Source organism: Streptomyces sp. NPDC088354, from assembly GCF_044753585.1.
GTDB lineage: Bacteria > Actinomycetota > Actinomycetes > Streptomycetales > Streptomycetaceae > Actinacidiphila.
In genome coordinates this window covers 1-57,671 of record NZ_JBIVNJ010000036.1, presented here as the reverse complement: position 1 = coordinate 57,671, position 57,671 = coordinate 1, and the positions used below count along the sequence as shown (strand labels likewise).

The following is a 57,671-nucleotide window of genomic DNA, read 5'->3' as shown; positions in this document are numbered from 1 at the left end:
CAGCCACATTCCGGCGCCAGGAGACGTCCGCCGGCCAGACGATTCCCAGCGGGCGCGCGGAAAATCCGTCCAGCGTCACCGCCACCCCGTGAGACCGCGTGATCTCTGCAACCGTCCCGCTGTAGAGGTCGCCAACGTGGACCCCTGCCAAGAACTCCCGGGAAGTCTGATCGTCCGGCGCCGCCCCCATCCCGTCAGCCTCTCATGGCGAGCTGTGCGCCGGGCCCGGAGGGGGCGTGGTCAGGCTGCGGTTGCCCATGCTCGTCCGCCCCAGTGGCTGCCTTTCTCGCTGCGGATGCGGGTGCGTTCTCGGCGTTGGGCGGCGAGGGGGTGGCGGGCGTTGGCGTGGCGCCAGCGAAGTACGCGTGCAGGGCCCGGGTCTGGACGGTGTGGTCGGGCTGGTGGGAGTTGGTCAGGGTGAACTGTCGTCGGTGACGGGCATTGCTGCGCGGCCGGTACCGGACAGGCGGGGGGGTTGTGCCAGCACGTGGTGCCGGCGGCGTCGTCGCGCGCCCTCAGGGTGACGGTTGACGCCAGCATGGTGATCGTGGGGTCTATGCGGAGATCGTGTTCGTGGCCACCCCGGCTGCACGGGCAGCGGCTGCCCGCTGTGTCGTTCGGGCACTGATCCCCCTCGTACAAGGGATACCACCGATCCGCTCCTGCCACGGGCGCCGGCGGCGCAAGCCGGGAAAGCTGCGCGCCGACCAGGACTATGACTACGCTGGCCTGCGGCGATGGTTACGCCAGCGTGGCATCCAGCACCACATCGTAAGGAAAGGAGTCGAGTCCTCAGAGTGACTGGGCCGCCACCGCCGGACGATCGAACGCGCCACGCCAACTGCCGCCGGCTCCACCGCCGCTGCGACCGTGAGGCCGACCACTTCCTCGCCTTCACCGCCATCGCTCGCCCCCTCATCTGCTGCCGCAGACTCACCCATGGGGACGACATCACCATCGGTCCGGCTGCCAGGATGTGCCCGTCAGGTTCTTGACCGGGTGCCGCTTGACAGACGATGGCGGGAGAGAACGCGTCTGCGTGGTGAAGTGGGGGCCTCTGACAACTCTGACAACAGGGAGCGTTTCTTCTGATGACCGCACAGCCCGCACGCCGTAAGCGCATCGGTCCCGGAACCGCCTCGGTCATGGATGGTGTCTCGCCGTTCAAGGCTTCCCTCGTCAAAGCGGTGTTCAGGGACGTGACCCCGATGCACGTCTCTCGTTCGGCCGCGTGGGCCGCCGCGTCGGTGACGCGGACAGTGCTGACAGAGATAATTGACGGCGCGAGGAGAGCGGCGGCGGAGGAGGCCCGGAAGAAGCTGATTCCCAGGGACCTTCTCTCGGCGATCGACCGGAACGTCGAGCTGGAAGTAGGGGACAAGTGGTATGACCACAGCCCGACGTTTCGGGGCCTGACCGGTGTCCTGTCCGACGCCGAGGGTGTCATACTGCCTTCTCCTAAGCGCAGCAGGTCACGCAAACCGAGTGCTGTGGTCGGCGCCCACAGGTTCGAGGCCGGAGTCAGGAAGCTGCTGCGGAGCCAGGGGGCGACTGCCGTCCCGGCGATGGTCCGCGACCTGGACGGAATCGCGAGCGTGTTCCTGACGGACCTCGCCCGGGACGCGGCGACCATCGTCCGCGAGGGCGGGGGCGAACGTTTCGGTACCGTCACCCTGGTGGTGGCGGGCAAACCCGCGCCCCCACTCCGCAAGGACTCCTTCCGAGCCCTGTCCGCCCGCAGGGTGACCGCGCGGACCATCGGCAGGGATGACATCCTGGCCGCCACCACGCTTCAGTTGTTCGGCGGCGGCCTCAGGCAGCGAACCCTGACCGAGGCACGCGAGGCGACACAGGACCCTTCGGCCGGCTGAGCGGGCGCGACCAACCGCCGCCTGCACCCTCATCCGCTGCCGCGGACTCGCCCCATGGGATGGCCTCCTAGACCGTGTCCGACATGGTCATTTGCGGAGCCGTTTGTTGCAGCAGAGGGCCGCGGCCAGTCCGAGAAAGGCCAGGTCGTGTTCGTGGCCACTTCGGGCTGCACGTGGCAGCAGTTGCCCGCTGTCTCGTTCGGGCCGTCTGGCGCGACGGCCCACCGCCGGTTCACCGAGTGGACGAAGGCCCGGGTGTGGGCCAAGCTCCACCGCCTGGTCCTCGACGAACTCGGGGCCCGCGGTGAGTTGGACTGGTCTCGGTGCGCGAACGACTCGGTGAACCTCCGCAACCGGCTCAAGCGCCTGCAGTACCGGCGCGACACCTCGACGGCTGCACAGTCGGCACCCGCCTGACCCTCGACGACCCAGCGTCACCCTGAAAAGCCGACGTCCGTAGTGGGACAACCTCTCTGCCCCCACTCCGAAGATGACCAGGCTCTGGGCCTCTTTCGGCTCCAGGGTCCGGTGCTCGCAGCCGGCGGGACCGTCCGGCGTCGGACGCGGCAGCTACATTCAGGCATGGATGGTCCTGGAGGGTGTGACAGCGCAGACAACAGGCCGGCGCGCAAGGCTTGACCATGGCGGCGCCAGAGCGGCACCTCAAGATCAAAGGGAACTACACCGGGGGTTTCACGTCCAGCAGCTCCTCGAACGGCACAGGAGCGCCCCCCACCTCGGCCATCACCTGTTTGTGTTCCGCATCTATCGGGTGCTCGGACTTCGCGAAAGCGGCCCGCGCCGCTTCATAGTCGTCACACTCGACAACATAGACCAGCAGCGGTCCGTCCGAGGACTCAACGAGCACCGCACGTTCGTGCCGCACACCTTCATCAACCAAGGTCGCGGTGACCTCATGCCGTCGCGGACCCTGCAGCATCTGCAACCAATCGCGAAGCCTTTCCACTTTATTTGGATCCACCCGAGTCACGGTTATATGCAGCATGACTGAAATCCTTCCTTTATGGGGCGCGAACCGATACCCACGACGGCAAAGGTACCCCTGATTTCGGCTGTACTGCGAACTCGTCACTCATATCGTCTCAGGCCAATCGGCACCTTTGCCCGTCGGGGCATCAGGTCGTTCTGTGCCGCCGAATCCTCTCTATCCGACAGATCGTCCGAGAACTGCCGAGTCGTCGGCATGCCATCGGCCAGTTCCCGTCAATACCGTCGGCCGTCCGCACAATACCTCCGAACCGCGGGGCAGCAAAAAACTTTCACCGAATGAAAGTTCGGCTCCGTATCACTCACTTCGCATGTCTCGCCGAGCTTCACTGATGGACACGGCAGCTGCAATTATGGTCACCCATGGTCCTGGAGGGTGTGTGTCAGCACTGATGACAGGCCTGCGCAAGGCTTGACCGTGGCGGCGCCAGAGCGGCACCTCAAGATCAAAGGGAACTACACTGGGGATTTGTGTCGAGCAGCTCCTCACATGGCACAGGAGTGCCTCTGTGGCGCGTCAGACTTCGTGGCCGGACTCGTATCTTGCGGGTCCTGACCTGTGAAGGAGTCCGACCGATCATGGTGAGGCCGCCGCCGGTGCCGCCGGAGGAGAAGGTCCGGATCGTGCTGTCGATCGGAAACTGAAAGCGCCAGTTCCTGGAGTCCGGCCGGGCCGGCCTCGCGGGCAAGTCCGGCCCGAGCGGTCGGGAACAGCGACTTGATTCAGAGGTTGCCGACGTGGCACAGGCGCCGGCGAGGCTGCGGTCGAGGTGCGGGTGTGGACGTAATCCGCTGAGGGCCGACAGAGCCCTTCGAGGACCTCGAGGTGATCCGCAGAGATGCGGGCATGCCGACTACGAGGTTCTGCCGACTGGTCGGCGTGCGCGAGCGGACCTGGCGGCGCCACCAGGCCTGCGCCCGCCAGGGCACGCCGGCGAAGGCCGCGGCCGCGCCCGGCCCGTGAGCGCGTCCGGGACGCCACCCGCCGCAAGGCCGCCTTCGCCACCGAGCCGAGCAGGCCGAACCAGGTCTGGCAGGTGGACTTCTCCGAGTTCGAGACCGCTGCGGGCGGGACCTGGCGGCTTGCGGGTTGCCGGGACCACTGGTCGAAGTGCGAACTGGGCCGGGGCCAACGTGCCGCAGACACTCTGTTGGGGAGTCATCGGCATCCGCCGCCATCTGCTCAGGTGGCGGCGGATGCCGTCGCCGGTCTCGATCGGGTGTGTACTGAGGGATGTTGACGCTGACGCCCCTGGGCCCGGCGGTGGGCGCCTACCTGGCCGACCGGCGCCGCGTGTCTCTGCATCCGGGCGGCCTCGCGCCATAGCCGTCGATGGCAAGGCGCTCAGGGGATCAGCCCATTCGACCGCGACGCGTCGGCATCTGCTCTCCGCGGTCACCCCGGCACCGTCGTGACCGTCACCCAGATGGAGATCGGTGCGAAGCCGAACGGGACCACCTGCAAGCGTCCGCTGCTGGCGCTGCTGGACCTGACCGGCACCGTCGTCACTCTCGACGCCCTGGACTCGGGTTTGCCGGCGTCTACCCGAGTCACGGGTGTATGGCGGTCGCAGAGCAGTTCTGCGTCCCTGGTGAGATGTCGGCGGTACGTGCTGAAGGGTAGGTCCAGTGACTGTGCGGCCAGTTCCTGCAGGGCCCACCGTCGGTGCGCCGACACCCCCGCCGACGTCCTGCCCCCGTGCGGCCTGACGACCGTCAGGGACTGCCGACGATCAGCCAGACAGCAAGCCCCCAGCACCGCGAGGTACCCGCCGATGAAGATCGTCCTGCCGAGGCCCGCCCGCCCGGAGTTCTCGATCACCCGGCCGGTGATGCCGACGAGCGGTGCCCCGAGAACGATCAAGAGTAAGCCACTCAAGAAGTTCATGAGTCCCCCCATGGGGATCACCCCCCGGTGATTTCCACGGGACGAGCCCAGGCCACCCGATGACACATCGGAAAGCGTCGTCAGCCGCTGTCGCCCTGCCCACGTTGGGTTTCCCCATGACGCGAGGGTCTGGCCCCGACAGGAATCACAGCAGTCCCTGCTGCCTCCCCGCCCGCTGCGACCGACACACCGTGGAGCCCGCGCGGCTCAGGGCGTGACGGTGGAACACGCTGCCACTCGGCTCTGCCCGGATCCGTCCGGACCCGCTGCAGGAGGAGCGACGCCGGCATCCGCCCGACCGGCGGGCAGGCGTGCGGCGGCACCATGACACCCCCGCACAGTGGTTTGACCAGCACAAATAGTCGGCCCCCCCACGATGTGGCCGGTTCCATTCGGCGGCGCTGGCGGCTTCCCGTCTTGTGTCGTATTCACGCCCTCAATACTTTCCGTGAACGGTCACGCCTGACGAGACGCCGGCGTTCGCTCAGCGGACGCCGAGGCGCGGGCATTTGGCGACATTCCCAGCGGAAATACGTGGCCACCACACCCATGTGGTGACGTTCGGTCACACCGTCCTCACAACATCCCCATTGACATGCACAGAACCCATCTCGCTAATGGGCCCCGGTGAACGCCCCGGCGCTCACCTCACCCAGGAGCCGTACGCGGCTCGATCCCAGCAAGCACGCATGGGAGTCACGTTGCACAGACCAGCGAGAACCGCACACCCTGTCCACCGGAGGGTGGCCAGGGGCCTGGCCGTCCTCGGCGCCGCCGCCATGGCGGTGCTCGGAGTACAGGCACCGGCAGGGGCGACGAGCGTCGCGGACGCGCGCCCGGCCGCCTCGGCCACCGGCGCGCGCCCGGCCTTCGAACCGACCTGTGACACGCCGAAGCCCGGCCAGTTCAGCTGCTTCGCCCTGCGCCGCACGGACGTGAAGCCGGTCAAGGGCCTGATGAAGGCGGCGAGCACCCCCGCCGGTTACGGCGCCGGCGATCTGCAGAGCGCCTACGACCTGCCCGCCGACGGCGGTGCCGGTCAGACCGTCGCCATCGTGGACGCCTTCGACGACCCGACCGCCGAGTCGGACCTCGCCGTCTACCGGGCGCAGTTCGGGCTGCCGGCCTGCACCACGGACAACGGCTGCTTCCGCAAGGTCGACCAGCGCGGCGGCACCGACTACCCCACGCCGGACCCCGGGTGGGCCGGTGAGATCTCGCTCGACCTCGACATGGTCTCCGCGAGCGCGCCCAACGCGCACATCCTGCTGGTCGAGGCCGACGACAACAGCTTCGAGAGCCTGTCCGCCGCCGTCGACCAGGCGGTCGCGCTCGGCGCGAAGTACGTCTCCAACTCCTACGGCACCGACTACCGCGGCGGGAACGGCGAGGACCCGTCCGAGACCACGGAACTGGACGCCCACTACAACCACCCCGGCGTCGCGATCACCGCGTCCACCGGTGACTACGGCTACGGCGTGAGCTACCCGGCCGCATCGCAGTACGTGACCGCGGTCGGCGGCACCACGCTGACCCGCGCCCCGTCCACGACCCGCGGATGGACCGAGTCCGCCTGGGGCGACGCCGGTTCCGGCTGTTCGCTGTACGAGCCCAAGCCCGCCTTCCAGCAGGACACCGGCTGTGACCACCGGTCCCTGGCCGACGTCTCCGCCGTCGCGCAGGACGTGGCGGTCTACCAGACCTACGGCAATGGCGGCTGGGCGGTCTACGGCGGCACCAGCGTCTCCTCGCCCATCATCGCCTCGGTGTACGCCGCCGCCGGCACCCCCGTCGCCGGCTCGTACCCCAACGCCTATCCGTACGCGGCGGGCACCGGCATCAACGACGTCACCACCGGCAGCAACGGCAGTTGCTCCCCGTCGTACCTGTGCAACGGCGCCACCGGCTACGACGGCCCGACCGGGCTCGGCACCCCCGCCGGCCTGACCGCGTTCCGCAGCGGTCCGCACGGCGTGATCACCGGCACGGTGACCGACAGCGCCACCGGCAAGGCCCTGGCCGGCGCGACCGTCAGCGCGGGCGACAACTCCGCCCGTACGGACGCCTCCGGCGCGTACTCGCTGACCGTGCCCACCGGCACCTACGACGTCTCCGTCGCGGCGTTCGGCTACGCCGACGGCTCCGCCGGCGGTGTCGTGGTCGACGACGACGCCACGGTCACCAAGAACTTCACCCTCGCCCCGGTGCCCAGCCAGACGGTCGCCGGCAAGGTCACCGACGGCGCCGGCCACGGCTGGCCGCTGTACGCCAAGATCACCGCGGACGGCGTCCCCGGCGCGGTGTGGACCGATCCGGCCACCGGCGCGTACAGCCTGGACCTGCCTCAGGGGCACTCGTACACCCTGCACGTCGCGGCGGCCACCCCCGGCTACAAGGCCGTCAGCAAGACGGTCACCGTCGGCGACTCCGCCCAGACGGTGGGCATCTCGGTCCCCGTCGACTCCTGGACGGCGACCCCGCCCGGATACAAGGTCGACGTGACCGGCACCAACGAGCCCTTCGACGCCACCGACGCCCCGCCGGCCGGCTGGAAGGTGGAGAACGCCGAGGACACCACGGGCGGCTGGGAGTTCGACGACCCGGGCAACCGCACCAACCGCACCGGCGGTGACGGCGCGTTCGCCATCGTCGACAGCGACCACTTCGGCGGTGGCGCCACCCAGGACAGCTCGCTGGTCAGCCCGGTCTACGACTTCACCGGGAAGAACGACCCCGAGGTGGCCTTCAACACCGAGTACAAGTCGTTCGGCGACCAGTCCGCGGTCGTCGAGGCGACCTCGGACGGCGGCGCGCACTGGACGAGGATCTGGGCCCCCGGCTCGGACGTCGCCGGCGACCGCATCGAGGCCTCGCTGTCGGACTTCGCCGGCAAGCCCGCGGTGCAGCTGCGCTTCCACTTCACCGGGAGCTTCGGCTGGTGGTGGGCCGTCGACAACGTTTTCGTCGGCGACCGGCACCTCACCGCCGTCCCGGCCGGCCTGGTCGTGGGCACCGTGACCGACGCCAACACCGGTGAGGGAATCGTCGGAGCCGGTGTCACCAGCCAGGACAAGCCCGCCGAGTCGACCACCACGGTGGCCACTCCCGACGACCCGAACCTGCCCGACGGCTTCTACTCCTTCGTCTCGACCGCCTTCGGCAGCCACCCCTTCACCGCGGCCAAGGCCAAGTACACCTCGGTGACCAAGTCGGTGAAGACCGGGGCCGACAGCGCCGTCCAGGCCAACTTCAAGCTCAAGGCCGGAAAGGTCACCATCACCCCGGCCTCCGTCTCCGCCTCCGTCGCCTGGGGCGGTGCCAAGACCCAGAAGCTGACCGTCAAGAACACCGGTGGCGCAGCTGCCACGGTCAAGCTCGGCGAGCAGTCCGGCGGCTTCACCCAGCAGGCCAAGGGCGCCGCGCTGCAGACCGTCAAGGGTGACTTCAACCCGCTGTCCAGCAAGGCCCACGCGGCGTCCGGCGCGGCCAAGCCGTCCGCGGCGGCCCCGGCGGACGACACCTGGCAGAGCGCCCCGGACCTGCCGGGCGCCCTGATGGACAACGCCGTCGCCACCCTCGACGGCAAGGTCTACTCCGCCTTCGGCTACAACGGATCCACCGACGTCAAGGACCTGTACGTCCTCGACCCGGTCGCCGGCAGCTGGACGAAGCTGGCGAGCGCCTCCGACACCCGGGAGGACCCCGCGCACGGGTTCATCGACGGCAAGCTCTACGTCGCCGGTGGCTGGGGCCCGACGGGCGCCCCGGACGGGAAGCTGGAGATCTACGACCCGCAGTCGGACAGCTGGACCACCGGCGCGTCCGCGCCGAAGCCGTACGCGGGCTCCGGCACCACCGTCCTGGACGGCAAGCTGTACATGATCGGCGGATGTGCCGCCGACTCGTGCGGCACCACCGACGCGAGTGTCTACGACGCCGCCACCAACAGTTGGTCCCAGATCGCCGCCTACCCCGAGGCCATCTCGTGGGAGGCCTGCGGCGCCATCGACGGCCAGATCTACTGCGCCGGCGGTCTGGGCGCGAGCAACAACGACGTCACCCACACCTACGCCTACGACCCGGGCACCGACAGCTGGTCCCAGCTCGCGGACGTACCGGCCCCCCAGTGGGGTACCTCCTACGCCGCGGCCAACAGCCGGCTGATCCTCGTCGGCGGTGTCGGGAACAACGCCCTGACCAACCGCAGCCAGGCCTTCGACCCGGCCTCCGGCACCTGGGGCGAGCTCCCCAACGCCAACCTCGCCACCTACCGCGGTGGCGGCGCGCCCGGCTTCTACAAGGTCGGCGGCGGCAACGCCCCCGGCACGCCGGTCGGCAAGGTCGAGGTGCTCCCCGGCTACGACCAGACCGGATCGGGTGACGTGGACTGGCTGAGCACGAGCGTCCAGCAGCTCACCCTGGAGCCCGGTGCCAGCACCACCGTCACCGTCTCCCTGGACGCCTCGGCGGCCTCGGTGACCCAGCCCGGTGACCTGACCGCCGGTCTGAGCGTGGGCACCGACACGCCGTACTCCGTGCCGCGCATCCCGGTCACCCTGCACGTCGACCCGCCCAAGACCTGGGGGAAGATCGCCGGTCTCGTCCTGGGCAACACGGCGGGCGGCGGCACCGCGCCGCTGGCCGGGGCGACCGTGCAGATCGACAGCTGGGCCTCGACCTACACCCTCACCACCGGCTCAGACGGCACCTACGGGTTGTGGCTCGACACCCGTAACAACCCGCTGACCGTCATCGTCGCCAAGGACGGCTACCAGCCGACCGTCGCCACGCTGAAGCTGAAGAAGGGAGCGACGGTCACCGGCAACTTCACCCTCAAGCGCAAGTAGCTCCGGAAACGCGGCCGGAAAGGGCGCCGGCGGCTCCGGGAACGGGGCCGCCGGCGCGCCCCGGGCGTGAACCGCGGTACGACGGACGGCCGGTCCCCTCGGGGGGCCGGCCGTCCGTCGTCGCCCGGTGGCGCCGCTCAGGGCTGTGGGGGCCGCGGGGATGATGGTGTGCCGGCGGACGCGGCGTCCTCTTCCAGCCCGGCGGTGGCGGACCAGCTCGCGAGCAGCTTCAGGCCGTCCTCGGCGGCGGACCCGGGAGGCGCGCTGTAGACGACCACGCTCAGGCCGCTCTCGTCCGGCAGGCTCATGGTCTCCTGGTCGAGTTCCAGATCGCCGACGAGCGGGTGGTTCAGGCGTTTGGTGCTGTCGCGGAAGACGTGGACGCTCTGGGACCCCCACATCACGCGGAAGGCGTCGCTGCGGGTGGACAGTTCACCGATCAGGTTCGACAACTCCCGGTCGTGGGGGTGCTTCCCCGCCTCGACGCGCAACGCGCCCACGGCGAAGCGGGCCATCCGCTCCCAGTCGGTGTAGAACCGCCGTGCCGCGGCGTGGAAGAACGCGAAGCGGGCGACGTTCCCCTCGCACGCCGGGTCGGCGAACATCTCCGAGTACAGGGCCCGGCCCAGCGGGTTGGCGGCCAGCGTGTCGAGGCGGTTGTTCATCACGTACGCGGGCATCCCCGGCATCCCCTCCACGATCCGCGCCACACTCGCCCGCACCGCCGGCCGGGCCTCCCGCCGCGGGGACCGCGCCCGGGCCGCCGGCCCCGCGGCCCGGGCCAGGTCATGCAGGTACATGCGCTCGGTGTCGTCCAGCCGCAGGGCCTGGGCGAGAGCGTCCAGCACGCTGTCGGAGACACCCTTGAGGTTGCCGCGCTCCAGGCGCGTGTAGTACTCCACGCTCACCCCGGCGAGCGCCGCGACCTCGCCCCGGCGCAGTCCGGGCACCCGCCGCTGCCCGTACACCGGCAGACCCGCCTGCTCGGGGGTGATCTTCTCGCGTCGGGAGCGGAGGAATGCGCTGACTGCGCCCCGGTTGTCCATGACGACAGGGTAGGCAGGCCGTGCCCCCGGTGGGGGTCCCTGCCGGTACCCCTCACAGCGCGGACTCCCCCGCCGGCGCCGCCTGCCGTTGCATGGTGACTGCCCCGGTCCACCGGGGTCCGACCGGACCTCGGGACCTCGGCCCGACTGAAGGGACACCCACGATGAACGACCGGATCGAGACAGCGCCGCAGAACCCCGCGGACGTCGTACGAGCGCTGTACGACGCCCTCGCCAAGGGCGACGTGCCCGGTGTGCTGGCGCTGCTCGCCCCCGAGGTGATCGTCGACGAACCGGCCCAACTCCCCTACGGCGGCGTGCACCAGGGCCGCGAGGCGTTCGTCCGGTCGGTTCTGGGCGCGATGACGGGCTACGCCGACGTGGCCATCACCGCGGCCGAGGTGTTCCAGGGCCCGGCCGGCGTGGTCGGAACGCTCACGGGAACACTCACGGCCCACACCACCGGTGAACGGTTCCCGCTGACCATGGTCGAGATCCACCAGGTCGAGAACGGCGCGGTACACAAGATCGACGTCTACACCAAGAACCCGCACGAACTCGCCGCGTTCTACGCGCGCGCCGAGGCGGCGACCGCCTGACGGCCCCTGTCGCGGCCGGGGCGCCGCCCCGGCGCGGGCAACTCGGCCGTTCCTCCGGACATCTGGCTATCCGTGGTCCGGGGGCGTCCGGGTGGTGTCGTCCGCGGTGCTCTCGGGCTTGGCGTGGAGGACCTCGCGGGCCTGTTCGGCGGCGCGGGTGATGCTCTCGCTGATGAAGTCGAGGAAGCGGGCGATGTTCTCCAGGCGCGCGGCCGCCGGGGTCTGCGGGCCGAGGACCGCCACTCCCTGGCGGGCCGTGGCGACGAGTTGGTCGTTGGCCCGGGCGCTGGCGATCGTGGCCTGGTAGAAGAGCTCGTTGTCGACGACGTAGCGGTCGCGGCGGCGTTCGTCACGTTCTCGGCGGACCAGGCTCTGACTCTCCAGGAACGTGATCGCCTTGGAGATCGACGCCGGGCTCACCTGCAGGCGCTGGGCGAGTTCGGACGCGGAGAGACTGCCCGCGTCGGTGGTGAACAGACAGGTCAGCACCCGGGCCGTCATCTTGCTCAGGCCCGAGGCCATCAGCACGGTCGTGAAGGTCTCTTCGTACTCGGCCACCGCCGCGGCATCACGTCCGTGCGGCTGCGGGACCGACTCCGCCCCCCGCGTGGCAGCGGGCCTGCGCCGGTGCGCGCGGTGCTCGGTGGCGCGGTGGGCCAGGTCGGCGCGGTAGGCGGTGGGGCCGCCGTTGCGCATCACCTCGCGCGTGACCGTCGAGGTCGGGCGCTCCAGACGCCGGGCGATCTCCGCATACGGCAGGCTGTCGGCCAGCCCCAGCGCGATCTGCTGGCGTTCGGACTGAGTGAGCCTGCCTCCCGGCATCGTCATCTCCCTCGGTTGTTCCTCGGATCGGTCCCCGGTCCGGCCACTATAGCGTTCACCTCTCGATCATTGCAATGATCGGGACTGCAGCCGTTGCGTTCTCCTCAGCATCGTTGCAATGGCTTTATGGCACTGGCCTGCATGATTACTGATTTGATGCAACAAGGGCGTTGCCTATATATGGAAAGCAACGTAGCGTTTCCGATGTCAGAAACATTGAGACGACACGGGAGACCACGATGCACACGTTCGACGCCGCCGCCCCGATCTCCGCCGTCCTGGACGTCCCCGCCGGGCGCGTCCGGTTCGTCGCCGCCGACCGCACCGACACCACCGTCGAGGTCCTGCCCGCCGACCCGGGCAAGAGCCGCGACGCCGCGACCGCCCAGCAGACCGCCGTCTCCTACGCCGACGGCGTCCTGCGGGTCACCACCCCGGCCCCCGACAACCGGCTCGTCGGGCGCCGCGGATCCCTGGAGATCACCGTCCACCTGCCCGCCGGCTCTCACGTCCGGGCCACGACCGCCGCCGCCGAACTGCACAGCGCCGGACGCCTCGGCGACATCGCCTTCGACGGTGCGTACCGCAAGATCACGATCGACGAGGCCGCGAGCGTCCGCCTCACCGCCGTCGACGGCGACGTCGAGATCGGCCGGCTCGACGGCCCCGCGCAGATCACCACCGCACGCGGCGACATCACCATCGCCGAGGCCGTCCAGGGCACGGTCGTGCTCCGCACCGAGACCGGCGACATCACGGTCACCGCCGCCGCCGGCGTCTCCGCGGTCCTCGACGCCGGCACCGGCCACGGCCGCATCGGCAACGCCCTCAAGAACGACGGCGCCGCCGGCCTCGACATCCGCGCCACCACCGCCCGCGGCGACATCACCGCCCGCAGCCTCTGACCGACCCCCACCGGCAACCGCCCGGCCGAGCCCACCACGACCCGACGCACACGACACCCGACACGAGCAGAGGGAAACACATGACGAAGAACAGCTCCTCCTCGACGAGTCCGCAGTGGACCGGCATGGTGCCCGTCGACGACACCGCCCTGGCCGTCACCGACTCCGGCGGCCCCGGCATCCCCGTGGTGTACCTCAACGGCCAGTTCGCCACCCAGGGGTACTGGCGCCGCGTCATCGCCGAACTCGGCCCGCAGTGGCGGCACATCACCTACGACGAGCGGGCCCGCGGCAGGAAGTCGAAGCGTTCGGCGGACTACTCCTTCGAGGCCGCCGTCCGTGACGTCGACGCGGTCCTCGCCGCCCGGAACGTCGACCGGGCGCTGGTGGTGGGCTGGTCCTACGGCGCCGTCGTCGCGGCGCACTGGGCCCGCCGCAACCCGCAGCGCGCTCTGGGCGCGGTCCTGGTCGACGGCGCGTTCCCCCACGACTGGCTCGACGACGCGATGGAGCGACGCATCCGCAAGCTGTTCCGGCGCATGAGCTGGTTCCTGCCCCTGCTGCGCCCGACCGGCCTGGCCCCGCGGATGAACGCCGAGCAGCAGGCCGACAGCAACATCGAACTCGGCAGGCTCTCCCGCGAACGCGAACTCGGCCCCGTACTGGACGACATCGCCGTCCCCGTCCGCTACGTCGTCGCCTCCGGCACGTCCTTCGGAAGCCGCGGCGACGAACAGGAACGCATCCGCGCCGGCCTCGACGCCGTGACCGCCCGCAACCCCCGCATCGAGATCGCCGCGAAGGTCACCAGCAACCACGGGGCCATCCTGAAGAAGGACTACCCCGCCGTCGCCCAGGCCCTTCGGGACATCGCCCCGCGCCCCGAAAGCCCGGACGGACCGTGAGAGGTGAGTGCCCGTCGGCCACGAGCCCGCTCTTGAATGTGAATGCGTGGTGTCGGGCCCGCCGCTCGGTGGTGACGCCGTCCGGCGGCAATGAGCACGAGCTCAACCGGACGGCGAGACCGGGGACAGGACGCCACACCACTGCTCGGCGCCGTAGTCCTCGAACCGCGCCACCTCGGTGAAACCCAGCTTCGTCGCGAGCCGCGTCGAGCGGACGTTGGCGGTCTGGGAGGTGAGCACGACCGGCTCACCGGGAAGCGTGTCGGCGAACCAGTCGAGGGCCGCTGCGCACGCCTCGGTGGCGTAGCCGTGTCCCCACGCCTGAGGGAGGAACATGTAGCCGAGCTCCGCCTCGCCGCCTTCCGGGCGGACGTGACCCGGCCGCTCGGTGGCACGCCGGTCGAGCGTGACGATGCCGATCAACGCTCCGTCGAGCTCGACCACGAAAAAGCCGGGGCGTTGCCCAGGCACCTCAGGCACCGAGCGCTCCAGCTCATCACGCGGCCGAGGGCCGCCGATGTGGGTGCCCACCTCTGATGAGGCGAACAGCTCGATCAGCCCGGCGCGGTCGCGGGCCTCGGACTCGCGGAGCACGAGCCGCTCGGTCGTGATCGGGGCAGGTGGCCAGGTGACCGGTCCGAGTTCAATCATGGCGGGCAAACTAACGCACGCCCGCCGGGCATGGACCCTTCATCGCCGCATGCTGGGCCCGGCACGTGTGGGCGGCAGGCCCGACACCACGCATGCGCATTCAGTCGCATGGGCGCACGGTCCATCGCGAGCAGGTGCAACTGCCGGGATTCGGGCGGCCGGCGGACCAGGACGGACGAAGCGATGCGGCAGTGCTCCTGCACGGGCACCGTGTCCCCCCTCGATGCGCCGCCGGATCGCCGAGCACCCCGACCCTGCCATCCGGGACGCCCACGCGGGACTTCATCCGGCCCTGCGGCGTCTCGCCGCCGACGAGGACTCGTTCCTGCGTGCGGGCGTGGCCCGGCACCCCAACGTCAGCCCGGACGTGCCGGGGCGACTGCCGGCGGACCCGGAAGCCAAGGTCGCCGCCGGCGCGGCGGCGAATCCCGCGCCGGCACAGGCGGATCGACCACATCCTTGCCGCGGGGCTCTGACCGGCCTCACGCACCGCCCCGGGCGGGGCGACCGCAGCCCGCGAGGCACAAGGGAGGGCAGTGACCCGCGCCACCACACTGCTGGACCGGTCGCAGGCACATCGGGCCGCGGGCCTCCCGTCCGCCTCTTCGCGGGGATCTGAGCAGTAGATTCCAACTCAGCGGTGCCGGCCCCGAGGGCGTGGTGGCACCTGCTCGGCTGAGGGCGCGGCCCCGTCCGGCCGCGATCAAGGCGTGTGAGGTGCGGCGACCAGACCCTCGCTGCCCGCCGCCGTCATTCTTGGAGGAGTTCTGCCGATGAAGACCGTCACCCATTGGATCGGTGGCAAGCCCTTCGTCGACGCTTCGGGTGCCTCCGGCACCTGGGGCGCCGTCACCGACCCCGCGACCGGCGAGGTCACCGCCCGGGTGGCGATGGCCGGCGCGGAGGAGGCCGACGCGGCGGTCGCCGCGGCGAAGGAGGCCTATGCGACGTGGCGTACGACCCCGCTCGCCCGGCGGATCGCGATCCTCTTCCGTTACCGTGCCCTGCTGGACGCGCGCCGCGACGACATCGCCGCACTGATCACCGCCGAACAGGGCAAGGTCCACGCGGACGCGCTGGCGGAGGTGGCCCGGGGCCTGGAGATCGTCGAACTGGCCTGCGGGATCGGCACGGCACTCAAGGGCGACACGTCCACGGAGGTGTCGAGCCGCGTCGACGTGGCGTCGATCCGGCAGCCGCTCGGCGTGGTCGTCGGCATCTCGCCGTTCAACTTCCCCGCCATGATCAGCATGTGGATGTTCCCCATGGCGATCGCCTGCGGGAACACCTTCGTCCACAAGCCGAGCGGGAAGGCACCGTCGGCGTCCCTGCTCCTCGCGGAACTCGCGGCCGAGGCCGGGGTGCCCGACGGCGTGCTCAACATCCTGCACGGCGACAAGGTCGCGGTGGACGCGCTGCTCGACCACCCGGACGTGGCGGCGGTGTCGTTCGTGGGCTCCACGCCGGTCGCCCGCCACGTCTACAGCAGGGCGTCCGCGAGCGGCAAGCGCGTCCAGGCCCTCGGCGGAGCGAAGAACCACATGCTGGTGCTGCCCGACGCGGACCTCGACGCGGCGGCCGAGGCGGCCGTGTCCGCCGCCTACGGCTCCGCGGGCCAGCGCTGCATGGCCGTCTCCGTGGTGGTCGCGGTCGGCTCGGCGGGCGACGCGCTGGTCCCCCGGATCGTCGAGCGGGCCACGAAGCTCACCATCGGCCCGGGCAACGACCCGAAGTCCGAGATGGGCCCGCTCGTCACCAGGGCACACCGCGACGAGGTCGCCGAATACGTCGCGGGCGCGGCCGCCCAGGGAGCGGACGTGGTGCTCGACGGCAGGGGCTTCACCGTCGAGGGCCTGGAGAACGGGTACTGGATGGGAATCTCGCTGCTCGACAAGGTCAGTACGGACTCCGACGCCTACCGCGACGAGATCTTCGGTCCCGTCCTGTGCGTGGTGCGCGCCGAGACGTACGACGAGGCCATCGGCATCGTCAACGGCTCCCGCTTCGGCAATGCCGCCTCGATCTTCACCCGCGACGGCGGCGCGGCGCGCCGGTTCCAACGGGAGGTCGAGGCCGGCATGGTGGGCGTGAACGTGCCGATGCCGGTGCCCGTGGGCTACCACTCATTCGGCGGCTGGAAGGACTCGGCCTTCGGTGACCACCGCATGTACGGCAGCGAGGCCGTGCACTTCTACACGCAGGGCAAGGTCATCACGAGCCTGTGGCCGGAGCCGGACCGCCCTGAGCCGCGCTGAGCCCCGCAAGGCCGCGCGCGGTCCGGCGACGATGCGTTCGCGCTCTGCCGCCGCGCGGTAGTACCGCGCGGCGACGAGCGGGGCCGCCCCCCGGCCGCGCCTGCAGGCCAACGGCTGCGGACCGGCCACCGCATCCTCCGCTCCTGTCCCGGCCGCACCTGACAGGGTGCGCAGCGCCGCCCCGGCCGCCGACGCGGCTCGAGGCGGCCAACTCCCCTGCGCGGCAGTCGTGTTGACCGGGACCGGACGGTCGGCCCGGCAGCGGTTCTCTGTTACTGTCCCCGCCGACAGGCCACTGCGGGGGCGCGGATCGACCGACCGCGCCCGTGGATCCACTCATCGGCGGAGGAACGCATGGGAGAGGCCGTTGTCGTCGGTGCCGGGCCGACGGGCCTGTGGCTGGCGGCGGAACTGCGTCTGGCGGGCGTCGACGTGACGGTCGTCGAGCGGCGCGAGGAGCGCTTTCCCCATTCGAAGGGGTTCACGATCCATCCGCGGACGATGGAGATCTGGGCGTCGCGCGGAATCGCCCACCTCTTCCTCGACGAGGGCAGGAAGATCCCGAACTCGCATTTCGGGCTGCTCGACCAGCGCGTCGACTTCAGCGCGCTGGACACCCCCTTCCCCCACATCCTCGTCCTGGGGCAGCCGCGGGTGGAGGAACTGCTGGAGCGGTACGCCCTGGACCTGGGTGTGGACATCAGGCGTGGGCACTCCTTCGCCGGCCTGACGCAGGATGCCGATTCCGTGGTGGCCCGCGTGGAGAGCGCGACCGGGACGTATCCGTTGGAGGCGGACTACCTGGCCGGGTGCGACGGCGCCGCGAGCGGGGTCCGCAAGGCCGCCGGGATCGCCTTCCCGGGAACGGAGTCCACCGCGTACACCTGGATCGCCGACGTCACGCTCGACGACCCGCCAGCGGTCCCGTACTTCCAGCGCAACAGCGCCGCGGGCCAGGCCCTCGTCGTGCCCATGGGCAACGGCGTCCACCGTGTCGGCGGGGTCAACGCCGATGAGGACGGGGACGAGGACTGGACGGAACACGCCGGGGCGGAGGAGCTCCGCACCCGGCTGGCGGCCATCGCCGGCTCGGACTTCGGCCTCCGCGATCCCCTCTGGATCTCCAGGACGGGATCCGCCAACCGGCTCGCCGAGCGGTACCGGCGCGGACGCGTCCTCCTCGCCGGAGACGCCGCCCACCGCATCTTCCCGGTCGGCGGCCTGGGCTTGAACGTCGGCCTGCAGGACGCCTGGAACCTGGGGTGGAAGCTCGCGGCCACCCTGCGGGGCTGGGCTCCCGACGGGCTGCTGGAGAGCTACCACGACGAACGCCACGGCGCCGGGCTCGCCCTGATGGAACTCGTCCGCGCCCAGACGTCGCTCATGACCGACTTCCGGCCGGATCTGCTGTCCCTGCGCTCGGTGCTGAACCGGGCCGTGGCCGACGTGCCCGCCTTCTCCGCATTGCTGGCGAAGGAACTGTCCGGGCTCGCCGTCGCCTATCCGCCGGGCGGTGACGCCCATCCTCTGGTCGGCCACCGGGCCCCGGACATCCGGCTCTCCGACGGCAGGGGACTCTTCTCGGTCATCGCCCCCGACCGGTACGTGCTGCTGGTGGCCTCGAAGGCGGACGCGGAGGCCGTGTCCGCCCTCGCGGGGAACGCGCCCCCGCCGCACGTGCTGACCGTGGTCGCGGACGACCCGGGCGCGGCCCGGACGGAGTGGGACCGGCTCCGCGCGGCGCTGATCCGTCCGGACGGCCATGTCGCCTGGGCCGCGCGGGCAGGCGGGGACGGGACGCTCGCGGCTGCCGCGGCAGCCGCGCTCGCCGCCGTCCGGCGCTGACCGCGAGGCCTCTGAGCGGCCGGTGCCCCACCCCGGCAGGGGCGGGGCACCGGCCGCCGGCACGGGCTACTCCAGACCGAAGGCCCGCGTGACGGTCTGGGTGATACCGCCGCCGTTGCGCTGCTTGGCGGTGACGCGGACGGACACGTAATCCGCGCGGGCCGGCGCGTGGAGCACCGTCCGCCAGCTGCCCTTGCTCTCCTTCAGCTCCTGCGACCGCCAGGACTTCCCGTCGTCGTAGGACACGTCCACCTTGACCGAGGAGACCGCGTCCTTGGCCGCGTCACTGCCGGCGACAGTGGGAGTGACGGAGAAGGCAGACGTGCGCTTCGCCCGTCCCGCGGCGTCCAGTTCCGTTCCGTAGTCGAGTTGGGCCAAGGGGATGGCCTGGTCCTCGGCGTTGCCGGAGAGGAAGGTCCACTCGGTGTGCGTGGCGCTGGAATAGGGCGTGAAGTCGGTGTTCCCCTTCGTGTCGACCACGAGCCGGTACGGGAGGCTCTCCGGTGCCAGGTCGCCCACTCCGAGATCGGGCCGCGGCCCGTTCTGCGCCAGCAGCCGGTCCCCCTGGTAGAGCGCGAAGCTCCGCGACCACAGGGATGAGGTCAGGCCGCTGTGGGCGGACCCACCGTCACCGAATCCCGCGATCGTTCCTCCCATGCCGTTGCCGACACGGTGCGGGACCTCGAAGCCGAGGATGCGCGGCCGGGTGATGGGGCCGAACCAGCGTTCGCTGTGCACGCTGCCCGGCTTGTAGCCCACGATGTCGCTGAAGGTCGACCAGTCGTCGGTGGTCGCGTACTGCTGCCACTTGACGCCGTTCTTGGCGGAGACCCAGTCGGTACGGTGCCCGGCGGCGACCGGTTCCCTGGGGAAGGCAGGGACCCGCACCGACCCGTACACCGCGTAGGGGTAGGCGGCCGGCCAGTACTCGTACGAGGGGCTGTCCTCCCGGCTCTCGGTGACCTGCTTGCCGGCGGGCGGGGCGAAGTCGTTCTCGATGCGCGCGAGGCTGCCGGGATCCGTTGCCGCCGAGGGGTCCTGCGGGATGCCTCCCTGGTGGTAGTCGGCCAGGTCGTACAGGTACTTCGGCGAAGGATGCGCCTCGACGGTCAGTCTCGCTCCGCCCTTCCCCGCGGACCTGATCTTCTTGATGAGGGCTTCGCCCTCGTCCGTGGTGAGCGTGGCGACCGGGAGCGGACCGGTCGTCATGCCGTCCGGGTCGCCGTACCAGTCGATCTTGCGGCCGTCGGTGTCGTTGACGACCAGAAGCATCGCGGCCCCGGCGGTCCGCGCCGCGGCTGCCTGGTCGGTGGGGGCCGCCGCCGCGCTGCTGCGGACGACGACGGCCTTGCCGCGCGCCGACACTCCGGCGTAGTCGGCGGCCGTTCCGTCGCCGGCGAACACGGCGTCGACGTGCGCGGTGCCGTCCTTGAACGGGCGGGATCCGGGTTGCACCAGCAGGGTGTCGTCGAGGCTGCGCCCGCCGTAGGTGATCTTCAGCGGAGTCTGCTTGGCGCGGATGCGGGTGGTGAAGACGAAGCTGCCCTTCTTCACCTTGCCCTTGGTCGGCAGGGCCCACAGGCTGTCGTAGGCAGGCGAGGGAATGAGGATCTCGTGCAGCGCCTGCCAGTCCGCGGGCGTGGGCTTGCTCGAGGTGAAGGAACGGAACAGGTCGATCCTGCTGGTGGTGACGGACGTGGGCTTGGGCGTGGCCACCTTGACCTGGCGTATGCCCGAGGCGTTGAGCTCCACGGTCCGGTCGGCCGTCAGGTCGAGCTCGGGAACGGTCAGCACCGCGTATCCCAGGGAGTGCGGGCCGTGGCGGCCCTCCACGTCCAGGGTGGAGACGACGGTGTAGGAGCCGGGGGCCCAGCGGCTGGTGAGCGTACCGTCCGGGACCCACAGGACGGTGGTCTTCCCGTCGGCGCCGGTGATCTCGACCTCTCCGCTGACGGGCTTGCCCGCCCGGTCCTTGAGGTGGACGGTCAGTGCGTACTTCTCGGACTCGACGGACAGGCCCACGGCCGTGTGCACCGCACCGGCCGACGAACGGGCGGTGACCTGGGCGGCGTACTGGCCGGCCGCCAGTCCCTTCGGGTCCGCCACGAGGCCGACCGTCGAGGATCCGCGGGCCGGGACCGTGACGTGGTCGGCGGCGAGGGTGAACACACCCGCGGGCGAGGCGCCGCGAGCGGTCGAGAGCTGCAACGTGACGGACCGGTCGGTGGTGTTGGTGTAGGTGATCTGCCGTGTGACCGGCTTCCGCTGCTTGCCGGGCGACCAGGGGACGAGCCCGGCGTCCACGGATCCGGTCGCGACGATCTGGTCCTTCAGGTAGGCGGCGGCCACGTCCAGGCGGCCGGTGCCTGCCTGGTAGGGGGTGTAGTCGGGAGTCAGGACGCTGGTGCCCATGAGCGCGTCCTTGATCTGCTGCCCGGTCCACGCCGGGTGCTTCTGGGCCAGCAGGACCGCCGCGCCGGCGACGTGGGGCGCCGCCATGGAAGTGCCGCTGTCGGAACGGTAGTAGCCCTCACCGCCGTCGTTCATGTACTGGGAACGCGCCGCGAGCACGTCCACGCCGGGGGCCGTCAGGTCGGGCTTGAGGGCGTCGTCGCTCAGGCGGGGTCCGGCGCTGGAGAAGTCGGCGAGGTGGTCGGAGGAGTCCACCGCGCCCACGGTGAGCGCGGCGTCGGCGGTGCCCGGCGCGCTCACGCTGTAGGGGCTGTTGCCGCTGTTGCCCGCGGCGATGACGAACAGCGCGCCCGTCTCGGCGCTCAGCTGGTTGACCGCCTGGCTCAGCGGGTCGTCCTGGGTGTGCCATGCCGCGGTGCCCAGGCTCATGTTGATCACCTTGGCGTGCTCGGTCCGCGCCGCCCACTCCATGCCGGCGATGATCCCGGATATCGCACCCGAGCCGTTGTCGCCGAGGACCTTGCCCACGATCAGGTCCGCGCCAGGAGCGACACCGCGCTCCTTGCCGTCGGAGGCGGCGCCGGTTCCGGCGACGGTGGAGGCGGTGTGGGTGCCGTGGCCGTTCCGGTCGAGCACGTCGTCGCCCGGGACGAAACTGCGGGACGCCACAACGCGGCCCGCCAGGTCCGGGTGGGTGGAGTCCACGCCCGAGTCCAGCACCGCGACCCGTACCCCGGCGCCCGTGCCGCCGGCGGCCCAGGCGGCGGGAGCACCGACCTGTGCCGTGCTGTCGGCCAGGTCCGCCTCCGCCTTTCCGTCCAGCCACACCGTGGACACACCGGCGGCGAAGGACGGCGCGTGCGCGTCGTCCGTGGCCTCACCGGTCCGCGCGGTCGACCGCTGGACGTTCTCGTCCGGCCCGCCGGAGCCGGTGCCGGTGAGCGCCGACCAGAACGCGGCGGCCTTCGACCGCTGGGCGCGAACGGCCGTTCCGTGGACGGAGGGAAGGGCCAGGGTGGTCTTCGCCCCCGGCAGCAGTGTGTCGCCGGTGGCGGCGCTCGTGCGAGCGGACGCGACGTCGGGGTGGGTGATGATCAAGGGCAGCGCACTGGCGTGGGCGTCGTCGTAGCCCTGGGACACCAGCCGGGTGACGTTGAAGAGCTGCTTGTCCAGCCGCCCGGTCGCGACGTAGGGCATGGCCTCGTCGGGGTACACGAACGTGTCGCCGCCCTCGCCGACGACGCGCACCGACCCTGTCGCGCCCGGCGCACGCTTGACGTCGAGCGTGGGGGTACGCCCGTCCGACCCCTGAGCCACCGTCACCTTGTCTCCGGTGATCAGCGTCACCGTGACCGGCGGACGCTGCGCGCCGTCCGTCCCGGCCGAGGACGCGGCGGCCGGCAGTACCGGTGCGACACCGTGGGCCACCCCGGGGGTGGCCAGGGTGACGGCGAGAACCGCGGCAACCGATGCCGCAGATCTTCGGACAATGGGAACTCGCACTTTGTCTCCAAGGTCGACCATGGATCGCATCCGACCATCCCTGAAGAGGAAATGTAAAGCCCTTGAACAAATAGCTTCCATGGTCGTAACATGCAGCGCTCAACAATCGGACAAGTCACGCCACAACGGCACTTGACCTCACAGAACGTCCCCGGGCCGGGTTCCGCACCACGCCACCGGAGCCCTCCATGGCCAATTCCCGCATTTCCCCGTTCCGTCGAATTTCGAAGATTTGACACATACGGAACAGCGCGGTGACCGCGACTCCGCAGAGCCTCCCGGAATTTCGAGCGAGAGCCGTTCGCCGGCTCTCGCACGGCGGCGGCACGGCGCCGACGCCACGAGCGATGCCTCCGCACAACCGCTGTCGCATCCACGACAGCTGTCGGGATACCGACACCGAAACCACGACCGCGGTTGGCCGAAACTCGCCATCGCGGCCGGAACCGCGCCCTGTTACACCCGGATGAAGCCCCAAGTGGCACGACCTGGGAACGGATGGCCGAGCCGTGAACCGCTCACCGCTTTTCGGACAATGATCTCCGAACTGTGGACGGTGGATCGGGTGGTTGAAACGATCCCCTGGTCGTACGCGCATTCGCACCGTGCGACTTCGCCACGGAGGCACCGTCGCCTCCCGTCCCCCTTCCCCCCGGGCCCCTCCCGGCCCGGGCTCAAGGAGCTGCACCAGTGACGCACAACCCCCCTGTCACGGGCGCCACTTCGCCACGGACTTCACCGACTCGGCGCCGCACGGCCGCCGTCGCCGCGACGGTCGCCCTGGCCGCCGCCCTCGTCACCGTCCTCCCGGCAGCCGGCGCCGTCGCCGCGCCCCGGGCCGCACTCGACGCCGCGCACCAGCCCGCGCCGCCCCGGATATCCGCGGCGGCCCGGGCCGGCGCCGCGTCCCTCCGGCTCTCCACCGCGCAGCGCGCCGAACTCCTGGACGACGCCGCCCGGACCAGCGCCGACACCGCACACGCGCTGCGGCTCGACGGCGGCGAGAAGCTGGTGCCGAAGGACGTCGTCAAGGACGCCGACGGCACCGTGCACACCCGCTACGAGCGCACGTACCACGGACTCCCCGTCATCGGCGGTGACCTGGTGGTGCACCAGCAAGGTGCCACGCGGACCACCACGGAGCCGACCGGACGGATATCGCTCCCCACGACGGTCGCCTCCGTGCCGGCCGCCACGGCGCGGAAGTCGGCGCTGGCCTCCGTCAAGGAGGAGCGGAACGACAAGGCGAAGGCCACCGCCGCACCCCGACTGGTGGTCTGGGCCGGTGGCGAGGGCAAGCCCCGGCTCGCCTGGCAGTCGGTCGTCACCGGAGTCCAGGACGACGGAACCCCCAGCAGCGTCCAGGTGCTCACCGACGCCGCGACCGGCGAGGAACTGCAGCACGCGGAGCAGATCAACGCCGGTACCGGGCAGAGCCAGTACAGCGGCCGCGTGCAGATCGGCACCGTCCGCAACGGCGACCACTACGAGCTGACCGACCCGCAGCGCGGCGGCCACAGCACCTACGACCTGACGGGCGTCGGCGGCAACGGCACTCTCGTCACGGACGCCGACGACCAGTGGGGCGACGGCACCACCGCCGACCGCCAGACGGCCGCCGTCGACGCCGCCTACGGCCAGCGCAAGACCTGGGACTTCTACCACGACATGTACGGCCGCAACGGCATCGCCGACAACGGTGCCGGGTCGTACTCGCGCGTCCACTACGGCAGCAACTACGCCAACGCCTTCTGGGACGACGGCTGCTTCTGCATGACGTACGGCGACGGCCTGGAGAACGCGCACCCGCTGACCGAACTCGACATCGCCGCGCACGAGATGACCCACGGCGTGACCTCCGAGACGGCCGGCCTGATCTACGAGGGCGAATCGGGCGGTCTCAACGAGGCCACCAGCGACATCATGGCCACGGCCGTGGAGTTCTACGCCAACAACCCGTCGGACACACCCGACTACACCCTGGGCGAGCTCGCCGACGTGCGCGGCACCGGCAAGCCGCTGCGCTACATGGACCAGCCCTCCAAGGACGCCGACCCGGTCAAGGGCACGTCAGAGGACTACTGGACGCCGCAGACCAAGAACCTTGACGTCCACCACAGTTCGGGCGTCGGCAACCACTTCTTCTACCTGCTGTCCGAGGGCAGCGGGAAGAAGACGATCAACGGTGTCTCCTACGACAGTCCCACCTACGACGGCAAGCCGGTCGCCGGCCTCGGGCTGCACAACGCCACCAACGTCTGGTACCGGGCCCTGACCCGCTACATGACCAGCACCACGGACTACGCCGCGGCGCGGGTGGCCACCCTTCAGGCCGCCGCGGACCTCTTCGGCAAGTCCAGTGACGCGTACGAGGCGGTGGGCAACGCGTGGGCCGCGGTGAACGTCGGTCCGCGCTTCGTCAACCACATCGCCGTGGTGCCGCCGTCCACCCGCGACTCGGCGGTGGGCATCCCGGTCAGCCGGCAGATCGTGGCGGCGAGCAGTCGTCCTGGCGCCTTGACGTACTCGGCGGCGAACCTGCCCACCGGCCTGTCCATCAACCGTACGACGGGCCTGATCACGGGCACCCCGAGGGCCGCCGGCACCTTCGCGACGGTGGTCACGATCCGCACCTCGGCGGCGGAGACCCTGCCGGTGCCGTGGACCTGGACCGTCCTGGCCTCGGGCGGCGATCACTTCGTCAACCCCGACCGGTACGACATCGGCGCGTGGGCGACCACGGAGTCGCCGATCACCGTCACGGGCCGGCAGGGCAACGCCTCCGCCGCGCTCAAGGTCAGTGTCGACGTGTACAAGGGGTGGATCGGCGGACAGATCATCTGGCTGGTGGCGCCGGACGGCACCGCGTTCCTGGTGAAGGACTTCGCCTGGGACACCGGAAGCGAACTGCACGCCACCTACACCGTCGACGCCTCGTCGGTGGCGGCCAACGGCACATGGAAGCTGCGGATCCAGGACAACACCCCGTCGTTCCCGGGCAACGCCGCGGTGCCGGGCTATCTGGACGACTGGCACCTGGACTTCTGACCGGTCGCCACTGCCCGCACGCCGACGCACCATGGCGCCGTCGCACCCCGTTCCCCGGGGTGCGACGGCACCCGCGTGCCCAGCCCCCGGGAGAACGGGCGCTGATCCCTGCGGTCGGATCTCAGCGGTCGGATCTCAGCCGGTGTACGCCTGCTCGTAGAGGGCCCGCAATTGCGGGGTGGCTTCCGCGGTGGAGCCGCACAGGGTGACACGGCCGTCGTTCGCGGCGACCAGGTAGTGACGGCCGACGGCGAACTCCGCTCCGCTCAGGAGCTGGGCCAGCTTCGCGTCGCTGGTGAGCCGGACGGTGGTGGGGCCGCTGCCCCGGTACCAGCGGTCCACCCCGAGTTCGACCCGGTCGCCCTTGACGGCGGTCGCCGTGCCTTCGAACGCGGTCTGCACGCCGCGCAGGAGGTCGACGGTGACCGGGGCGCACTTCGCGGCGGGCGCGTCCGGAACGGTCAGAGTCAGCGCAGGGGCGGCCGGGGTCGCCGCGGCCGACGGCGACGGCGGAGTGTCCCGCGAGGTCACACCCCAGGTCAGGCCGGCCACCACCACGAGCAGGGCCGCGCCCACCGCGATGGGCAGGAAGCGCCGGCGGGATTCACCCCCGGCACTCTGCTCGGTCGGGGAAACGCGGGTGTCGGCGGTCACGGTGGCCTCCAGGAGAAGCTGGGGATCGGGGGAAGGAGCCTCGGATGTCCGTGCCGGGTCGATGGCCCTCATCCGGGCCAGCAGTTCGTCGTCGTTCACCATCGGCTCCCTTCTTCATCCGTCCTGTGTCCGGCCTGCCGGGGATTCTTTCGCTCGAGCCGAGCGGCGATCTTCTTTTTGGCCCGGTGCAGCCGGATGCTCGCCGCGTTGGCGGTCAGCCCGGTCACCTGCGCGATCGCGCTCGGCGTCAGTCCCTCCCAGGCCCACAGCCGGACGACCTCGCGGTCCAGCGCTCCCAGCAGCTCCAGCGCTCGATGCAGTTCCAGGTGGTCCGCCGCCACCTCGCGCGACGGCTCGGCTGTCCGAGTCAGCCGTTCCACCAGCCGGAGCCGACGCCGCTCCGCCCGGTGCGCGTTGGCCAGACAGCCCCTCGTGACGCCGTAGCACCACGGCAGCGCCTCGTCGGGGTCGACCGAACCCTCCGCGTCGATCCCCGGCACGTCCTCCAGCCGGCGCCACAGCACAAGCATGGTCTCCGCGAGCACGTCGTCGATCGCGGAGGCGTCCGCCCGCCGCCGTAGATAGCGGTGCAGCGGCTCCGCCACCACACCCAGCAACGCCTCGAATCGAGCCTCCCGGACCCGGGACCGCTCGTGCACCAGCCTCAATTCCACACCCTCACCTGTCCGGGACCGCCCGCTTCCTTTCACGGTCGGCGGGACGACCTTCCGCCGGCGCCGGAACCCAGGTCTCCGCCCGGCATCCCCACCGCGGAGAATCCGATCCTCGCAGGTCACCGCGGTGCCGTCGGTGCCGGGGCCGGGAGGCCCGCCCCCCGGGGTGCGGATCGCCCCTCAGGTGGCCCTCCAGGGACCGAGCTTCTCGGGGTTGCGCACCGCCCAGATGTGCCTGATCCGGTCCCCCGCGAAGTCGAAGGCGAACACCGTAGCGATGGCGCCGTCCTGCCGCGCCACCAAGCCGGGCACACCGTTGACCGTGCGCTCCAGGAACGTCGTGCGGTCACCGGACACCCGGGCGATCTCGGCATAGGCACGTGCGATCCGGACACCGCCGACGATCGGGCGCACGTGGGTGACGGCCAGCCCGCCGCCGTCGGCGGTCGCGGTGGCGTCGGGGTCGAGCAGGCCGATCAGGGCGTCGATGTCCTTGGCCTCCCACGCGGTCCTGAAGCGCCTGACGATCCGGGCCTGCCCGGCACTCGGAACCGCCGGGGTCCGCGCGGTGCGGATCCGGCGGCGGGCGGACGAGGCCAGTTGGCGGCACGCCGCCGGTGTGCGGCCGACGATCCCGGCGACCTCGCGGAAGGGGTAGCGGAACACGTCGTGCAGGACGAACGCCACGCGCTCGGCCGGGGTCATCGTGTCGAGGACCACCAGGAAGGCCATCGTCACCGACTCGTCGAGAGTGACCCGATCAGCCGGGTCGGTCCCGCCCGCGCCGGAGCGTCCAGCGATCCATTCCGTGGGCTCGGGCAGCGGTTCGGGCAGCCAGTCGCCCACGTAGGTCTCCCGCCTGGCCCGCGCCGAGCCGAGCAGGTTCAGGCAGATGCGGCCGGCGACCGTCACCAGCCAGGCGCCCGGCGACTCGATGGACCGCCGCTCGGGAGCGGACATGGCGTACCAGCGGGCGTAGGTCTCCTGCACGACGTCCTCGGCGTCGGCGAGGGACCCCAGCAGCCGATAGGCGAGGTTGATCAGCCGGCGCCGCTCGCTCATGATCGCGCTGAGGCCCGGATCCCTCTGCTGGCCGCCGGGCCCGGCTGTGGTGGTCATGGTCCGGCCGTCTCCCTCACTCGCTTCTGTGCCCCTACCCGGTACGACACCGCAGCGCACCGGAATGTGAGGCCGGCGCGCCACCTCACACTCCGCGGGGCTGCGTTGTCGTACCGGTCAGGACGACGACACGACGGAAAGAGGACGCCGATGAACGACTTCCGGGCCATCGCGGACCGCGTCGAGATCGAGGCGCTGCGCGGCGAGTTCACCGACGCGGCCATGATGCGCGACCGGCCCCGCCTGGCCGCACTGTTCACCCCTGACGGTGCCCTGCGCATGCCCGACATCCCCGTCGAACTGCTCGGCCGCGACGAGATCCGTGCCGGGGGCGAGCGGCTGCAGAGCCAGTGGGACTTCTTCGTCCAGACCACGCACCCCGGCACGATCCTGCTCGACGGGGACACGGCGACCGGCCGTGCCTACGTCCAGGAACTCGCGCGCACCCTGGACGGACGCCAGGGCCTGAACTACGCCGTCTACCACGACCGCTACCGGCGCACCGCGGAGGGCTGGAGGTTCGCCGAGCGGATCTACGAGGTCAGGTACCTCGACACCTCCCCGCTGGCGGGCACGGCACCCCGATCGCCACAGGGGTCCCGAACCCGTCCGACTCCGGCCGTGTCCTTCGCCGACCCCGCACCGGCCGAACGGCTGGAGCGGGCAGCCGCCGCGCTGCGCGCCAACGGATTCGCCACCGAGATCCTCGACGATGCCGCTGCCGCGCGCGCCCGCGTCGAAGCCCTGCTCCCCGAAGGCGCAGGCGTGCTCACCGGAGCCAGCGAGACCCTCCGGCTGTCCGGCATCGACGAGGACATCAACGCCGGCGGCCGCTACGACGCCATCAGGCCACACGTCCTGACCCTGGACCGCGCCACCCACGCGGACGAGATCCGAAAGCTGCTCGCCACCCCCGAATTCGTCGTGAACAGCGTCGCCGCGGTCACCGAGACCGGCTCCCTCGTCCTTGCCTCCGGCAGCGGCAGCCAGCTCCCCGCCAACGCGGGCGGCGCCGCCCACGCGGTCTGGATCGTCGGCGCGCAGAAGGTGGTGCCGGACCTGGGCACGGCACTGCGCCGCGTCGAGGAGCACGCCCTCCCACTGGAAAACGCCCGCGCCCAGGCCGTGTACGGGATGCCCAGCGCCATCAACCGCCTGCTCGTCCTCAACGCGGATCCCCGCCCAGGTCGCGGCACAGTACTCCTCCTGCGACAGGCCATCGGATACTGACCCGGCGACCCGGCCCGGGGCGTGACCGCGTCCGCCCCGCCCGGGCCGCTGACGGCGGGGGCGTACCCCTCGCGGCCGGGGCCCGGCCCGCGCGGCCCTCGGCGTCACCTCCGCCAGAACAGGTGATGCGTCACACCGCTCGGACTGGGCACGACCTCCAGGTGGAAGCGGTCCAGCAGCTCCTCAGGAGACTTCCACAGCCGCAGCCCGGACCCCAGCCTCACCGGCGCGACCGCCACGTGCAGGGAGTCGACCAGGTCGGCGTCGAGGAACTGGCGGACCGTGGTGACCCCGCCGCCGAGCCGGACGTCCTTGCCCTGCGCCGCTTCACGCGCCCGTTCCAGGACCGCCGCCGGATCCCCCTCGACGAAGTGGAACGTGGTGTCGGCCAGCGTGAACGAAGGACGCGGGTGATGGGTCATGACGAACACCGGCGTGCGGAACGGCGGCTCCTGTCCCCACCAGCCGCGCCACTCGTGGTCGTGCCAGGGCCCGCGCTGCGGCCCGAACTTGTTGCGGCCCATGATCTCGGCACCGATGTTGCGTGCGAAATCCCGCGTGAAGTAGTCGTCCAGACCCCGGCTTCCTCCGGGATCCGTGCGATTCGGCCAGCTCGCCGTCGCACCGGCCCAGCCGAACAGCCGCTCGGCGCCGTCGCAACCGAACGGCCTCTCCAGACTCTGGTCCTCACCGGCACCGATTCCGTCGGTCGAGACGTTGAAGTTCATCACTCTCAGCAGCTGGTCCACGTCCGCACTCACCAGATCCTGTCGCGTCGTCGTGCGGCGGAGCGCCGCACACCATGACGTCGAACGGGACATGCCGCGATCGACACCGGTCCACCGGCATTTTTCAGTGACGCGTGGCGCGCCGCGCGGCGCCGCCGCCGTCGCCGTCGCCCCTCACGCCGTCAGGGCGCTTTCCGTCATCTTGTGGAAGGCTGACCGCTGACGGGGGCTTGGCAGGTCATCGGTACCGGAGGGGACACAATGCGCGACGCATATCATGAGGAACTCGAATCCATCAGCACGAGCCTGGTCGAGATGGCCGAGCTGGTCGGTTCCGCCATGGAGCGGGCCACCACGGCGCTGCTGGAGGGCGACTTGGCCCTCGCCGAGCTCGTCATCGCGAGCGACGAAGAGGTCAACGCCCTGCAGCACGCGCTGGAGGACCGGGCCATCGCCCTGCTTGCCCGGCAGCAGCCCGTCGCGACCGACCTGCGGATCGTCGTGACCTCGCTGCGCATGAGCGCGGACCTGGAACGCTCCGGCGACCTGGCCAAGCACGTGGCCAAACTCGCCCAGCGCCGCGCCCCCGAACGGGCCGTCCCGGACGATCTGCGCAGCACCATCCTGGAAATGGGCCGGCTGGCACAGCACCTCATGGCCAAGGCCGCCGAGGTCCTGGTGACCCGGGACGTCGACACGGCCCTGACCATGGAACAGGACGACGACCGGATCGACACCCTTCACCGCGCGCTGTTCCAGCACCTGCTGGACGAACGCTGGAAGCACGGCGTGGAGACCGCGGTCGACGTCACGCTCGCCGGCCGCTACTACGAACGCTTCGCCGATCACGCCGTCGCCGTGGCCAACCGCGTCGTCTACCTCGTCACCGGCGAACACGCGGACGTCCTCGCCCCGTCCGAGGTGTCACCCGTCAACCTGCCCTGATCCCGGGATCGGCGTCGGGGAGCCGCGTCCGAGAGCCGGAGTTGGCCCCGGCCGAAGGAGAAGCTCCCGTTCGGCACGGGGATCGGCGCGGTGACGATGCCGTCCGGCGAGACGGCGACCGCCTCGGCCACCAGCCTGTCGACGGCGACGGCTGCCGCCCGCTCGTCCTCCAGGGGCGCGTCGGCGAGTGCGCGCTTCTCCTACGGGGAGAAGCCGGGCATGGGCTGCTCCTTCGGTGGTGGGTCACGCCTCCGACGTGGAGCCGACGCCTGGGCCCTGGCGGGTGGGGACACCGTCCTGAGGGCCGTCCCGGCGCTGTTCCGCCTGCCGCGGACACGTTCATGGAGCCCCCACGGAGTCCAGCTACAAGCGGGCGGTCATCCCGCCGTCGATCGCGAGCGCGGCCCCGGTGATGAACTGGGTCTCATCGCTCAGCAGGAACGCCGCGAACGCCGCGACCTCCTCCGGCCGGCCCATCCGCCCCAGCGGATGCATCTCCTCGGCCGCTCGCCAGGACTCCTCCGGCACGCCCGGCGCGGCCTGCGCCAGTCCGCGTGACAGGGGGGTGTCGACGCCGCCGATGATCAGGGCATTGACCCTGATACCGGCCGCGGCCGTGTCCAGCGCCGCCGACTGGGTGAGCCCGATCACGCCGTGCTTGGCGGCGTTGTAGGAGGCCATGTTCGGGTAGGCGGCGACGCCGCAGGTGGAGGCGCTGTTCAAGATCGCGCCGCCACCGCTCGCCCGGAGTGCGGGAATCTGGTGCCTCAGGCCGTAGAAGACGCTGCTGAGGTTCAACTCCAGGTCCGCGCGCCAGGCGTCACCGTCGATCTCGGTGACCGGGCGGACGGCGGTGGGGGCACCCACGTTGTTGAACGCGCCGTCGAGCCGGCCGTACCGGCTCAGCGCCTGCCGGACCAGTTCCGCCGCCTCCGCCTCGACGGTCACGTCGGCGGACACGAAAGCGGCCTCGCCACCAGTGGCACGGATCCCGGCCTCCAGCGCGTCGCCGGCCTCCCGGCCGCGGGCCGCCAGGAGGACCCTCGCGCCCTCACCGGCGATCCGCTCCGCGGTCGCACGGCCCACACCGGAGGTGGCCCCGGTGATCAGGATGACCTTCCCCGCGAATCGTCCGGACACGATCACTCCCATCCCTCACTCGTTCACGACGTGTGCTCCCCGCCCGCCGCCGACCGCTGCTCCAGCCACGCCCGTGCGACGCCCCATGCGTGTCCGTCCGGTTCCACGACGTCGAAGTGGCCCGCGCCGGGCGATGCCGTGAAGGTGACCTCCACGCCGGCAGCGGCCGCCGCCTCCGCGTACGTCCGCCCGTACCCGAACGGGATCACCTCGTCGGCGGTGCCGTGGATCACGAGCATCGGCACGCCACCGTTCTTCAGCAGTACCGGGGACGTCACCGCGTACCGCTCGGGGTGGCGGCGGCTCGGCCGCCCAGCAGAAGCGCCACCATCCCATCGTGCGCCGTCGACGCGAGACCGGGCCACGGATCCGGCTCGAACGGCGACGGCGACGGCGCCGGCGCACCGGCCGGCGGTTCGGCGTCCGGCTCCGCGAGATCCCTCCCCAGCCGGGCCTCGTCGGCAGCCACGAGGTCGAGCACGCCGGCCAGGGTCACCACGCCCAGCGGCCGGAGCTTCGGACGGGCGCCGGGGACGCCGTCGGGCAGCGTGGACCGGTGTGCGGTCCACGCGGCGAGCAGGCCCCCGGCCGAGTGGCCCACGACCAGCACCCGGCCGCCGTCGAGCGAGGGGTCGAGATCGGGCACCGCGTCGACCGCGGCGGCCACGTCGTCGAACGTGCCGGGCCAGCCACCGCCGGGTTCACCGATCCGCCGGTACTCGATGTTCCACACCGCGAACCCCCGCGAGACCAGGTCCTCCGCGAGGGGTGTCGACTGCCTGCGGTCGAACATCGCCGCCCACCAACCGCCGTGGATCAGGACGACCGTGGGGAACGGGCCGTCCCCTTCCGGCAGGTACAGCTCTCCGACCTGCGAGGGCTCCGGACCGTACGCGATGGTCCGCACCGTGCGCCGGCCGTCCTCCGCGTCGTCGTAGCGCACACCGCTCTCGGCGCTCACCAGCGTGTCGATGGTGGCGAAGAAGGCGGCTATCCCCGGCAGGTTGCCGCCCTTCGCACGCGATTCGTCGTACGCCTGCGCGTCCGCCCACTCGACGACGTCCAGCCACGTGTGGTCGGCCACCCGAACCAGCCGCGCGTCCACGAACCCCCGCCGGTCCTCACGGAACGCGGCGAGCATCGCGCCGCGAGCGGCCAGCATCGCGGACGTCCGCTCGGGCGCGACGGTGAAGGTGGTCAACTCGATCACAGACATGGAACGGACTCCCGGCGACGCGGCGTCTCACGACGCAGGCAAGTAGTAAGTTTCAGTGACTATCACTTTTCCTTACTAGTGACCCTAAGGAGTGACCCAGGCAAGCGCAAGCAGCGGCTCTCCCGCCCACGGGTGACGTCACGTTCGCGTGAGCATCGGCCACGGAAAGTAACGATCAGTGACCATGCACCCGTCCGGAAAGCCGGCACCTTCCCCGACGCACGCCGAGCGGGGACGACGTCCCGGGTCCCCGCGGCCGGTCAGTCGCCGGTGACCGTGCTCGCGTCGCGGCGCTGCTGCTCGACCACGTCCACGAACAGGCGCTTGAACTCGGCGTAGACGGTCCCGCCGAGGCGCTGGGCGTGACGCTCCTGCATCTCCGCCATGATGGTGTCCGCGGCGGCCATCTGGGCGCGGCCGCGCTTGGTGGGGCAGACCAGTTTGGCCCGCCGGTCCGCCGGGTCGCTCTGCCGCTCGACGTAGTCCAGCGCGGTGAGTTCGTCGACCAGCGTGCCGATCACCTGCTTGTGCTGGCCGGACACGCGGGCCAGGTCCGTCGCCCGGATGCCCTGCGGCTGGAGGTAGGCGAGGACCGCGCCGTGACGGGGCTTCAGGTCGTCGAAGCCGAGGTCGCGGAGCCGGGAGAAGAGCTCGGTCTGGACGGCGAACAGCAGGCGTCCGGCCAGCACTCCGAGATCCGGGTCAGCAACGTTGCGCACCGCGCGCCTCACGCCCCTTCTCCACTGTCCCGCCCCCGAGGGGACGCCTGACGATCAGGAGATTCTAACGGCGCGGTAACCAGCCGTACGCGACGGCCTGACGGCGTCCGGGCGGCCCATGACGCGCGCCGGAGAGCGACAGGGCGGGGATTCTCCCGCGCTTGGCCGGGGCTCCGCCGCCGACGGGACGATCACCTGGAGCGGGGTGCTCGCCCGGAAGTGGGGGGCCGCACGCCTACTGCGGGCTACCGGCGGCGCCGAGCCACTGGGCGAGCACGGCGGCCTCGCTGTGGTCGAGGTCCTTGGTCGCGGTGAGCAGGGTGACCTTGTCGCGGACGGCGAGGTCGCGCAGATGCTGCACGGCCGGCCGGTGCTCCGCGTCCTTCAACTCGCCGATGTACCGGTCCCGGAACTCCGTGAAGCGCTCCTGGTCGTGGTGGTACCACTGGCGCAGGTCGGCCGAGGGCGCCACGTCGCGCAGCCACTCGTCCAGGTGGGCCCGTTCCTTGCTCATTCCGCGGGGCCACAGGCGGTCGACGAGTACGCGCTTGCCGTCCCGCGAGGAGGTGTCCTCGTAGATCCTCCGGCAACTGAACTGTCCGGTCATGGGCGTCGTCACCTTCCCGGTGGGCCTGCCCGGCGCCGGTCCGAAAACGTCCACGCCGGGGCGGGGCGTGTGGTGATCACTCTATCGGCGGCACGGCGGCACGGCCCGCCGAGCCGGGTGACGGCTTCCGCCCCGGCCCCGTGGACGCCGCATGGGCGGGGCCGCCGGCTGCGGCCCCGCCCACGCGGTGCTGTCCCGGGTGACCTCCCGGGGTGTGACGTCAGCGCAGGCCGAAGGCCCGGGTGATCGTCTGCGAGACGGTGTTGCCCGCGGTGTCCCGGGCGCCGACCCGGAGGGTGACGTAGCCGGCGGACCGCGGCGCGCGCAGGTTCGTGCGCCATCCGTCGTCGCACCGGCTGAGGTCGGTCCGCTGCCAGGTCGCACCGTCGTCGTACGACACCTCGACGGTCGGCTTCCCGATGGCGGCCGTGGTGCCCGGCAGGTGCGAGGCGCTCACCGTCAGGCCGGCGTGCCGGTCGGCACGGCCGGACTTGTCGGTGTCCACGCCGTAGTCGAGCTGGATGAGCGGCAGGGACGCCGCCGCGTCGCTGCCGGTGACCGCGGAGGTGAAGTCCCACTCGGTCAGCGTGTGCGTCGAGTACGGGTTGGCCCAGGTGCCGCGGTCGTTGTCGACGACCAGCCGGTAGGGCAGCCGCTCGGCGCCGAGGCCGGGAACCTGCAGGTACTCGGCGTTGCCCCAGTCGAGTTGCTGGTCGCCCTGGTAGAGCGACATCCAGTCCTTGACGTCGAAGTTCGCGCCGGCCTCGCCGACGTGGCCGGACCCCGAGTCACCCCAGCCGGGCGCGGTGATGTACATGGTGTCGAGGTAGCGCACCGGCTGGTAGTTGATCGGGCCCATGCGGGGCCGCTGGATCGGGCCGAACCAGCTGACCTTGCCGGTCTTCCGCGCCGGGTAGGTCAGCGGGTCGATCGAGTGCTGCCCGGTCTCGCCCTGGATGAAGGCGTCGTCCAGCCACGTGGTGCCGGCGGTGACCCAGTCGGTGCGCTCGCCCTGGGCGGGCGCGGTGAGCTGGTTGCCGACGGCCCAGCCGCGCCAGACGTCCGGACGGAACTCCATCGCCTTGCCCTGCCGGTAGTTCCGGAAGGAGACGTCCACCCGGCCGAGGTCCTTGGACTCCTCACGCCAGGTCGGGTCCGCCGGAACGGCGCCCGTCCAGTGGTGCACGACGTCGTAGACGTAGTCGGTCGTGGGGTGCGAGGTGACCTTCAGCGAGACCGTGCCGTGCCGGAGTTGGCCGAGCAGGTCCGCGCCCTGGTCGGCGTTGAGCGTCGCCACCGTCACCGGGGCCGGGCTCTCCGGGCTCCAGGGGTTCTCGTCCCAGGGCTCCATGCGGCCGACGCCGTCGTTGACGACCAGCAGCAGCCGCGCGCCGGCGGCCGCGGCGGCCTCGGCCTGGGCCTGGATCCCTTCCGTGCCGGCGCCGCGCACCACCACGGCCTTGCCGCGCACGTCCTGCCGCGCGAGCTCCCCGGCCGTGCCGTCACCGGCGAAGACCGCCGTCAGGTTCCGGGTACCGGCGGGCAGTGGCGTGGCCGCGCGCTTGACCAGCGGGTCGTCGAACGTCGTCGACTTCGTGCTCACGGTCAGAGCGGGCTGCTCGAGGCGGAAGCGGGCCCCGGTCTCGAACTCGCCGTCGGTGACCTTCTTGCCGGTCGGGAGCGCCCAGATGCTGTCGTACGACGGGTTCGGCAGCATCGACGTCTCCACCAGGCTGTCGGCGAAGGACCGGTGGGCGTCCAGGCGCGGCGCGACGGCGGTGGTCTGCTGCGGCACGCGTGCCAGGATCTGGCGCGCCTTGCGGCCGTCCAGGCTGACGGTGCGGTCCTGGTCCAGCTTCACGTCGTTGAAGGCGAGCAGCACCATGCCGCGCGAGTGCGGGCCTTCGGCGCCCTGCACGTCGCCGGTGAGCCAGCCGCTGTAACTGCCGACGGGCAGCCGCGCCGTGCCGGTGCCGGACGCGTCGAGGTCCATCACCGTGAAGATGTGCTCGGCGGTCAGGACGACCCGGCCCTCCAGCGGCTTGCCCGAGCGGTCCTTGGCGACGACGGTCAGATTCTGCCGCTGGCCCTCGCGGGCCGCGCCGATCAGGGTCCGGGCGCGGACCGCGCCGCTGCCGTCCTTACCGGTGATCATGGCGCTGACCGACTGGTCGCCGCCCAGCTTGTCCAGATCCGCGGTCAGGGTGGCCGTGGCGGTGCCGTGGGCGGGCACGGTGACGTGGTCGGCGGAGAGGCTGAACAACCCGGCCGGGACGGTGCCGTCGACCGCCAGATGGAGGTCGGCCGGTGCGTCGCCGACGTTGGTGTACGTCACCGTCTGGGCGTCGGTCTGCCCCGGCTTCGGCGGCCACGTGTAGAAGCCGGAGTAGGCGCTCGTGGTGGCGAAGACCGTGGTGTGCACGGCCGCCAGTGCGTCGAGCCGGCCGGCGCCCGCCTGGTACGGGGTGTACGCCGGGGTCGCCTTGGCGCTGCTGACCAGCGCTTCCTTGAGCTGGGCGCCCGTCCAGTCGGGGTGCGCGGAGGCGAGGAGCGCGGCAGCGCCCGCGACGTGCGGCGTCGCCATCGACGTACCGCTCATCGTGGTGTAGTAGCCGGAACCTCGCTTGTAGTGGGAGCGCGCCGCGACGATGTCGACACCGGGCGCGGTGATCTCCGGCTTCAGGCCGCCGTCCCCGTCGCGCGGACCCTGGCTGGAGAAGTCCGCGAGCGTGTCGGTGGAGTCGACGGCTCCGACGGTCAGCGCGGAGTCCGCGGCACCGGGGCTGCTGATGGAGTGGGGGCCGCCGTTGCCCGCCGCGATCACGAACAACGCGCCCGTCTCGTGGCTGAGTTCGTCGACGGCCTGGCTCATCGGGTCGGTCTTGTCACCGCCCCCGCCCAGGCTCATGCTGATGATCCTGGCCTTCTGGTCGCGGGCGGCCCACTCCATGCCCGCGATGATCCAGGATTCCTGGCCGCTGCCCTCGGAGTTGAGCACCTTGCCGACGGCCAGCCGGGCGCCGGAGGCGACACCCCGCTCCTTGCCGTCCGAGGCGCTGCCCGTGCCGACGATGGTGGACGCGACGTGCGTGCCGTGGCCGTTGTAGTCGGCGATGTCGTCCTCGCCGGGAACGAAGCTGGCGCTGTCCGACACCTGCCCCGCCAGGTCGGGGTGTTCGGTGTCCGCGCCGCTGTCGAGCATCGCGACCTTCACGCCCTGGCCGGTGTCGCCCTCCGCCCAGACCTTGTTCGCGCCGATCTGCGCGGTGGAGTCGGCCAGGTCGGCCTTCACCTTGCCGTCGAGCCACACCTTGGCGACGCCGCCCGCGAAGGACGGCGCGGCGGACCGGGCCGCGGCGCCGGAGCCGCCGGTCAGCGAGGACCAGAACTCCGGTGCCTGCTCGTGGTTCTGAGCCAGTGCCGCACCCTGGATGCTGTCCAGGCGGCGGACGTCGGTCGAGCCGGCCATCTTCGCCCGGGTGCGGGACTTGGCGGCCGCATCGGTGTAGCGCACGATCAGCGGCAGCCGGGAGCTGTGCGCGTCGTCGTACCCCTCGGCGATCAGCCGCGTCACGTTGAAGAGCTGCTTGTCGAGCTTCCCGGCACTCACGTACGGCAGCGCGGAGTCGGGGTAGACGTAGGTGGCGCCGTCCAGGACAGCACGGTGGAAGCCGGTGGTGGCTCCGCTCGCGGCCTGGAACGAGTGCACGACGGTGCCGTCGGCGGCGGTCCCGACGGTGACCTTGTCACCCGTGATCAGGGTGACGGTGTGCGTGCCGGCAGGGCCGGGGATTCGGTGTCCGGCGTCGTTGTGCGACGCCTCACCGACGGAGTACGCGGACACAGCGGCTGTCGCCGGTATGACGCCGAGTGCCAGCGCGGCAGCCACGGCGAGGGCGATCGGCCCGGGCCGGGGGATGGGAACCTTGGGCAAGGAAGACTCCTGAGACGCGGCGAAGAGCGGGCGATGAGCGAAAAGATCACTGGATCCTCCGGCCGCCCTCGCCGTTGTTCAAGGGGCCGCACGCGTCACTCTTGTGCCATGGCACAAGAGTGACGCGATCAGACGGGGTCGTCGGCCGTGACGCGTCCGGGCGGACGGCGGTGGATATCCCCGTGAATTCGGCGTGTCGCCGTTCGCTCCGACAGAAGAGGCGAATTCTTGGAGATCTGGATCAATCCGGCCTGCTCGAAGTGCCGTTCGGCACTCGCCATCCTCGACGAGGAGGGGGCCGCGTACACCGTGCGGCGCTACCTGGACGACCCGCCCACCGCGGCCGAGCTCACCGCGTTGCTGGACCGGCTCGTTCTGGAGCCCTGGGACATCGCGCGCACGGGCGAACCCGTCGTGGCCGACATCGGTCTGACGGCGTGGGCCCGGGACGACTCCACCCGCCAGCGGTGGATCGAGGCGCTGACCCGGCACCCGGCCCTCATCCAGCGGCCCATCATCACCGCGGACGACGGAACGGCCGTCGTGGCCCGCAGCGAGGACGCGGTCCGCTCCGTGCTGCCCCCCACGCCGTAGGCGATCGCTTCCCACAGGCGGAGGACCGCCGCCTCGGCGGCGGGACGGTGCACGGCGCGCACCGTGGCCCCCGATTCGGGGACGGCTCCCGCAGCGGGACGAAGGCGGCACAGCCGAGTGGTCCGCCCGGGCCGTGGCCACGGCGCGCCTGGGCGAAGTGAACCCTGCGTGCCGGCAGGGAGTCCTACCGGTTCGGCCGGTACGAAGTCCGCCGGTACGAAGTCCTGGCCGAACGGTCCCCCGGGTCCAGCGCACCCCCGCGGGCACGCGAGGTGTCACAACGACGGTCCGGGCCCGGTCACGGTGATGGTGCGGCCGGCTTGACCGCCACCAGAGGACCAGCGGGGTCGCCGAGCCCCCGGAAGGAAGCGGGCCCGCATGAGAGTCGTTGTCGCAGGGGCCACCGGTCCGGTCGGAGCCAAGGTCGTCGCCAGGCTGCGGGACCGGGGTGCCGACGTCGTCCCCCTCCCCCGCCGTGAGGGCGCCGACGCCGTCACGGACCGCGGGCCGGAGCAGGCCCTGTGCGGCGCGGATGTCGTGGTGGACGTCACGTGCACCACCACGCGCGCCGGGCAGGCCGGCCTGCGCTGCTTCCGCTCCGCCACGACCGGGCTGCTGGCCGCCGCGGAGAAGGCGGGCGTCGCACATCATGTGATCCTGTCCGTCGTGGGGACCGAACGGCTGCTGTCCGGCTGGTTCCGCGCGAAGCTGCTGCTGGAGGAGCAGGTGCGGCGGTCTCCGATCCCCCACTCGATCGTGCGTGCCGCGCCGTCCTTCGAGTGCGTCGAGGCCACCGTCCTCGCGGACACACCAGGGGACGGCGGCGTGCGCGTCGCGCCCGCCCTGATGCGGCCGGTGTCCTCGGACGAGGTCGCCACCACCGTCGCGCACGTCGCCATGGGAGTGCCGCTGTGCGACACCGTCGCGATCGCGGGTCCGGAGGAGTTCCGGCTCGACGAACTCGCCGTGAAGCTGCTGGCGGCCCGGTGCGACACGCGGGACGTCGTCACCGACGCCCACGCCTGGTTCTTCGGCGCCGCCCTGCAGCAACGGTCACTGCTTGCCGGGGCGCACGCCCGGACGAGCCGCACGACGTTCGACGAGTGGCTCGCCCAGCGCTGACGCCCGCGGCACCGACCGCGCCTGCGCGGGCGCCGGTCAGGGGACGACGATGACCGGCCGGTGAGCCCGGCGCATCAGTGTGCGGGAGATCGAGCGGAAGAGCGTGCCACCGGCACCACGCGACCGGCCCACGATGATGGCGTTCGCCCGGTATGTGCGGCCGGCCTTCTCCAGCTCGTCGGCAACGACGCCGCTGCGCCGGACGAGGGTCCACGACAGCCCCGACAGATGCTCCTCGCAGGCGAGTTGCTCTGCCAGGGTCCGCATACCGTCGTACGGATTCCGCCCGGCAGCCGGCGGCTCGAAGCCGAAGAACGCGGCGACCGCGCTCTGTCGTGCGACGTGGACGACGATGAGCGCCGTGCCGGAACGGCGCGCCATCCCGGCCGCGTACGACAGCGCCCTTTTGCTGCGCGCGGAACCGCTGTAGCCGACGAGCACACCGTACCTGTCCACGGCCGGTTGATCGCCGTCGAAACCGAGGGCCGGGTCCCGGGAGGAACGCGGCGGCCACGGGAGGGCACTGTCACCGCCGGGTTCGGGAGAGCCATGGCCTGCCATGAGATGCCTTTCGAGTGGGAGCGGCGCGGGCGGCGCGGCGCGACGCGTTGGCCGGGGTCGCATCGCGGTCCTCACAGCTGACCAGGGAATCCGGTGGGGTGTGACAACCGCCGGTGTCGCCTGTGACACATCCGCCCGGCGTGTGCGCGTGCGTCCGGACGCCGGAACCCCGCCCCGTCCGGGGCGGGTTCGCCGCGTTCCGGCTGTCACAAACGGGGGGACCGCCCGGTCGTCACTGCGGACAGTCCCTGTTTGGAGGAATTCATGAGTGCTGAGCACACGCACCTGCCCCCAGGTGTCGAGGTGATCGCGACCCTGCCGGAGGCGGCGCCCCGCGTCCCGGACGGCGCCGAGGCCAGGACCATCCGCGTCACGCTGTCGCCCGGCGACCCCGGCGCGCCGCCGCACCGGCACCCCGGGCCGCTGTTCGGCTACGTGACACAGGGCGAGATCCTCTTCGAGCTGGAGGGCGAGCCGCCCCGGGTGCTGAAGGCCGGTGACGCCCTGTTCGAGCCCGGCGGCGACGTGATCCACTACCTGGGTGCCAACAACCTCCAGGACGCCCAGTCGCAGCTGGTGGTGACCATGTTCGCGGCGCCGGGGTCCCCGGTTCTGACCGTGGTGAGCGCGGAGGAGCTGGCCGAACGGCGGCACCTGCGCCACACGCCGCCGGGCCACTGACCCGGTCGAACGGAGGGGGCGGGGCGCGCCGACGCCCCGCCCCGCCGCCTGGGTGGTGACGTCGGCCGTGGGGGGTGGTCCTCGTCGCGGGTGCCGCACCGGGCCGCTTGCTCCTTGGCGTAGGGGGAGCCGCCGGTGCTGTCGAAGCCGGTGACCACCTTGGCGGTGCCGTCCTTGAAGAACGACTGGTTGTTCGTGCCGGACACACCGCCGCCGAGCACCATGCGCACGGCGGCGAAGGAGGTGCCGACGACGTCCGTGGGGTGCGGGACCGGGTTCGGAGTGAGGGTCCGCCGCCCGCGACGACGCCGCGCACGGCGAGCGACCGCTCGTCGTCGTGCTCGTGGCCGCACACCACCAGGCCGACGCCGTAGCGGTCGAGGTGCGACCCGTAGTGCCGGCGCAGGGCCGTGTCCGCGCCGCTGTCGTCGGTGCAGCTGGTCATGACCTAATGCATGGCGACGGCGATCCAGTCGATGTCGCACGAGGCGCGGGCGGCCTTCGGCTCCCGCTCCAGGAAGGCGAGCCGGGCGCCTGAGGAGCCGGCGATGCAGTAGTCGCTCGCGCGCCGGTGGACGAAGCGTCGTTGCGCGGCGCGATGACGCGCACCGAGCCCGCGGTGAACGCCTACCACGCACCTGCCGGTTCGGGGTGGTCTCGGTCGACGGCAGGTCGAAGTACGCCTGGACGGCGCCCATGCCGGGCGCGCCGTCGCCGGACTGTGCCCTCTCCGAATGCATGGGAGTCGTGCGCACCCTCGCGCCCCTCCGCGGCCGACCAGCGAATTCCGTTTCGTCGAATTCCGATCACGAGGCGGATCATCGCCTGCGGCGAGGAAGCCGCCCGGAACCGGAAGTGTCAATCGTGTGCCGTATCCGTCCCGCCGGCTTTCTCTTGGCACTGCCTCGACGTGCGCGATTCCCTACGGAAAGCCCTCGCCCGGTATCCGCGGCCCCGGCCGGCGCGTGCCCGCGCGCGCCCCTCGGCCGGTACCGCCGCGCCGAGCGCCGCCCCGCCCCGGGGCTGGTGCGACACCGGGGCGGGGAAGCACGGGAACGCCACCGTCGCCGGCCGGACGGGGGCGGGCGCCTGTCCCCGCACCGCCTGAGTACGGTCCCGTACCCGCCGGAAGTGCCATTCGGCCGGGCACAAAGTCGTAGGACCAAGAGCCGGTTCCAAGGGGCAGGGGGCCATCGGATAGAGTCGGGGTCGCCGCGGAAAGGAAACTATCTGCTCGTTGCGCGGTACCGCAATTCGGGAGGTACGTATTCCATGTCGCGTCCGATTCGCATAGCCATTGTCGGGGCAGGCCCTGCTGGAATTTACGCGGCGGACGCGCTGCTCAAATCCGAATCCGCGCAGGAACCGGGTGTGTCCGTCGACCTGTTCGAGCGCATGCCCGCGCCTTTCGGTCTCATACGCTACGGCGTGGCACCGGACCACCCCCGGATCAAGGGCATTGTCGAGGCTCTGCACCAGGTTCTCGACAAGCCGCAGGTGCGTCTGTTCGGCAACGTCGACTATCCCGGTGACATCGAGCTGGACGATCTGCGCGCGTTCTACGACGCGGTGGTCTTCTCGACCGGGGCGCTGTCCGACCGGGCGCTGGACATTCCCGGGATCGACCTCGACGCCTCCTACGGCGCCGCGGACTTCGTCTCCTGGTACGACGGGCACCCCGACGGGCCGCGCAGTTGGCCGCTGACGGCGGAGAAGGTGGCCGTGCTCGGTGTCGGCAACGTCGCCCTGGACGTGGCCCGCATCCTGGCCAAGACGGCGGACGAGCTGCTGCCGACCGAGATCCCGCCGAACGTGTACGACGGCCTCAAGGGCAACAGGGCACGGGAGATCCACGTGTTCGGCCGCCGCGGCCCGGCACAGGCCAAGTTCACGCCCATGGAGCTGCGGGAGCTGGACCACTCCCCGAACATCGAGGTGGTCGTCGCCCCGGAGGACATCGACTACGACGACGGCTCGATCGCCGCCCGACGCGCGAGCAAGCAGACGGACATGGTCGCCAAGACCCTGGAGAACTGGGCCATCCGCGACGTCGGCGACCGGCCGCACAAGCTGTTCCTGCACTTCTTCGAGTCCCCGGTGGAGGTGCTGGACGACCAGGGCCGGGTCGTCGGGCTCCGGACGGAACGGACCGAACTCGACGGCACCGGCAACGTCCGCGGCACCGGGCGCTTCACGGACTGGGACGTGCAGAGCGTGTACCGCGCGGTGGGCTATTACTCGGACGAGCTGCCGAAGCTGCCGTTCGACGTGGTCTCGGGGACGGTCCCGCACGCGGCCGGCCGCGTGCTCGACGGCGACGAGCCCATGACCTCGGTCTACGTGACGGGATGGATCAAGCGCGGACCGGTGGGCCTGATCGGGCACACCAAGGGCGACGCCAACGAGACCGTCGCCTGTCTCCTGGAGGACCACGCGGCCGGCCGGCTGCCCGCTCCGGCCGCGCCGGACCCCGGTGCCGTCGTCGAGTTCCTCGAACGGCGCGGCGTTCGCTACACGACGCGCGAGGGCTGGTACCGGCTGGACGCCCACGAGCGGGCTCTGGGCGTGCCGGAAGGTCGTGAGCGCATCAAGGTCGTCGACCGTGAGGCCATGCTGGACGCCTCCGGGGCCTGAATCCGTTTCCTGGAGGAGCGGCGGGAGTCCCGGGTCCTGTAGGCCTGGTGCCTTTTTCCGATGCGCAATGCACCGGGAGACCGATTGCCGCCGCTCCGGGGAGCAATAGCGTCAGCCAGATGAGCGAGAATTCCGGGAAGGCGTCCCATGAGCGCGCGATCGAGGTCGTCCGGGGCTACGGGCGCCACGACGGCATCGCGGTACGGGAGGCGCTGACCGATCTCGACGCGGACGGCTGGACAGAGGTCCATGCCCTCCTGAACGGTCTGCTGCACTCCACTCTCGGCATGGAATTGACCGGACAGCAGGGAAAGCTCGGTCAATTGGTCCGGTACGCCGACGAGGTCGCCGCCGCGGCCCCGCTCCCCCACGAGCTCGCCGTCGGCGAGGCCGCGCGCGCGTGGGCCCTCGGAGACACATCGGCGCTGCGCGCCTCTTCCGGGCACGGCCTCCGGGACGTCCCTGAGGCCGTGCACATGACGGGCGTACTCGTCGCCGCCCTGGCCTGGCGCTGTGGGGAAGAGCAGGAGGCCTCGACGTCGTCGAAACGCTCCGGGAATCCGTCACCGCGCTGCCGGTGAAGGTGGACGACCGGCCCTCCGGAACGCTCCGCCGCCGGCCGTAACGGCCGTCCGGACATCGGACTCCCGCCGGCTTCGTCGTCGATGCCACCTGCCCGCGAAGCCGGCGGGACCCCTGCCTCCCACGGAGGGACGCCCATGAACTTCCGGTCCCCGCTGTCCGCCCTGTTCCCCGGAACCTCGGGACGGCTCCTCACCGCCCTCGTCGGCCATCACTCCCTCGACGCCGTCCGGCCGCTGCCGCTCGACGAGTTGTCCGACACCGCCGCGGTGACGCCGGCCCAGCGGGAAACGGCGCTCTTCCGCCTCGGTCTGCTCGGCCTCGTCGCCCCCCGGCGCAGCGGAGAAGCCCCACGCCTCGTCCCCGGCCACATCGCCTGGGACGCGCTGCACCAGCTGACCCACCTGCACCGCCGGGTGGCGGACACGGTCCGCGAACGGATGCCGGCCCACCTCCACCCGGCACCGGAGTACCCCTCGCTGAGCGGCGCCGTCGTCCAAGGAACGGCGACACATCCCGCGGACGTGCTGGAGCTGATCGTCGTCCGCCCCGCCGACGGGCCGGTGGACTGGGAGGACGGCGTCGCCGCCCTCGTCGCGCGGCTCTCGCGTGCTCCGGGGAATGTCGTCGTCCACCGCAGTGCCCGCGACGCCCGGGAAGCGGAAGCGATGGCCGGCGCCGGCGCGGTACGTGTCGTGCCGGCGTGACCGGCGGCCTCCGCCGCGCTCACCGAAGGACCACGTCCGCACTCGGCCGAAAGTCGTAGCGCCCCCGGACAGGTCCGACTTCTGCCCGAAGCCGGCACGCGCACCGGCTTCATAGCCTCCTGGTCATGAGCTCCCTCTCGTGGACTCGGCACTCCGGACGGCCGGCGGCCCTCGTGACCCCCTGGGCACGGGCCCGGCCGTGAGACCCCAGGAAAGGCGCCGCATGCACTGCGCACCAACGATCGCTTCCGGCCTCCGCGTCGTCGAGCCGTCCCGGCGGCCCGGCCGCGCGGACGGTGCGGAGCTGACGCTCGACCCGGCGGCGATCGCCGCCAACACCCGGTACCTCGCCGCGCGGGCCACCCGCCTGATGGCGGTGGTCAAGGCCGACGGGTTCGGGCACGGCGCCGCCGAGGCGGCTGCGGCCTCGCTCGGCGCGGGCGCGACGTCGCTGGGCGTCGCGTCGGTGGAGGAGGCGCTGCTCCTGCGCGGTGCCGGCTTCCGGGTACCGGTCCTGAGCTGGCTCAATCCGGTGGACGCCGCGTTCGACGAGGCACTGCGGGCCGGCGTCTCGCTGGCCGTTCCCGGATCCGCGCACCTGGCCGCCGTGGTGCGCGCCGCCTCCCGGACCCGCCGCCCGGCGCGGCTGCATCTGCAGGTGGACACCGGGATGGGCCGCGACGGCGCCGAGCCCGGGGCCTGGCCGGAGTTGTGCCGGCGGGCGCGGGTGGCGGAAGCGGACGGTCTGGTCGAGGTGGTGGGCGTGATGAGCCACCTCGGCTGCGCGGACACCCCCGGCGACCCGTGCACCGACCGCGCCCTCGCCCTGTTCCGGGCCGCGGTGACCACCGCGGCGGAGGCCGGGCTGCGTCCCCGGTGGCGGCACCTGGCCGCGACGTCGGCGACCCTCACCGATCCCCGGACCCGTTTCGACCTCGCCCGGGTCGGCGCCGGGCTCTTCGGCATCGACCCGACCGGGACCACCCGGCTGCGCCCCGCCCTCACGCTGACCGCGCCCGTGGTGTCGGTCCGCGCGGTGCCGGCGGGCGCCCGGGCGGGTTACGGACACGCCTGGAGCGCGGAACGGCGCACGCATCTGGCCCTGCTGCCGGTCGGGTACGCGGACGGCCTCCCCCGCACCGCGTCCGGCCGGGCGGAGGTCCTGCTCGGGGGACGCCGGTGCCGCGTCGCCGGCCGGATCTCGATGGACCAGGTCATCGTCGACACCGGCGACCGGCCGGCCGTACCCGGCGAGATCGCCACCGTCTTCGGTCCGGGAGACCGCGGCGAGCCCACGGTAGGGGAATGGGCCGGGTGGTCCGGCACCCTGGAGCACGAGATCGTGACCGGTCTGGGCGCGCGCCTGCGCCGGACCGTGCGCCGTCAGGCGGTGGCCGCATGAACCGCACCGCGCCCTCGCAGTCCGGCCGAGTCCGCGTCGCGGTGATCGGCGGCGGCCGCAACTGCGAGCACGAGGTCTCCCTGGCGTCGGCCGCCTCGGTGCGTTCCGCCCTCGACCCCGCCGCGTACGACGTCCTGGCCCTCACCATCGGCCGGGACGGACGGTGGCAGGACGCCGACGGGCGGCCGCTGGCGGGCAGCGCCGCGGAGAGCGTGGCCGCCGCACTGGTGCTGCTGGCAGGCTGCGACGTCGTGTTCCCCGCCGTCCACGGCCCCTACGGTGAGGACGGCACGCTGGCCGCGCTGCTGGACCTGGCGGACGTGCCGTACGTCGGTGCGGGGGTCCGGGGCGGCGCGCTGGCCATGGACAAGTGGGCGACCAAGCTGGTGGCCGAGGCGGTCGGCGTCGCCGTGGCCCCGGGGTGCCTGGTCACCGCTGACGACGCGGACCAGGTGCTCTTCGACGGCCCGGTCGTGGTGAAGCCCGTCGCCGCCGGATCCAGCCACGGCGTCTCCCTCGTCCTGCGGCCCGCGGACCTGGCCCCGGCACTCGCCGAGGCCCTGCGGCTCGACGACCGGGTCCTGGTCGAGGAGCTGGTCGTCGGGCGCGAGGTGGATCTCGCCGTGCTGCGGCGGGCGGACGGCAGCCTGACGGTGGGGCCGCCGCTGGAGATCGTGCTGGACGACGGACGCCTCTTCGACACCGAGCAGAAGTACGACGGAGGGGCCCGGTTCCTGATACCCGCCCCGCTGTCCGCCGACGAGCACGACCAACTGGTCGAGGCGTCGCTGGCCGTGTTCGCCGCACTGGGGTGCCGCGGGGTCGCCCGGTGCGACTTCTTCCTCACCGCGAGCGGGCCCGTGCTGAACGAGGTCAACACCATGCCGGGCATGACCGCGCAGTCGCAGGTCCCGAAGATGTTCGCGCAGCAGGGGCTGAGCTATCCCGCGCTGCTGGACGAACTCGTGCGCGGCGCCCTGCGCCCTGACTCCGGCACCCGTGTCCGCCCCCACGGCGCCACGGCCGGGCGGAGCCACGCATGACCGCCCCGCTCGATGCCGTCCTTCCCGGCCGCGACCGGGAACCCGTCCCTCACCACAGGAGGCTTCCCGTGTCCTTTTCCCTGCCCCGGCTGCTGCACTCGGCCCGGGTCTACACGCTGACCGCCCTCGAAGTCGCCCTCCTCGGCGCGGGCTCGGACCTCGTGACCGCGGACCCGGGCTCCGCCCGGCCCGAGGACTGCCACCCGGAGGCCTCGGCGGTCCCGGCCGGGCGCCACCGGGCGGTCTCCGGAGTGAGCGGCGTCTCAGGGGCATCCGAGGCGCTTCGGTGACACTGGAGGGAACCGTGGAGGGCCGAACGCTCGTCCGGCAAGCCGGAGCGGCGAACGACAGTGGGGAAGACGAAGGCGTGGAGAACAGCGCGAACCGCTTCTTGGAGCGGCTGGTGCGCGGCGTGGTAGGGCTGGCGGGCCTTGGGGTCCTCCTGGGCCTGGGCATCGTGGACCTGCAGCTGGGACTGGCCCGTCCGTCCGTCATCCTGCTGGCGGTCATCGCCGCCACCGTCACCTGGCGGCTGACCGGCCGGGCGCTGGGCGCCTGGGCACTGGCCCTGGGTTCGGTGGTGCTGCTGGCGACGATGAGCCCCTCCGTCACGGTCCACGAGGCCCTGCCGTTCGGGCTGACCGTCGCCGCCGTCACCCTCCTGGTCATCGGTCTGGCCGCCTGGCGCGCGGAGGCCGTCCGCGCCGCGCTCGCGGTCCCGCTGCTGCTGGCGGGCATGGTCCTGCAGCCCCTCCAGCTGTCCACCGCGAGGATCACGCCGGTCGTGTCCCTCGCCCTGGCGCTGGCCGGTGTCATCGCCTGCGCCACGGGCATGTGGGCCCGCATGCTCCAGACCGGCCGCCGCCGCCAGGCGATCGCCGAGCAGTTGGCGCAGCGCACCAGCATCGCGTCCGACCTGCACGACTACGTGGCCCACCACGTCACCGGCATCGTGGTGCTCGCCCAGGCCGCCCAGAGCGTGGCGGCCAAGCAGCCGCAGGCGGTGCTCCCCGCCCTGGAGCGCATCGAGGCGGCCGGGGACGAGGCGATGACCGCCATCCGCCGCATGGTCGCCCTGCTGCACGAACCCGGCTCGCAGGTCCGCATGACACCGATGGGCACGATCACCGACATCGCCTCGCTCGCCGATCACTTCACCTCCGGCGACGACGTGAAGGTGCGGCTGCGGATCGACGGGGACTTCGACGACGTGCCGATCGACGTCCAGTCGGCCGTGCACCGGGTGGTGATGGAGGCCCTGACCAACGTCCGCAGGCACGCCGAGGGCGTGCGGGCCCTGGAGATCCTCGTGGGCCGCGAAGCCCGGCCCGACGCGGTGACGGTCGAGGTCTCCAACGACGGCATCGGCCGCGTCGGCCACTCGTCCGGGGGCGGCTACGGACTGGCCGGTCTGCGCGAGCGGGCCGTGGCGCTCGGCGGCTCCTTCACCGCAGGTCCGAGGACCCCGGAGGGCTGGACCGTCCGGGCCCGTATCCCGGCGGGAGGCCCGCGATGACCATCCGCGTGCTGCTCGCCGACGACCAGGCCATGGTCCGCACCGGCTTCTCCCTGATCCTCGGCGCCGAGGACGACATCGAGGTGGTGGGCGAGGCGAAGGACGGCGTCCAGGCCCTGGAGCTGAGCCGGCAGCTCAACCCGGACGTCGTGCTGATGGACATCCGCATGCCGCGGATGGACGGGCTGCAGGCGCTGCGCGAGCTGAACCGCGCCGGCGCGGCCGCCCCCAAGGTCGTGGTCGTCACGACCTTCGACGACGACGCCTACGTCTACGAGGCGCTGAACAGCGGTGCCTGCGGCTTCCTCCTCAAGGACTCGGGTCCGGTGCTGCTCACCGAGGCGGTGCGGGCGGCCCATTCCGGCGAGGCCCTGGTGAGTCCGGCGATCACGGTCCGCCTGCTGAGGGGCATCCAGCCGCCGCGGACGGTGTCCCCGGCCGCGTCGGACCTGTCCTCACGCGAGACCGAGGTGGTGCGGCTGGTGGCCGACGGCATGACGAACGCGGAGATCGCGGCCGCGCTCTTCGTGTCCCTCGGCACGGTCAAGACCCACCTGGGGAACATCCAGACCAAGCTCGCCGCCCGCAACCGGGTCGAGATCGCGCTGTGGGCTTGGCGTTCCGGCCTGGTGGACGGGTAGTGGACGCGGGTCATGTCGAGTCCCGCGGGGCGCGCGGCACGTGCGGAACCAGCAGGTGGGACGGGCGTTCCGGCCCGGAGAGCAGCGTGGTGGTGCCGCCGAGGACCTCGGCCGGGCGGTCGTCGGGGCTTGCTGGGGCGAGGTCGCGCAGAAGCTCGCGCCGGAGCGACTGGCGATCAGCTCCGGTGACTTCGGCGACGTGGGGGGCGGCGGACTGGCGACGGCAGGAGGCGTGGGCTTCCTGCCCCGTTCGTACGGACTGACCATCGACCACGTCAAGGGTGCCGAAGTGGTGCTGACCGACGGGCGGCTGGTGCGTGCCGACGCGGACACCAACCCCGACCTCTTCTGGGCGCTGCGCGGAGCCGGCGCCGGCATGGGCATCGTCACGTCCTTCGACATCGAGGCGACCGAACTCGGCGACGTGATCCACGCGCGGTTCGCCCACGAGGTGCAGGACGTCGGCGCCTTCCTTCAGGCGTGGGGCCGGCTCACGGAGAGCAGTCCTCGCGAGCTGACGCCGTTCCTCGTCGTGGCGGCCCAGGGCGGCCGGAGGATCGCCCATACGACCGTCCTCTGGGCCGACGACACACCGGCCGCGCGACCTAGGCACTGGAGGCGTTCCTGAACCTGGCGCGGTCCTCGACCAGCAGGCCGCCGTCACCCCGTACGCGGCGTTCATGGCCCCGCAGAACACCCGGCACGACGGGCACGGCGGCCCGAACTTCCGCTCCGCGCTCGTCGAGCACCTGGACGACCGGACCACCGGCGTCATCAGCCGGATGTTCGACGAGGGCGAGACGGGCTGCTTCCAGGTCCGTTCCGTGTGCGGCGCGGTCAACGACACACCGGCCGACGCCACGGCCTACGCCCACCGGACGCGGAACTTCTCCCTGGCCGTGGTCCCCCGCGGCAGCGCCGCCGAGTTCACGACTGGGACGAACTCGACTTCGACGGCCTGTACCTGAGCTTCGAGAGCCACGCCCAGGAGTCCGCGCTGAGCAAGGCCTTCCCGCCGGCCGCGCTGGAGCGGCTGCGCCGGATCAAGGCGACGTACGACCCGGAGAACGATGTCCACGGCAACTTCACCATCCCGCCGGCCGCGCGGGTGTGACCCCCGGGCCCGCGGCGTCAGTCGCCCACGCGAGGCGGGGTGCTCGTGCCGTGCACCCGCTCGGCGTGGACCGCGTACGTGTGCCGTGCGGCGTCCGTCAGAGCGAGGCGGTCCGGCTCGGGGACCTCGGCGAGCAGTGCCTCGACCACGTCGGGATCGGCCTCGTACATCGCCATACCGAGGGACAACGGCAGTTTCTCCTGGGGCGTCCTGGCCATGCCGTGCTCACCGAGCTGCTTCCACTCGGCCGCGGTGACGTATTGCTCGGCGAGGGGAAGGATCTCCTTCTCCTCCAGCGCCAGGTGCTCCACGAGCGCGGGCAGCAGTCGCTCGACGGCTTCGGCGAGCCGCTCACCGTGCTGCGCCGTGGCACGCCACTGCGGCAGGAGCCCGGTCACCTCGGTGTAGCTCCGCTCGATGGCGCCGTGCTGCTCCTCCATCGTGGGGACGATCGCCGTCGCCCGGTCGCCGGCACGCTCGAGCAGCCGCGGCCACAGGAGCACGTCCTCTCCCTCGTGGTGCAGGTGCAGCAGGAAGCAGACGTGTTCCGCGTGGGCGCCGACGATGTCCGCACGCCCGACGTCACCTGGCGTCACCTCTCGTACCAGTTGCGGGAGCAGGCGGAACTCCCGGCGCAGCATGGCGTGCGCCATGAACATGTCTCGTACGTCGGCCATGGGCTCGTTCACCCGCGTCACTTGACACCTCACTTGCTCTGGGAACCACGATGTGCGGCCGCCGCCCGGCGGGGCGGCGGCTCGGGAGGGACGGAGGGAAATCCGTCCGGAAAATTGCAGGCCGGTCTCCCGGTTCACGTCGGGAGACCGCCCGGACTACCGGACACGGACAATTCACGGAAGCGAACATCCGCGCACCGGCGACATCGTCGGGGATTTCGCCCGCAGGGCGCGGAAAATCCTCCGAACGACGGCCGACTCTACCAGGTACGTGCATACGCAAGCAAATACATGCCGGCACGCACCTGGGACGGCAGCCGTCGCGAAGCCCCGATCCGCAGCCACGTCACCCTGCTGGCCTGGGGCTTCATGGTGCGGCGGCACGGCCGGTACGTGCGCAGCGGTGTCGTCGCATGCACGGCGGCCCGCCGGTCGTACGGCCGGAGCCGTAGCCCCAATGTCGTACCCACGACCTCTCGTCCTTCACTTGACGGATGGATAGACCGACTTCTCAGCCGGTGACGCCCCGCCCGCCACGGCGAAAAGACCGCGGCCGACCCGGGGGCATTCTTCTGAACTCTCGAGAACGGGAAAAGAAACCGATGAGCACTCCCCGCACGGCCCGCACCATGGGCCGTGACGTCGACGTCTCCCGGGCCACACCCGAGGTGGTGCGGTTCCTCGGCTCCTACTTCGAGGCGAAGCCGGAGGACGACGTGGACGTTCTGATGGCCCACTTCCTGCCCGAGTCGGTCACCTACACCGACGCCACGCCCGGCTGGATCTTCCGGGACTGGCAGACCCTGTACGACAAGTCCGCGGAGCTGCCGGCGGCCTGGCCCGCGGAGGCCGCCGCCTACCCGACCCGCACCATCGGCGACTTCGACAGCGCCGTCGTGTTCTTCACCGACTCGCCTGGTGGGAGCGCTGGCCGGCGGCCCCTGGGTCCTCGTCGCCGCCCGGGCGGTGCAGGGTCTGGGAGGCGCGTTCCTGGCCCCCGCTACCCTCTCGCTGGTGACGACCCTCTTGCCGGAGGGACGGGAGCGGATCCGGGCCCTGTCCGTGTGGGACGGCGCCGGTGGTGCCGGCATGGTCCTCGGCTCCATGCTCGGCGGGGTCCTGACGGACGCCTTCGACTGGTCCGCCGTGTTCTGCGTCAACGTGCCGATGGCCGGCGCCGGTCTCGTCGCGGCTGCCGTCCTGCTGCCCGGAACCGCGCGGGGCGCCCGCGGCGGCTTCGACCTGCCCGGCGCGGTGCTCGGCACCGCGTCCTCCTCCCTGCCGGTGATCGGCCTCGTCCATGGGCCGGACCGGGGCTGGTCCTCGCCGGTCGTCCTGTGGTCCCTGGTCCTCGCGGTCGCACTGTTCGCGCTGTTCGTGGTCGTCGAGGCCACGTCCGCCTCGCCCCTCGTGCCGCTGGGACTGTTCCGCAACCGGGACCTGTCGACCGGCACGGCGATCACCTTCCTGTTCATGGCCACCTTCGGTGCGCTGGCCTACTTCCTCACCCTGCTGTGGCAGTCGGTCCAGGGGTACATCGCTCTGGCCACCGGCTTCGCCTTCGTCGTGCCCTCCGCCCTGGCCCTCGCCGGCACCTTCGCCGGCGGCAGGGCCGCCACCAGGATCGGGACGCGCGCGACGCTGCTCGTCGCTCTCGCGATCAGCACCGCCGGCGCGGTCGCGCTCGCCGTGATGACCGGCGCCGACCGGCCGTACGCCGCGGTCGCCGTCCCGCTTGCGGTGCTGTCGCTGGGTCAAGGGATGGTCTTCGTCACGATGTTCGCCGCTGCGTCGACGGGCGTTCCGGCCGAGGACCAGGGCATCGGCAGCGGCATCGCCACGACCGGCCGGCAGATCGGCGGCGCCGTCGGCCTGGCCCTCCTCATCGCTCTCGCCGGTGCGTTCAACGGAACGCCCGCGGAAGGCGATCCCGCCGGAGTCGTCGACGGCGTCAGGGCCGCTGTCTGGGCCATCGCCGCCGGTATCGGCCTGACCGCACTGGCCGTCCTGAACCTGCGGCGGGCCCCGTCCACCATCAGTGCCACGAACATGGCCGCAGCCGAGACCGCGGCGGAACTGGCCGGTGACCGCGGCCTGTGACCCGTCTCCCACCACGGGCGGTGCCGGCCCGGCGACCCCGGCGCTCCGGCACGGCCCGTGTGCCACGCCGTGCGGCCCCGTGACCCCGGGGCCCCACGGCGGTACGCACGGGACACCAGTTCTCAGGAGGCCACCGGATCGAGCACCTGCTCGGCCCAGATGGTCTTGCCCACGGGCAGGTACCGGGTTCCCCAGCGGTGGGAGCACTGGGCCACCAGGAAGAGCCCGCGCCCACCCTCGTCGGTGGTGGCCGCCCTGCGGATGTGCGGGAAAGTGCTCGACGCGTCGCTGACCTCGCAGATCAGCGTCCGGTCGAGCACCAGCCGGAGCCGTATCGGATCATGGCCGTGCCGAATGGCGTTGGTGATCAGCTCGCTGACGATGAGTTCCAGTTCGAAGGCCAGGTGCTCCAGACCCCACTGGTCGAGTTGCCGTCGCGCGAGTGAGCGCATGTTGCCCACCGCCCCCGGGACAGGGGGCACGGTCCACGTCGCCACCTTCTCGGGGTCCAGGGTGCACGTCCGGGCCAGGAGCACGGCCAGGCCGTTGTCCTGGGTGAGGTGCGGTGCGATGAGATCGGCGATGACGCCGCACATGTCGTCGAGCGGACGGCTCCGGCCGGCGATGACCGTACCGAGCCGTGAGGCGAGGGCGCCGGTCCGGTCGGGGCAGCGCAGGAGGTCCTGACTGCAGAACACCAGGGTGCTGCCTTCGCTGAGCTCGACGTCCAGCGGCTCGAACACCGGGTCCCCCAGACCGAGGGGATTGTTGACCGGCAGATCGGGAAAGTCCACCTCCCCCGCCTCGCCGACGACGGCGGGCGGCGAATGACCGGCGCTCGCCATCACACAGCGCCGCGTGATGGGGTCGTACACGGCGTACAGGCAGGTGGAACCCTTCAGCGCCTCCACCACGGGGGCGGCTCCCGAGGCGTGTTCGCGCTCCAGGAGACGTGGCACCATCTCGTCGATCTGACCGAGCAACTCGTCCGGTGTGAGGTCGAGTTGCGCCAGAGTACGGATCGCGGAGCAGAGATGTCCCATGCACGCGGCCGCCTCGAACCCCTCCCCCGGCACCGCACCCACGACCAGGGCCACCCGCGCGCCCGACAGGGGGATCACGTCGAACCAGTCACCGCCGACGCCCTCGTGCACCCGGGACGGCCGGTAGTGGTGGGCCACCTCGACGGCACTTTGCTCCGCGACGCTGCGGGGCAGCATGCTCGCGTGGAGGGTGAGGGCGGCCGTGTGCTCGTTCGTGTAACGGCGGGCGTTGTCCACGCAGACCGCGGCCCGTGCGACGACGTCCTGGGCGAGAACGAGGTCGTCCGCCTCGAAGGGCTTCTTGTGGCTCCGGTAGAGGTGCACGAAGCCCAAGGTCACGCCCCTGGCGCGCACCGGCACGAGGATCAGGGAACCGATGCCGTACGTGCGCATGGCCCGGACCCGCTCGTCGGCGGAATTCCGCAGCCACGCGTCATCGAGGTCGAGCCGGGGCACGAGCCGCGGCCGCCCGTCGGTGAGGCTCTGCACATGCGGCGAGTCGTAGGGGTAGCTGCGCAACTGCCCGGGCTCCGCGAGGCCCTCGAAGATCTTCGGGTTCCCGGCCTTCCGGGCGACGAGACGCACCACGACCGGTCCCGGGTCCGTGGACTGCGGCTCCGTCCCCGCCATGACGTTGTCCAGGAGGTCCACCACCGCGACGTCGGCGAATCGCGGCACCAGCATCTCCACGAGCTCCTCCGACGTGCAGCGCACGTCGAGCGTCGTCCCGATGCGGACCGCGGCCTCGCCGATGAGCGACAGACGCTCACGCGTCTGGTGCTGGTCCGTGATGTCGATGATCAGGTCGGTGACTCCGAGGACGCCACCGTCCGGCCCGGTCAGGACCACCGACGACACGTTCCACACATGGTCCCTGTCCGGATCCGCGGGGGTACGCCCGCGATGCACGGCGTTGAGGATCGGCTGCCCGGTCTCCAGGACCTTCCTGATCCTGCACTCGATCGCCGTGGTGTCGACCCCCGGCAGGAGATCGGTGATGGCACGGCCGAGGGCCTGTTCCTCGGGAAAGCCGTGGATGCGTTCCAGAGCGGTGTTGACCCGCACGACGCGCAGGTCCCGGTCGTAGACCGCGATACCGATCGGCGCCTGCGTGAACAGCGCCTCCAGGATCGCCTGCCCGTCCGCGGCCGCGCAGGGGCTCACGGGGACGGCGATGACCACGCACCCCTGTTCCCACCGGTCTCCGGGCTCCTGCAGTCGCGACGTGTGCAGGACGACATCGACGGGTGGGCCCTCCCGGCGGGCGAGTACGGCGCGGTGGCCGGGGACCGCCGGATCCGCCGGTCCTTCGGCCCCTCGGGAACGGTGCGCGAAGGCCTCCGGCCACAGCTCGGCCGCCGCGCGCCCGACGACCTCGGACGAGCCGTAGCCGAAGAGCTCTTCGGCCGCGGCGCTCCACGCGGAGACGACGCCGTGCCGATCGAGTACGAAGCCGGCGATCCTCTCGTCGCCGGGCGGGGGACGGCTCGCAGAAGAAGTGCCCATACTCGGTCCCGTCACGCGAGTGACGCCCGCAGGCCGGCGTCCACTGCAGGTCGGCTGCCGTCGATGGGCCTGCGGCGAGGACCACCGACGGGTAGGTGTCCTTTCAGCCTAAGCAGACCGCTTCCGTCCCGCCCGGCTGCCGTCCCGCGGGCGTCCTGTACGGGGAGGGTCCACTGGGATCACGCGAGGCACACGGTGTGTCCGGGGTCATGCGGTGGGACACACCACGTGCTTGCGTACGCACACGTTGCCGACTTGAGCCCGCCACCGCATCGCGTGCCCGCGGGAACCGCGTTGCCCTTTGTCCCGGCGGAATGCGGCACCCGAACTGCCGTGCGAGGATACACTCCCACCACCGACCTCTAGGGCCCGCTGTGCGAATGGAGCCGGAGATCCCGCCACACACCCTGGTACCGGAAGACCCCGTCTTCGCTTCCACATTCCGTACCGTTGAAGAGCCTCTGCTGCATTCCCTGCACTATTGGTACCGAGGGGAGATCTCCGAGGGCCAGGTCGACGTCGTGGACACCGCGTACTCCAGTTACGGGACTGTTCTGCGGGCGTTCCCCCTACGGCTCCGCCGGTTGATCTGGGAATGCCATTCCGGGCAGGACGACCAGGGCGATCCCGGCGAATGCGCGGATCCGCCCCTGCCCCGCCTCCATCCCGTCGCCATCGGCGCGGCGGACCTCGACGCCCTCGACCGGTGCTGCCGGATGCTGCGCAATGCACGGCAAGAAGGCACCGCGAACCCGCTCGGAGAAATCCTCGAGGAGATAGGGGGCGGGATCGACCTCGTGGAGACCTTCTCACGGATGCTGCGGGTCCTGAGTCTCCGCGCACCCCGGGAGCTGCTCACGACGTCCATGAACGGCCGCACGCCACTGCGGGAACATCACCTCTATTGCGCCGAGGTGATCCGTGCACTGAGCGGCGGTGACGCATTTCAGCGCCGTGCCCATCAGGCGTTCTACCCCGCCCTCGATTCCGCGACGCATTAGATCCCGGGGGCGGCCCGCTCGCGTTATGCGGACGTGTTCCCGGCGCCGGAGCGGGACACTGGGGGCATGGAGGCGGTGGAGTTCGGCAGTGCGGTGCGCCGGTGGCGCGACAAGGTGTCCCCGGAGGCGGCCGGTCTGCCCACGGGCGGCCACCGGCGCGCGGCGGGCCTGCGCCG

General features: G+C 71.6%; 46 protein-coding genes and 4 pseudogenes (1 of these 50 running past the window's edge). 28 read left to right on the top strand and 22 right to left on the bottom strand.

The window, feature by feature from the left end; genetic code table 11:
- Nucleotides 1-79, bottom strand: the beginning of a protein-coding gene (locus ACIP98_RS34100) for a S1 RNA-binding domain-containing protein (RefSeq protein ID WP_401979734.1). It extends 314 nt beyond the left edge of the window; the window shows 79 of its 393 coding nt (coding positions 1-79); it begins with the start codon at nucleotides 77-79; its stop codon lies off the left edge, out of view.
- A gap of 161 nt (nucleotides 80-240) precedes the next feature.
- Nucleotides 241-428 (bottom strand): annotated as a pseudogene (locus ACIP98_RS34095) (IS630 family transposase); the annotation flags it as partial.
- 190 nt (nucleotides 429-618) lie between these two features.
- Here ACIP98_RS34095 and ACIP98_RS34090 point away from each other — a divergent pair.
- From ACIP98_RS34090 to ACIP98_RS34080, 3 genes and pseudogenes are all read left to right on the top strand, one after another.
- Nucleotides 619-995: pseudogene (locus tag ACIP98_RS34090) on the top strand (hypothetical protein); the annotation flags it as partial.
- A gap of 96 nt (nucleotides 996-1,091) precedes the next feature.
- Entirely contained in the window at nucleotides 1,092-1,871 is a 780-nt protein-coding gene (locus ACIP98_RS34085) for a hypothetical protein (RefSeq protein WP_401979732.1), read from the top strand.
- A 147-nt stretch (nucleotides 1,872-2,018) separates the two neighbouring features.
- Nucleotides 2,019-2,222: pseudogene (locus ACIP98_RS34080) on the top strand (transposase); the annotation flags it as partial.
- A gap of 328 nt (nucleotides 2,223-2,550) precedes the next feature.
- On the opposite strand, the gene ACIP98_RS34075 reads toward ACIP98_RS34080, so the two are convergent.
- Together ACIP98_RS34075 and ACIP98_RS34070 are read right to left on the bottom strand one after the other, a co-directional pair.
- Nucleotides 2,551-2,877, bottom strand: coding sequence for a DUF6176 family protein (locus ACIP98_RS34075; RefSeq protein WP_401979729.1), 327 nt, complete (start codon nucleotides 2,875-2,877; stop codon nucleotides 2,551-2,553).
- 1,398 nt (nucleotides 2,878-4,275) lie between these two features.
- Nucleotides 4,276-4,767, bottom strand: coding sequence for a hypothetical protein (locus ACIP98_RS34070; RefSeq protein ID WP_401979727.1), 492 nt, complete (start codon nucleotides 4,765-4,767; stop codon nucleotides 4,276-4,278).
- Between the two features lie 743 nt (nucleotides 4,768-5,510).
- Between ACIP98_RS34070 and ACIP98_RS34065 the strand changes: the two genes are divergently transcribed.
- Nucleotides 5,511-9,614 carry a carboxypeptidase regulatory-like domain-containing protein gene (locus ACIP98_RS34065; protein WP_319664973.1) on the top strand — a complete coding sequence of 1,368 codons (4,104 nt, stop codon included), beginning with the start codon at nucleotides 5,511-5,513 and terminating at the stop codon, nucleotides 9,612-9,614.
- 137 nt (nucleotides 9,615-9,751) lie between these two features.
- Here the strand turns inward: ACIP98_RS34065 and ACIP98_RS34060 are convergent, their stop codons facing one another.
- Entirely contained in the window at nucleotides 9,752-10,660 is a 909-nt protein-coding gene (locus ACIP98_RS34060; RefSeq protein WP_401979724.1) for a helix-turn-helix transcriptional regulator, read from the bottom strand.
- A gap of 164 nt (nucleotides 10,661-10,824) precedes the next feature.
- Between ACIP98_RS34060 and ACIP98_RS34055 the strand changes: the two genes are divergently transcribed.
- On the top strand, nucleotides 10,825-11,259 hold the full coding sequence (locus ACIP98_RS34055; protein ID WP_401979722.1) for a nuclear transport factor 2 family protein: 435 nt from the start codon (nucleotides 10,825-10,827) through the stop codon (nucleotides 11,257-11,259).
- Nucleotides 11,260-11,325: 66 nt separating this feature from the next.
- Here ACIP98_RS34055 and ACIP98_RS34050 read toward each other — a convergent pair whose 3' ends face one another.
- The gene (locus tag ACIP98_RS34050) at nucleotides 11,326-12,081 is read right to left on the bottom strand and encodes a helix-turn-helix domain-containing protein (RefSeq protein ID WP_401979779.1); all 756 of its coding nucleotides are present in this window, start codon (nucleotides 12,079-12,081) and stop codon (nucleotides 11,326-11,328) included.
- Nucleotides 12,082-12,320: 239 nt separating this feature from the next.
- On the opposite strand from ACIP98_RS34050, the gene ACIP98_RS34045 reads away from it, so the two are divergent.
- Both ACIP98_RS34045 and ACIP98_RS34040 read left to right on the top strand, forming a co-directional pair.
- Entirely contained in the window at nucleotides 12,321-12,986 is a 666-nt protein-coding gene (locus ACIP98_RS34045; RefSeq protein ID WP_401979719.1) for a DUF4097 family beta strand repeat-containing protein, read from the top strand.
- 80 nt (nucleotides 12,987-13,066) lie between these two features.
- Complete coding sequence (locus ACIP98_RS34040) at nucleotides 13,067-13,891, top strand: alpha/beta hydrolase (protein ID WP_319664967.1); 825 nt, start codon at nucleotides 13,067-13,069, stop codon at nucleotides 13,889-13,891.
- Nucleotides 13,892-13,993: 102 nt separating this feature from the next.
- Here ACIP98_RS34040 and ACIP98_RS34035 read toward each other — a convergent pair whose 3' ends face one another.
- A complete protein-coding gene (locus ACIP98_RS34035; RefSeq protein ID WP_401979716.1) occupies nucleotides 13,994-14,542 on the bottom strand; it encodes a GNAT family N-acetyltransferase in 549 nt (182 codons plus the stop codon).
- A gap of 773 nt (nucleotides 14,543-15,315) precedes the next feature.
- Here ACIP98_RS34035 and ACIP98_RS34030 point away from each other — a divergent pair.
- Nucleotides 15,316-16,797, top strand: coding sequence for a CoA-acylating methylmalonate-semialdehyde dehydrogenase (locus ACIP98_RS34030; protein ID WP_401979714.1), 1,482 nt, complete (start codon nucleotides 15,316-15,318; stop codon nucleotides 16,795-16,797).
- Nucleotides 16,798-17,151: 354 nt separating this feature from the next.
- A complete protein-coding gene (locus ACIP98_RS34025; protein WP_401979712.1) occupies nucleotides 17,152-18,642 on the top strand; it encodes an FAD-dependent monooxygenase in 1,491 nt (496 codons plus the stop codon).
- 66 nt (nucleotides 18,643-18,708) lie between these two features.
- On the opposite strand, the gene ACIP98_RS34020 is transcribed toward ACIP98_RS34025, so the two are convergent.
- Nucleotides 18,709-22,557, bottom strand: a complete 3,849-nt coding sequence (locus tag ACIP98_RS34020; RefSeq protein WP_401979710.1) for a S8 family serine peptidase — start codon at nucleotides 22,555-22,557, stop codon at nucleotides 18,709-18,711.
- A 690-nt stretch (nucleotides 22,558-23,247) separates the two neighbouring features.
- Between ACIP98_RS34020 and ACIP98_RS34015 the strand changes: the two genes are divergently transcribed.
- A complete protein-coding gene (locus ACIP98_RS34015) occupies nucleotides 23,248-25,605 on the top strand; it encodes a M4 family metallopeptidase (protein ID WP_319664960.1) in 2,358 nt (785 codons plus the stop codon).
- A gap of 135 nt (nucleotides 25,606-25,740) precedes the next feature.
- Here ACIP98_RS34015 and ACIP98_RS34010 read toward each other — a convergent pair whose 3' ends face one another.
- The 3 genes from ACIP98_RS34010 to sigJ all read right to left on the bottom strand — a co-directional run bounded on the left by ACIP98_RS34010 (nucleotide 25,741) and on the right by sigJ (nucleotide 28,052).
- Nucleotides 25,741-26,361: a hypothetical protein gene (locus ACIP98_RS34010; protein ID WP_319664959.1), complete on the bottom strand. Its 621-nt coding sequence runs from the start codon at nucleotides 26,359-26,361 to the stop codon at nucleotides 25,741-25,743.
- The gene (locus tag ACIP98_RS34005) at nucleotides 26,355-26,933 is read right to left on the bottom strand and encodes a sigma-70 family RNA polymerase sigma factor (protein WP_319664958.1); all 579 of its coding nucleotides are present in this window, start codon (nucleotides 26,931-26,933) and stop codon (nucleotides 26,355-26,357) included. The genes ACIP98_RS34010 and ACIP98_RS34005 overlap by 7 nt, the downstream gene beginning before the upstream one ends.
- 180 nt (nucleotides 26,934-27,113) lie before the next feature.
- Entirely contained in the window at nucleotides 27,114-28,052 is a 939-nt protein-coding gene (gene sigJ / locus ACIP98_RS34000; RefSeq protein WP_319664956.1) for an RNA polymerase sigma factor SigJ, read from the bottom strand.
- A 150-nt stretch (nucleotides 28,053-28,202) separates the two neighbouring features.
- On the opposite strand from sigJ, the gene ACIP98_RS33995 reads away from it, so the two are divergent.
- On the top strand, nucleotides 28,203-29,282 hold the full coding sequence (locus ACIP98_RS33995; protein ID WP_401979705.1) for a nuclear transport factor 2 family protein: 1,080 nt from the start codon (nucleotides 28,203-28,205) through the stop codon (nucleotides 29,280-29,282).
- A 104-nt stretch (nucleotides 29,283-29,386) separates the two neighbouring features.
- Here ACIP98_RS33995 and ACIP98_RS33990 read toward each other — a convergent pair whose 3' ends face one another.
- Complete coding sequence (locus ACIP98_RS33990; protein WP_401979776.1) at nucleotides 29,387-30,031, bottom strand: dihydrofolate reductase family protein; 645 nt, start codon at nucleotides 30,029-30,031, stop codon at nucleotides 29,387-29,389.
- A 240-nt stretch (nucleotides 30,032-30,271) separates the two neighbouring features.
- On the opposite strand from ACIP98_RS33990, the gene phoU reads away from it, so the two are divergent.
- Nucleotides 30,272-30,955, top strand: coding sequence for a phosphate signaling complex protein PhoU (gene phoU / locus ACIP98_RS33985; protein WP_401979703.1), 684 nt, complete (start codon nucleotides 30,272-30,274; stop codon nucleotides 30,953-30,955).
- Nucleotides 30,956-31,318: 363 nt separating this feature from the next.
- Here the strand turns inward: phoU and ACIP98_RS33980 are convergent, their stop codons facing one another.
- From ACIP98_RS33980 to ACIP98_RS33955, 6 genes are all read right to left on the bottom strand, one after another.
- Entirely contained in the window at nucleotides 31,319-32,095 is a 777-nt protein-coding gene (locus ACIP98_RS33980) for an SDR family NAD(P)-dependent oxidoreductase (protein ID WP_401979700.1), read from the bottom strand.
- Nucleotides 32,096-32,118: 23 nt separating this feature from the next.
- The gene (locus tag ACIP98_RS33975) at nucleotides 32,119-32,373 is read right to left on the bottom strand and encodes an alpha/beta hydrolase family protein (RefSeq protein ID WP_401979698.1); all 255 of its coding nucleotides are present in this window, start codon (nucleotides 32,371-32,373) and stop codon (nucleotides 32,119-32,121) included.
- Nucleotides 32,370-33,311 (bottom strand): alpha/beta hydrolase family protein, encoded by a 942-nt coding sequence (locus ACIP98_RS33970; protein WP_401979695.1) that lies wholly within the window; start codon nucleotides 33,309-33,311, stop codon nucleotides 32,370-32,372. Before ACIP98_RS33970 ends, ACIP98_RS33975 begins: the two co-directional genes overlap by 4 nt.
- A gap of 260 nt (nucleotides 33,312-33,571) precedes the next feature.
- The gene (locus tag ACIP98_RS33965; RefSeq protein WP_319664948.1) at nucleotides 33,572-34,030 is read right to left on the bottom strand and encodes a MarR family transcriptional regulator; all 459 of its coding nucleotides are present in this window, start codon (nucleotides 34,028-34,030) and stop codon (nucleotides 33,572-33,574) included.
- Nucleotides 34,031-34,265: 235 nt separating this feature from the next.
- Entirely contained in the window at nucleotides 34,266-34,637 is a 372-nt protein-coding gene (locus ACIP98_RS33960; RefSeq protein ID WP_401979692.1) for a DUF488 domain-containing protein, read from the bottom strand.
- Between the two features lie 220 nt (nucleotides 34,638-34,857).
- Complete coding sequence (locus ACIP98_RS33955) at nucleotides 34,858-38,571, bottom strand: S8 family serine peptidase (protein ID WP_401979690.1); 3,714 nt, start codon at nucleotides 38,569-38,571, stop codon at nucleotides 34,858-34,860.
- Nucleotides 38,572-38,799: 228 nt separating this feature from the next.
- Between ACIP98_RS33955 and ACIP98_RS33950 the strand changes: the two genes are divergently transcribed.
- Nucleotides 38,800-39,165, top strand: a complete 366-nt coding sequence (locus ACIP98_RS33950) for an ArsC/Spx/MgsR family protein (protein ID WP_401979688.1) — start codon at nucleotides 38,800-38,802, stop codon at nucleotides 39,163-39,165.
- Between the two features lie 378 nt (nucleotides 39,166-39,543).
- A complete protein-coding gene (locus ACIP98_RS33945) occupies nucleotides 39,544-40,287 on the top strand; it encodes an NmrA family NAD(P)-binding protein (protein ID WP_319664941.1) in 744 nt (247 codons plus the stop codon).
- A gap of 36 nt (nucleotides 40,288-40,323) precedes the next feature.
- On the opposite strand, the gene ACIP98_RS33940 is transcribed toward ACIP98_RS33945, so the two are convergent.
- Nucleotides 40,324-40,743: a universal stress protein gene (locus ACIP98_RS33940; protein ID WP_319664939.1), complete on the bottom strand. Its 420-nt coding sequence runs from the start codon at nucleotides 40,741-40,743 to the stop codon at nucleotides 40,324-40,326.
- A 369-nt stretch (nucleotides 40,744-41,112) separates the two neighbouring features.
- Here ACIP98_RS33940 and ACIP98_RS33935 point away from each other — a divergent pair, with 369 nt between their 5' ends.
- A complete protein-coding gene (locus tag ACIP98_RS33935; RefSeq protein ID WP_319664937.1) occupies nucleotides 41,113-41,529 on the top strand; it encodes a cupin domain-containing protein in 417 nt (138 codons plus the stop codon).
- A gap of 448 nt (nucleotides 41,530-41,977) precedes the next feature.
- On the opposite strand, the gene ACIP98_RS33930 is transcribed toward ACIP98_RS33935, so the two are convergent.
- Complete coding sequence (locus ACIP98_RS33930) at nucleotides 41,978-42,163, bottom strand: hypothetical protein (protein WP_401979684.1); 186 nt, start codon at nucleotides 42,161-42,163, stop codon at nucleotides 41,978-41,980.
- A 638-nt stretch (nucleotides 42,164-42,801) separates the two neighbouring features.
- On the opposite strand from ACIP98_RS33930, the gene ACIP98_RS33925 reads away from it, so the two are divergent.
- The 10 genes from ACIP98_RS33925 to ACIP98_RS33880 all read left to right on the top strand — a co-directional run bounded on the left by ACIP98_RS33925 (nucleotide 42,802) and on the right by ACIP98_RS33880 (nucleotide 51,022).
- Nucleotides 42,802-44,163, top strand: coding sequence for an FAD-dependent oxidoreductase (locus ACIP98_RS33925; protein WP_319664935.1), 1,362 nt, complete (start codon nucleotides 42,802-42,804; stop codon nucleotides 44,161-44,163).
- 119 nt (nucleotides 44,164-44,282) lie between these two features.
- Complete coding sequence (locus ACIP98_RS33920) at nucleotides 44,283-44,744, top strand: hypothetical protein (protein ID WP_401979682.1); 462 nt, start codon at nucleotides 44,283-44,285, stop codon at nucleotides 44,742-44,744.
- A 138-nt stretch (nucleotides 44,745-44,882) separates the two neighbouring features.
- Nucleotides 44,883-45,452, top strand: a complete 570-nt coding sequence (locus ACIP98_RS33915; RefSeq protein WP_401979681.1) for a hypothetical protein — start codon at nucleotides 44,883-44,885, stop codon at nucleotides 45,450-45,452.
- 223 nt (nucleotides 45,453-45,675) lie between these two features.
- Nucleotides 45,676-46,854 (top strand): alanine racemase, encoded by a 1,179-nt coding sequence (gene alr / locus ACIP98_RS33910; RefSeq protein WP_401979679.1) that lies wholly within the window; start codon nucleotides 45,676-45,678, stop codon nucleotides 46,852-46,854.
- A complete protein-coding gene (locus ACIP98_RS33905; protein WP_401979677.1) occupies nucleotides 46,851-47,897 on the top strand; it encodes a D-alanine--D-alanine ligase family protein in 1,047 nt (348 codons plus the stop codon). Before alr ends, ACIP98_RS33905 begins: the two co-directional genes overlap by 4 nt.
- A 68-nt stretch (nucleotides 47,898-47,965) precedes the next feature.
- The gene (locus ACIP98_RS33900; protein ID WP_319664929.1) at nucleotides 47,966-48,187 is read left to right on the top strand and encodes a hypothetical protein; all 222 of its coding nucleotides are present in this window, start codon (nucleotides 47,966-47,968) and stop codon (nucleotides 48,185-48,187) included.
- 77 nt (nucleotides 48,188-48,264) lie between these two features.
- Nucleotides 48,265-49,413 carry a sensor histidine kinase gene (locus tag ACIP98_RS33895; RefSeq protein WP_401979674.1) on the top strand — a complete coding sequence of 383 codons (1,149 nt, stop codon included), beginning with the start codon at nucleotides 48,265-48,267 and terminating at the stop codon, nucleotides 49,411-49,413.
- A complete protein-coding gene (locus ACIP98_RS33890; protein WP_401979672.1) occupies nucleotides 49,410-50,054 on the top strand; it encodes a response regulator in 645 nt (214 codons plus the stop codon). The genes ACIP98_RS33895 and ACIP98_RS33890 overlap by 4 nt, the downstream gene beginning before the upstream one ends.
- A 40-nt stretch (nucleotides 50,055-50,094) precedes the next feature.
- On the top strand, nucleotides 50,095-50,682 hold the full coding sequence (locus tag ACIP98_RS33885; RefSeq protein WP_401979670.1) for an FAD-binding protein: 588 nt from the start codon (nucleotides 50,095-50,097) through the stop codon (nucleotides 50,680-50,682).
- Nucleotides 50,683-50,734: 52 nt separating this feature from the next.
- Nucleotides 50,735-51,022 carry a hypothetical protein gene (locus ACIP98_RS33880; protein WP_401979668.1) on the top strand — a complete coding sequence of 96 codons (288 nt, stop codon included), beginning with the start codon at nucleotides 50,735-50,737 and terminating at the stop codon, nucleotides 51,020-51,022.
- 163 nt (nucleotides 51,023-51,185) lie between these two features.
- Here ACIP98_RS33880 and ACIP98_RS33875 read toward each other — a convergent pair whose 3' ends face one another.
- On the bottom strand, nucleotides 51,186-51,845 hold the full coding sequence (locus tag ACIP98_RS33875; protein ID WP_319664923.1) for a hemerythrin domain-containing protein: 660 nt from the start codon (nucleotides 51,843-51,845) through the stop codon (nucleotides 51,186-51,188).
- A 918-nt stretch (nucleotides 51,846-52,763) separates the two neighbouring features.
- Between ACIP98_RS33875 and ACIP98_RS33870 the strand changes: the two genes are divergently transcribed.
- Complete coding sequence (locus ACIP98_RS33870; RefSeq protein WP_401979665.1) at nucleotides 52,764-53,945, top strand: MFS transporter; 1,182 nt, start codon at nucleotides 52,764-52,766, stop codon at nucleotides 53,943-53,945.
- 122 nt (nucleotides 53,946-54,067) lie between these two features.
- Here the strand turns inward: ACIP98_RS33870 and ACIP98_RS33865 are convergent, their stop codons facing one another.
- Complete coding sequence (locus tag ACIP98_RS33865) at nucleotides 54,068-56,494, bottom strand: SpoIIE family protein phosphatase (protein ID WP_401979663.1); 2,427 nt, start codon at nucleotides 56,492-56,494, stop codon at nucleotides 54,068-54,070.
- A 380-nt stretch (nucleotides 56,495-56,874) separates the two neighbouring features.
- On the opposite strand from ACIP98_RS33865, the gene ACIP98_RS33860 reads away from it, so the two are divergent.
- Nucleotides 56,875-57,495 carry a hypothetical protein gene (locus ACIP98_RS33860; RefSeq protein WP_401979660.1) on the top strand — a complete coding sequence of 207 codons (621 nt, stop codon included), beginning with the start codon at nucleotides 56,875-56,877 and terminating at the stop codon, nucleotides 57,493-57,495.
- 66 nt (nucleotides 57,496-57,561) lie between these two features.
- Nucleotides 57,562-57,671 (top strand): annotated as a pseudogene (locus ACIP98_RS33855) (transcriptional regulator); the annotation flags it as partial.

Coding starts and splice junctions, on each gene's coding strand:
- alr (WP_401979679.1), top strand. CDS start 45,676: ATGCACTGCGCACCAACGATCGCTTCCGGCCTCCGCGTCGTCGAGCCG.
- ACIP98_RS34055 (WP_401979722.1), top strand. CDS start 10,825: ATGAACGACCGGATCGAGACAGCGCCGCAGAACCCCGCGGACGTCGTA.
- ACIP98_RS34050 (WP_401979779.1), bottom strand. CDS start 12,081: ATGCCGGGAGGCAGGCTCACTCAGTCCGAACGCCAGCAGATCGCGCTG.
- ACIP98_RS33905 (WP_401979677.1), top strand. CDS start 46,851: ATGAACCGCACCGCGCCCTCGCAGTCCGGCCGAGTCCGCGTCGCGGTG.
- ACIP98_RS34010 (WP_319664959.1), bottom strand. CDS start 26,361: ATGGTGAACGACGACGAACTGCTGGCCCGGATGAGGGCCATCGACCCG.
- ACIP98_RS34040 (WP_319664967.1), top strand. CDS start 13,067: ATGACGAAGAACAGCTCCTCCTCGACGAGTCCGCAGTGGACCGGCATG.
- ACIP98_RS34075 (WP_401979729.1), bottom strand. CDS start 2,877: ATGCTGCATATAACCGTGACTCGGGTGGATCCAAATAAAGTGGAAAGG.
- ACIP98_RS33995 (WP_401979705.1), top strand. CDS start 28,203: ATGAACGACTTCCGGGCCATCGCGGACCGCGTCGAGATCGAGGCGCTG.
- ACIP98_RS33875 (WP_319664923.1), bottom strand. CDS start 51,845: ATGGCCGACGTACGAGACATGTTCATGGCGCACGCCATGCTGCGCCGG.
- ACIP98_RS34085 (WP_401979732.1), top strand. CDS start 1,092: ATGACCGCACAGCCCGCACGCCGTAAGCGCATCGGTCCCGGAACCGCC.
- ACIP98_RS33970 (WP_401979695.1), bottom strand. CDS start 33,311: ATGTCTGTGATCGAGTTGACCACCTTCACCGTCGCGCCCGAGCGGACG.
- ACIP98_RS34045 (WP_401979719.1), top strand. CDS start 12,321: ATGCACACGTTCGACGCCGCCGCCCCGATCTCCGCCGTCCTGGACGTC.
- ACIP98_RS33925 (WP_319664935.1), top strand. CDS start 42,802: ATGTCGCGTCCGATTCGCATAGCCATTGTCGGGGCAGGCCCTGCTGGA.
- ACIP98_RS34030 (WP_401979714.1), top strand. CDS start 15,316: ATGAAGACCGTCACCCATTGGATCGGTGGCAAGCCCTTCGTCGACGCT.
- ACIP98_RS33860 (WP_401979660.1), top strand. CDS start 56,875: ATGGAGCCGGAGATCCCGCCACACACCCTGGTACCGGAAGACCCCGTC.
- phoU (WP_401979703.1), top strand. CDS start 30,272: ATGCGCGACGCATATCATGAGGAACTCGAATCCATCAGCACGAGCCTG.
- ACIP98_RS33960 (WP_401979692.1), bottom strand. CDS start 34,637: ATGACCGGACAGTTCAGTTGCCGGAGGATCTACGAGGACACCTCCTCG.
- ACIP98_RS33915 (WP_401979681.1), top strand. CDS start 44,883: ATGAACTTCCGGTCCCCGCTGTCCGCCCTGTTCCCCGGAACCTCGGGA.
- ACIP98_RS33890 (WP_401979672.1), top strand. CDS start 49,410: ATGACCATCCGCGTGCTGCTCGCCGACGACCAGGCCATGGTCCGCACC.
- ACIP98_RS34070 (WP_401979727.1), bottom strand. CDS start 4,767: ATGAACTTCTTGAGTGGCTTACTCTTGATCGTTCTCGGGGCACCGCTC.
- ACIP98_RS33920 (WP_401979682.1), top strand. CDS start 44,283: ATGAGCGAGAATTCCGGGAAGGCGTCCCATGAGCGCGCGATCGAGGTC.
- ACIP98_RS34025 (WP_401979712.1), top strand. CDS start 17,152: ATGGGAGAGGCCGTTGTCGTCGGTGCCGGGCCGACGGGCCTGTGGCTG.
- ACIP98_RS33865 (WP_401979663.1), bottom strand. CDS start 56,494: ATGGGCACTTCTTCTGCGAGCCGTCCCCCGCCCGGCGACGAGAGGATC.
- ACIP98_RS34035 (WP_401979716.1), bottom strand. CDS start 14,542: ATGATTGAACTCGGACCGGTCACCTGGCCACCTGCCCCGATCACGACC.
- ACIP98_RS34060 (WP_401979724.1), bottom strand. CDS start 10,660: ATGGACAACCGGGGCGCAGTCAGCGCATTCCTCCGCTCCCGACGCGAG.
- ACIP98_RS33880 (WP_401979668.1), top strand. CDS start 50,735: ATGGCCCCGCAGAACACCCGGCACGACGGGCACGGCGGCCCGAACTTC.
- sigJ (WP_319664956.1), bottom strand. CDS start 28,052: ATGACCACCACAGCCGGGCCCGGCGGCCAGCAGAGGGATCCGGGCCTC.
- ACIP98_RS33935 (WP_319664937.1), top strand. CDS start 41,113: ATGAGTGCTGAGCACACGCACCTGCCCCCAGGTGTCGAGGTGATCGCG.
- ACIP98_RS33945 (WP_319664941.1), top strand. CDS start 39,544: ATGAGAGTCGTTGTCGCAGGGGCCACCGGTCCGGTCGGAGCCAAGGTC.